The 57671-nt window shown below is 70.3% G+C and carries 48 protein-coding genes and 2 pseudogenes (1 of these 50 only partly in view); 27 read left to right on the top strand and 23 right to left on the bottom strand.

The annotated features are described in order from the left end of the window. Window positions 1-276: 276 nt before the first annotated feature. Complete coding sequence (locus OG607_RS45525; protein ID WP_405717052.1) at window positions 277-2922, top strand: Helicase associated domain protein; 2646 nt, start codon at window positions 277-279, stop codon at window positions 2920-2922. A 150-nt stretch (window positions 2923-3072) separates the two neighbouring features. On the opposite strand, the gene OG607_RS45520 is transcribed toward OG607_RS45525, so the two are convergent. Beyond that, the gene (locus OG607_RS45520; protein ID WP_405717054.1) at window positions 3073-3300 is read right to left on the bottom strand and encodes a hypothetical protein; all 228 of its coding nucleotides are present in this window, start codon (window positions 3298-3300) and stop codon (window positions 3073-3075) included. A gap of 961 nt (window positions 3301-4261) precedes the next feature. On the opposite strand from OG607_RS45520, the pseudogene OG607_RS45515 reads away from it, so the two are divergent. Next, a pseudogene (locus OG607_RS45515) lies at window positions 4262-5173 on the top strand (sensor histidine kinase); the annotation flags it as partial. A 422-nt stretch (window positions 5174-5595) separates the two neighbouring features. Here OG607_RS45515 and OG607_RS45510 read toward each other — a convergent pair. Together OG607_RS45510 and OG607_RS45505 are read right to left on the bottom strand one after the other, a co-directional pair. Next, window positions 5596-5766 carry a hypothetical protein gene (locus tag OG607_RS45510; protein ID WP_405717056.1) on the bottom strand — a complete coding sequence of 57 codons (171 nt, stop codon included), beginning with the start codon at window positions 5764-5766 and terminating at the stop codon, window positions 5596-5598. Window positions 5767-6342: 576 nt separating this feature from the next. Continuing rightward, on the bottom strand, window positions 6343-9009 hold the full coding sequence (locus OG607_RS45505) for an FAD/NAD(P)-binding protein (protein WP_405717058.1): 2667 nt from the start codon (window positions 9007-9009) through the stop codon (window positions 6343-6345). A gap of 703 nt (window positions 9010-9712) precedes the next feature. Between OG607_RS45505 and OG607_RS45500 the strand changes: the two genes are divergently transcribed. Continuing rightward, window positions 9713-9838, top strand: a complete 126-nt coding sequence (locus tag OG607_RS45500) for a hypothetical protein (RefSeq protein ID WP_405737488.1) — start codon at window positions 9713-9715, stop codon at window positions 9836-9838. Here OG607_RS45500 and OG607_RS45495 read toward each other — a convergent pair. Next, window positions 9801-10042, bottom strand: a pseudogene (locus OG607_RS45495) (LD-carboxypeptidase); the annotation flags it as partial. The gene OG607_RS45500 and the pseudogene OG607_RS45495 sit on opposite strands and share 38 nt — an antisense overlap. Before the next feature lie 139 nt (window positions 10043-10181). Next, a complete protein-coding gene (locus OG607_RS45490) occupies window positions 10182-12251 on the bottom strand; it encodes an MMPL family transporter (protein ID WP_405717060.1) in 2070 nt (689 codons plus the stop codon). Window positions 12252-12944: 693 nt separating this feature from the next. Between OG607_RS45490 and OG607_RS45485 the strand changes: the two genes are divergently transcribed. The 4 genes from OG607_RS45485 (at window position 12945) to OG607_RS45470 (ending at window position 15460) form a co-directional block, all read left to right on the top strand. Beyond that, a complete protein-coding gene (locus OG607_RS45485) occupies window positions 12945-13406 on the top strand; it encodes a carboxymuconolactone decarboxylase family protein (RefSeq protein WP_405717062.1) in 462 nt (153 codons plus the stop codon). A 309-nt stretch (window positions 13407-13715) separates the two neighbouring features. Further along, the gene (locus tag OG607_RS45480) at window positions 13716-14126 is read left to right on the top strand and encodes a VOC family protein (protein WP_405717065.1); all 411 of its coding nucleotides are present in this window, start codon (window positions 13716-13718) and stop codon (window positions 14124-14126) included. 156 nt (window positions 14127-14282) lie between these two features. After that, window positions 14283-14804 carry a helix-turn-helix domain-containing protein gene (locus OG607_RS45475; RefSeq protein ID WP_405717068.1) on the top strand — a complete coding sequence of 174 codons (522 nt, stop codon included), beginning with the start codon at window positions 14283-14285 and terminating at the stop codon, window positions 14802-14804. Beyond that, window positions 14804-15460 carry a glyoxalase gene (locus OG607_RS45470; protein ID WP_405717070.1) on the top strand — a complete coding sequence of 219 codons (657 nt, stop codon included), beginning with the start codon at window positions 14804-14806 and terminating at the stop codon, window positions 15458-15460. The genes OG607_RS45475 and OG607_RS45470 overlap by 1 nt, the downstream gene beginning before the upstream one ends. 94 nt (window positions 15461-15554) lie before the next feature. On the opposite strand, the gene OG607_RS45465 is transcribed toward OG607_RS45470, so the two are convergent. Further along, window positions 15555-16763: an RNA-guided endonuclease InsQ/TnpB family protein gene (locus OG607_RS45465; RefSeq protein WP_405717073.1), complete on the bottom strand. Its 1209-nt coding sequence runs from the start codon at window positions 16761-16763 to the stop codon at window positions 15555-15557. Window positions 16764-16921: 158 nt separating this feature from the next. On the opposite strand from OG607_RS45465, the gene OG607_RS45460 reads away from it, so the two are divergent. The 10 genes from OG607_RS45460 to OG607_RS45415 all read left to right on the top strand — a co-directional run bounded on the left by OG607_RS45460 (window position 16922) and on the right by OG607_RS45415 (window position 27004). Beyond that, window positions 16922-17335, top strand: coding sequence for a VOC family protein (locus OG607_RS45460; protein WP_326782980.1), 414 nt, complete (start codon window positions 16922-16924; stop codon window positions 17333-17335). 122 nt (window positions 17336-17457) lie between these two features. Next, on the top strand, window positions 17458-17892 hold the full coding sequence (locus OG607_RS45455) for a YdeI/OmpD-associated family protein (protein WP_405717075.1): 435 nt from the start codon (window positions 17458-17460) through the stop codon (window positions 17890-17892). Window positions 17893-18149: 257 nt separating this feature from the next. Next, complete coding sequence (locus tag OG607_RS45450) at window positions 18150-18929, top strand: alpha/beta fold hydrolase (protein WP_405717078.1); 780 nt, start codon at window positions 18150-18152, stop codon at window positions 18927-18929. 101 nt (window positions 18930-19030) lie between these two features. Further along, entirely contained in the window at window positions 19031-19621 is a 591-nt protein-coding gene (gene cysC, locus OG607_RS45445; RefSeq protein ID WP_405717080.1) for an adenylyl-sulfate kinase, read from the top strand. Beyond that, window positions 19618-20556, top strand: a complete 939-nt coding sequence (gene cysD, locus OG607_RS45440; protein ID WP_405717083.1) for a sulfate adenylyltransferase subunit CysD — start codon at window positions 19618-19620, stop codon at window positions 20554-20556. Before cysC ends, cysD begins: the two co-directional genes overlap by 4 nt. A gap of 2 nt (window positions 20557-20558) precedes the next feature. Then, window positions 20559-21887 (top strand): sulfate adenylyltransferase subunit 1, encoded by a 1329-nt coding sequence (locus tag OG607_RS45435; RefSeq protein ID WP_405717086.1) that lies wholly within the window; start codon window positions 20559-20561, stop codon window positions 21885-21887. Further along, window positions 21887-22993 (top strand): aliphatic sulfonate ABC transporter substrate-binding protein, encoded by a 1107-nt coding sequence (locus OG607_RS45430; protein WP_405717088.1) that lies wholly within the window; start codon window positions 21887-21889, stop codon window positions 22991-22993. The genes OG607_RS45435 and OG607_RS45430 overlap by 1 nt, the downstream gene beginning before the upstream one ends. 59 nt (window positions 22994-23052) lie before the next feature. Beyond that, window positions 23053-23856 carry an ABC transporter ATP-binding protein gene (locus OG607_RS45425; RefSeq protein WP_405717090.1) on the top strand — a complete coding sequence of 268 codons (804 nt, stop codon included), beginning with the start codon at window positions 23053-23055 and terminating at the stop codon, window positions 23854-23856. Continuing rightward, complete coding sequence (locus OG607_RS45420; RefSeq protein ID WP_405717092.1) at window positions 23843-24760, top strand: ABC transporter permease; 918 nt, start codon at window positions 23843-23845, stop codon at window positions 24758-24760. Before OG607_RS45425 ends, OG607_RS45420 begins: the two co-directional genes overlap by 14 nt. A gap of 492 nt (window positions 24761-25252) precedes the next feature. Next, on the top strand, window positions 25253-27004 hold the full coding sequence (locus OG607_RS45415) for an ABC transporter ATP-binding protein (RefSeq protein WP_405736444.1): 1752 nt from the start codon (window positions 25253-25255) through the stop codon (window positions 27002-27004). A 299-nt stretch (window positions 27005-27303) separates the two neighbouring features. Here OG607_RS45415 and OG607_RS45410 read toward each other — a convergent pair whose 3' ends face one another. Genes OG607_RS45410 through OG607_RS45400 form a run of 3 tightly spaced genes read right to left on the bottom strand, consistent with a single transcriptional unit; the run spans window position 27304 to window position 29505 of the window. Then, entirely contained in the window at window positions 27304-27966 is a 663-nt protein-coding gene (locus OG607_RS45410; RefSeq protein ID WP_405717094.1) for a sulfotransferase family protein, read from the bottom strand. 18 nt (window positions 27967-27984) lie between these two features. Then, window positions 27985-28416: a carboxymuconolactone decarboxylase family protein gene (locus OG607_RS45405; RefSeq protein ID WP_405717096.1), complete on the bottom strand. Its 432-nt coding sequence runs from the start codon at window positions 28414-28416 to the stop codon at window positions 27985-27987. A 60-nt stretch (window positions 28417-28476) separates the two neighbouring features. Then, complete coding sequence (locus tag OG607_RS45400; protein ID WP_405717098.1) at window positions 28477-29505, bottom strand: methyltransferase; 1029 nt, start codon at window positions 29503-29505, stop codon at window positions 28477-28479. A gap of 221 nt (window positions 29506-29726) precedes the next feature. Between OG607_RS45400 and OG607_RS45395 the strand changes: the two genes are divergently transcribed. Then, window positions 29727-30344, top strand: a complete 618-nt coding sequence (locus OG607_RS45395) for a DsbA family protein (RefSeq protein WP_405717101.1) — start codon at window positions 29727-29729, stop codon at window positions 30342-30344. A 31-nt stretch (window positions 30345-30375) separates the two neighbouring features. On the opposite strand, the gene OG607_RS45390 is transcribed toward OG607_RS45395, so the two are convergent. Next, window positions 30376-31254, bottom strand: a complete 879-nt coding sequence (locus tag OG607_RS45390) for an NmrA/HSCARG family protein (RefSeq protein ID WP_405717104.1) — start codon at window positions 31252-31254, stop codon at window positions 30376-30378. Between the two features lie 104 nt (window positions 31255-31358). Beyond that, the gene (locus tag OG607_RS45385) at window positions 31359-32087 is read right to left on the bottom strand and encodes an SDR family oxidoreductase (RefSeq protein ID WP_405717106.1); all 729 of its coding nucleotides are present in this window, start codon (window positions 32085-32087) and stop codon (window positions 31359-31361) included. Window positions 32088-32440: 353 nt separating this feature from the next. Here OG607_RS45385 and hemG point away from each other — a divergent pair, with 353 nt between their 5' ends. After that, window positions 32441-33922, top strand: coding sequence for a protoporphyrinogen oxidase (gene hemG / locus OG607_RS45380; RefSeq protein ID WP_405717108.1), 1482 nt, complete (start codon window positions 32441-32443; stop codon window positions 33920-33922). 205 nt (window positions 33923-34127) lie between these two features. On the opposite strand, the gene OG607_RS45375 is transcribed toward hemG, so the two are convergent. The 10 genes from OG607_RS45375 to OG607_RS45330 form a co-directional block, all read right to left on the bottom strand. Then, window positions 34128-35879 (bottom strand): FAD-dependent monooxygenase, encoded by a 1752-nt coding sequence (locus tag OG607_RS45375; protein ID WP_405717111.1) that lies wholly within the window; start codon window positions 35877-35879, stop codon window positions 34128-34130. 149 nt (window positions 35880-36028) lie between these two features. Continuing rightward, complete coding sequence (locus OG607_RS45370) at window positions 36029-36526, bottom strand: pyridoxamine 5'-phosphate oxidase family protein (protein ID WP_405717114.1); 498 nt, start codon at window positions 36524-36526, stop codon at window positions 36029-36031. Window positions 36527-36684: 158 nt separating this feature from the next. Further along, entirely contained in the window at window positions 36685-37959 is a 1275-nt protein-coding gene (locus tag OG607_RS45365) for an MFS transporter (protein WP_405717117.1), read from the bottom strand. Between the two features lie 4 nt (window positions 37960-37963). Further along, window positions 37964-39379, bottom strand: coding sequence for a formylglycine-generating enzyme family protein (locus OG607_RS45360; RefSeq protein ID WP_405717120.1), 1416 nt, complete (start codon window positions 39377-39379; stop codon window positions 37964-37966). After that, on the bottom strand, window positions 39376-40155 hold the full coding sequence (locus OG607_RS45355) for a phytanoyl-CoA dioxygenase family protein (protein WP_405717122.1): 780 nt from the start codon (window positions 40153-40155) through the stop codon (window positions 39376-39378). The genes OG607_RS45360 and OG607_RS45355 overlap by 4 nt, the downstream gene beginning before the upstream one ends. Further along, the gene (locus tag OG607_RS45350) at window positions 40152-41561 is read right to left on the bottom strand and encodes a formylglycine-generating enzyme family protein (protein ID WP_405717125.1); all 1410 of its coding nucleotides are present in this window, start codon (window positions 41559-41561) and stop codon (window positions 40152-40154) included. Before OG607_RS45350 ends, OG607_RS45355 begins: the two co-directional genes overlap by 4 nt. A gap of 367 nt (window positions 41562-41928) precedes the next feature. Then, window positions 41929-42630 (bottom strand): transposase, encoded by a 702-nt coding sequence (locus OG607_RS45345; protein ID WP_405717127.1) that lies wholly within the window; start codon window positions 42628-42630, stop codon window positions 41929-41931. A 98-nt stretch (window positions 42631-42728) separates the two neighbouring features. After that, window positions 42729-43379: a transposase gene (locus OG607_RS45340; RefSeq protein ID WP_405717129.1), complete on the bottom strand. Its 651-nt coding sequence runs from the start codon at window positions 43377-43379 to the stop codon at window positions 42729-42731. A 244-nt stretch (window positions 43380-43623) separates the two neighbouring features. Beyond that, window positions 43624-45165, bottom strand: a complete 1542-nt coding sequence (locus OG607_RS45335) for an alpha/beta fold hydrolase (protein WP_405717131.1) — start codon at window positions 45163-45165, stop codon at window positions 43624-43626. A 220-nt stretch (window positions 45166-45385) separates the two neighbouring features. Then, on the bottom strand, window positions 45386-46117 hold the full coding sequence (locus tag OG607_RS45330) for a gamma-glutamyl-gamma-aminobutyrate hydrolase family protein (RefSeq protein ID WP_405717134.1): 732 nt from the start codon (window positions 46115-46117) through the stop codon (window positions 45386-45388). A 459-nt stretch (window positions 46118-46576) separates the two neighbouring features. On the opposite strand from OG607_RS45330, the gene OG607_RS45325 reads away from it, so the two are divergent. Further along, window positions 46577-47755, top strand: coding sequence for a ParB/RepB/Spo0J family partition protein (locus OG607_RS45325; RefSeq protein WP_405717137.1), 1179 nt, complete (start codon window positions 46577-46579; stop codon window positions 47753-47755). Between the two features lie 16 nt (window positions 47756-47771). On the opposite strand, the gene OG607_RS45320 is transcribed toward OG607_RS45325, so the two are convergent. Continuing rightward, window positions 47772-48611 (bottom strand): helix-turn-helix domain-containing protein, encoded by an 840-nt coding sequence (locus OG607_RS45320; protein ID WP_405717139.1) that lies wholly within the window; start codon window positions 48609-48611, stop codon window positions 47772-47774. Window positions 48612-48872: 261 nt separating this feature from the next. Between OG607_RS45320 and OG607_RS45315 the strand changes: the two genes are divergently transcribed. The 7 genes from OG607_RS45315 (at window position 48873) to OG607_RS45285 (ending at window position 56784) form a co-directional block, all read left to right on the top strand. Beyond that, window positions 48873-49202, top strand: coding sequence for a 4Fe-4S dicluster-binding protein (locus OG607_RS45315; RefSeq protein ID WP_405717141.1), 330 nt, complete (start codon window positions 48873-48875; stop codon window positions 49200-49202). Then, a complete protein-coding gene (locus tag OG607_RS45310; RefSeq protein WP_405717143.1) occupies window positions 49199-51130 on the top strand; it encodes a hypothetical protein in 1932 nt (643 codons plus the stop codon). The genes OG607_RS45315 and OG607_RS45310 overlap by 4 nt, the downstream gene beginning before the upstream one ends. Before the next feature lie 41 nt (window positions 51131-51171). Next, window positions 51172-52665 (top strand): glutamine synthetase, encoded by a 1494-nt coding sequence (locus OG607_RS45305; protein WP_405717145.1) that lies wholly within the window; start codon window positions 51172-51174, stop codon window positions 52663-52665. Window positions 52666-52714: 49 nt separating this feature from the next. After that, window positions 52715-54001, top strand: coding sequence for an adenylosuccinate lyase (gene purB / locus OG607_RS45300; protein WP_405717148.1), 1287 nt, complete (start codon window positions 52715-52717; stop codon window positions 53999-54001). Between the two features lie 82 nt (window positions 54002-54083). Further along, on the top strand, window positions 54084-54692 hold the full coding sequence (locus tag OG607_RS45295) for a GNAT family N-acetyltransferase (RefSeq protein WP_405717150.1): 609 nt from the start codon (window positions 54084-54086) through the stop codon (window positions 54690-54692). After that, window positions 54689-55732: a C45 family autoproteolytic acyltransferase/hydolase gene (locus tag OG607_RS45290; RefSeq protein WP_405717153.1), complete on the top strand. Its 1044-nt coding sequence runs from the start codon at window positions 54689-54691 to the stop codon at window positions 55730-55732. The genes OG607_RS45295 and OG607_RS45290 overlap by 4 nt, the downstream gene beginning before the upstream one ends. A 305-nt stretch (window positions 55733-56037) precedes the next feature. Beyond that, window positions 56038-56784, top strand: coding sequence for a response regulator transcription factor (locus tag OG607_RS45285; RefSeq protein WP_405717156.1), 747 nt, complete (start codon window positions 56038-56040; stop codon window positions 56782-56784). 176 nt (window positions 56785-56960) lie between these two features. Here OG607_RS45285 and pcaB read toward each other — a convergent pair whose 3' ends face one another. Next, window positions 56961-57671, bottom strand: the 3' portion of a protein-coding gene (gene pcaB, locus OG607_RS45280) for a 3-carboxy-cis,cis-muconate cycloisomerase (protein WP_405717159.1). Its footprint extends 705 nt past the window's final position; the window shows 711 of its 1416 coding nt (coding positions 706-1416); its start codon lies off the right edge, out of view; it ends in the stop codon at window positions 56961-56963.

Raw genomic sequence — 57671 nt, 5'->3', positions numbered from 1 at the left:
CGGCCTGGTTGATCGCATGTCAGGTACCACTAATTCCTTCTGCAGTACGGGGAGTTGGGGCGTGCTGCGCACTTCCCCACCCCGGGGTCCTTCCGGCTTCGCCTCCAGGACCAGGACCCGCTACGCGGGTCTGGCTGGCAGCAAGGGGTGACGGGGGCTCGCCTGGTGGGGCTTCAGCGTAGTGCGTGTATCAGTTAGATGCAGCATGTAGGCTTGGCAGAATATTGGAACACCCCCTCCCATTAGGGCCCCGGGATATGGAATGGAGCTTTCCTAATGTCTGCGATTCGGCTTCGTGAACATCAGGTGGATGCGAATTCGCGTATCCGTAAGTGGGTCGGATTCCCTTCGAATAATCTCGTGCCGGAACACGGGGCCCGCGCCACGATGGTGTCCGCGACCGGATCCGGGAAGACGTACACGGCTGCTGCGGCTGCGCTGGACCTGTTCCGTGACGGCCGGATCGTGGTCATGGTGCCCACCCTCGATCTGCTGGTGCAGACCGCCCAGGCGTGGCGCGCGATCGGCCACCGCAGTCCGATGGTGGCGGTGTGCTCGCTGGAGAAGGACCAGGTGCTGGAGCAGCTCGGGGTGCGGACCACCACCAACCCGGTCCAGCTCGCTCTGTGGGCCGGCAGTGGTCCGGTCGTCGTGTTCGCCACGTACGCCTCCCTGGTGGACCGGGAGGACCCGAGGGACATCACCGGGAAGCGGAGGATCCGGGGGCCGATCGAGCACGCGCTGGCGGGCGGGGAGCTGATGTACGGGCAGCGGCTCGCGCCCTTCGACCTCGCTGTGGTGGATGAGGCCCACGGAACCGCTGGTGATCTTGGTCGGCCCTGGGCTGCCATCCACGACCAGGCGCGCATCCACGCCGACTACAGGCTCTACCTCACCGCGACCCCGCGGATCCTCGCCGCGCCTCGGCCGCAGAAAGGGCTGGACGGCCAGGAACTGGAGGTCGCGTCGATGACCTCCGACCCGGAGGGAACCTACGGCGAGCGGATCGTAGACCTCGGGCTGTCCGAGGCCATCGAGCGCGGGATTTTGGCCGGGTTCGAGATCGACGTCCTGGAGATCCGCGACCCCGACCCCATGCTGGTGCTGTCCGAGGAGGCGCTGCGGGGCCGGCGCCTGGCGCTGCTGCAGACCGCACTGCTGGAGCACGCCGCAGCCCACAACCTCAACACCGTGATGGTTTTTCACCAGCGCGTGGAGGAAGCGGAAGCCTTCGCAGCGAAGCTGCCGGAGACCGCTGCGGAGCTCTACGCCACCGAGGTGTCCGACAAGGCCCTGGAAGACGCCGCGCAGCTGCCGCCGTCCTCGATGGGGGCGGAACCGTACGAGCTGGAGACCTACCGGCACGTGCCCGCTAACCGGGTGTGGGCGCAGTGGCTGTGCGGGGACCACCTGGTCGCCGAACGCCGCGAGGTGATCCGGCAGTTCGCCAACGGCATCAACGCCGCCGGGCGTCGGGTCCACCGCGCGTTCCTGTGCTCGGTGCGGGTCCTCGGGGAAGGCGTCGACATCGTCGGCGAGCGAGGCGTGGAAGCGATCTGCTTCGCCGACACCCGCGGCTCCCAAGTCGAGATCGTCCAGAACATCGGCAGAGCCTTGCGGCCGAACCCGGACGGCACGACCAAAGTGGCCAGGATCCTCGTGCCGGTCTTCCTCGCGCCCGGCGAGAACCCCGAGGACATGGTCGCCTCCTCCAGCTACAAGCCTCTCGTAGCCGTCCTGCAGGGCCTGCGCTCACACTCGGAACGCCTCGTGGAGCAGCTCGCCTCCCGCGCCCTGTCGCGGGGCCGGGAGCAGCGGCGCATCAACGTCCGGCGCGATGCCCAGGGCCGCATCATCGCGGCCAGGGCAGCGGGCGAGGGCGCGGAGGGAGAGGGAGACGGTGGGCAGGGCCAGGAGCAGCCCGAGGCGATCGAGAGTGCGCTGATGCGGTTCTCCGGCCCGCGCGACGCCGCCACGATCGCGGCGTTCCTGCGCACCCGGGTCTACCGGCCGGAATCCCTGGTCTGGCTGGAGGGCTTCCAGGCGCTGCGGCGCTGGCGGGCCGAGAACGGCATCAGGGGCCTGTACGCCGTGCCGTACGACACCGAGGTCACCGTCGGTGTCACGCAGTTTCCCTTGGGGCGCTGGACGGCGCAGCAGCGGCGCGCCTACCGCGCCGGCGAACTCGAAGACCACCGCCGCCTCCAACTCGAGGACGAAGGAATGGTGTGGGAGCCCGGAGACGAGGCATGGGAGAGCAAGCTGGCCGCCCTTCGAGGCTTCCACCGGGCGCATAACCACCTCGCTCCGAGGCAGGACGCCGTGTGGCTGGAGGAGCCAATCGGGCAGCACATGGCCAATCTGCGCCGCAAGGGCGGCCTCGGCAAAAACCCGGAGCGCACGGAGGCCCGCGCGGAGCAACTGGCCGCGATCGACCCCGACTGGGACTGCCCCTGGCCCCTGGACTGGCAACGCCACTACGCCGTCCTACGCGACCTCCTCGACGCCGACGGCACCCTCCCCGACATCCACCCCGGCGTCCTCTACGAAGGCGACGACCTCGGGAAATGGCTTGCCCGGCAGGCCCGCGACTGGGCGCAGCTCTCCACCGAACAACAGGAACGGCTGACCGGGCTGGGCATCAAACCCGCTGAACGGCCCTCTCCCGCCCCTGCCAGGAAGAGCACGGCTGGCAGCAAAATGCCAGCGGCGTTCCAGCGGGGCCTCACCGCCCTCGCGCAATACATCGCACGCGAAGGCACCCACGTCGTCGGCCGCACCCACGTAGAACGGATCGTCGTCGATGGCCAGGAGCACGCTCTGAAGCTGGGGGTATTTATGAGTAACACCAAATCCAGGCGGGACAAGCTCACCGAACCCCAGCGGGCAGCACTCACCAAACTCGGCATCGAATGGGCATGACGAGGTTGAGGAGGGCGGTCTGCCGGACGACCCGCACCTCATGCCATGGCAATGCGGCATAAGGTGGATCGACAGGAAGGGCGCAGCCGTCTGCGTGCCGTTGCCCCGTCAGCGCTGTGGCGATCGGTTCGCGGCTAACGTGTGCAGCCGTCACCGACGGGCCCGCCAGATGCCAAACAGCCCGGCTGCCGCGCTGATGATCGCCGAAAAGCCGACGTCCCCCACGACGAGGTACACAAGAGCGACCAGGCCCAGTAGCGCGATCAAAGCGCCGAGATCCAGTATGCGGTGATGCTGCGGTGTCCCTTCGTCTGGTGACGGTGTGGCGATCGCAGTGTCGGAGGCATGGTGCACGGAGTTGGTGCTGATGTCGTCCATGTCTCCAGCAGACCCTGCTCCTGGCGTGATGCGAAGCGGCCCGGACAGGCCCGCAAGATCCCGTACATCGGCGGCCAAGTGACAGACGCTTACGCACCTTTGGCGAACGCTGAATTCGTTCAGGTTCGTTCAAGAGAATCTGTGGACGTTCAGAGCAGCCGCCCTCTAGGGTTCTCTGCGTAGTGCCAGAGGGGGAACAGTGACGCAGAAGAGTCATGGGGTGGATGAGGACGATCTTGAGTCCATGGCGATCTATGACGCGGCTCTGGCGGACTTCACCAACGCCCTGAATCGCCTGCACATCGAGTTCGGCGCTCCTTCCTACAGCGAGATCGTCAAAGCATCCGTCCGCCCGAAGCTGACCAAGGCTGGTATCAACGAAGCCCTGTCCGGCAAGCGGTTGCCTTCCATGGATGCCCTCGTGGAATTCGTCCGCGTCGTCACCAACCTCCTGCCCCCGGAGCAGCGCGCAGCGCCGGCGCATGTTTCGCATCCGGGGCGCGTGGACGAATGGCGGGATCGGTGGAGGGAGGTCAAGTACCGGCAACGGGAAGTGCAAGCGTCATCGAGGCGGGTCCGCCACGCCACTAAGGCAGCGGTCGCGGAAGCAATTGCGGAAGCGGAGTTGGTGCGGACCGAGGCGCATGAGCAGGCAGAGGAAATCCGCCGGGAGGCAGCGGCCGAAGTGGACCGTCTGACCAGTCAGGCCCACAAGGATGCGGCCGCGATGAAGCAGCAGGCTGACGAGCTGTGGTCCCACATCGGAAGTGAAATCGAGGAACTGCGTCAGCAGGCCCGGCTGGAGTCGGCTGAGATCATCCAGACAGCCGGCAAGCGCGCCGAGGAGCTTGTCCAGGCTGCGAATGATCAGTTGTCCGAGGCCGAGCTCCGGGCCAGGGAGATCATCGAGAAAGCGAAGGGCAGTAAGCTCTGGCCCCCTGCAGTGAAAAGGTCCGAGGCCCTGCGTCAGCTTCGCGACGCCGCCCAAGATGTTGCGCGCCGGAGACTGCCAGAGCTGGTCAAGCACCTGTCGGAGTCCGACCCGCAGGATGTGGACGTCTCCGTCGAATCTGTGGGGGTCTTCTCCCATGGCGAGATCAACCAGGTGGCACGGGCGTTCGACGAGGTCCACCGCGAGGCCGTCCGACTAGCCGCCGAGCAGGCGCTGCTGCGAGGCAACGTCAACGCGATGTTCACCAACCTCTCGCGCCGCAGCCAGGGCCTCATCCAGCGCCAGCTGAGCCTGATCTACGAGCTGGAGAGCCGGGAGACGGACCGGGACCGGCTGGCAGGCCTCTTCAAACTCGACCACCTCGCCGTCCGTATGCGTCGCCACGGCGAAAACCTTCTCGTCCTGGCCGGTGAGGAGCCCGGCCGCCTCTGGACCAGCCCGGTCCCGCTGGCCGACGTGCTGCGCGCCGCCGTCTCCGAGGTAGAGGAGTACGAGCGCATCGAACTCACCTCAGTGCCACCCACCCAGGTCACCAGCCGCGTCGTCAACGACCTCGTCCACCTGTTCGCCGAGCTGCTGGAGAACGCCACCTCGTTCTCCTCGCCGCAGACCAAGGTGCGGGTCATCGGTAACGCGCTGCCCGACGGCCGTGTGCTGATCGAAATCCACGACACCGGCATTGGCCTGTCCCCCGAGGACCTGGACGACATCAACGAGCGGCTCGCCAACCCGCCGACGGTGGACGTCTCCGTCGCCCGCCGCATGGGCCTGTTCGTGGTCGGCCGGCTGTCCCTGCGCCACGGCATCCGCATCCAGCTCCGCCCGTCGGACTCCGGCGGCACCACCGCGCTCGTGATGCTGCCCCACGGCGTCTCCCCGGCTGGGCTCGCCGCTGCAGCGCCGCCTCACCCCCAGGGCCCCGACGGCACCGGATCCGCCGTTCCTCCCCGACGAGGCCGACATGCAGCCGACCAGCCCAAACCCGCCCCCTCAACAGACCAGCACCCAGGACCACGCCAGCCTGCGGATTCCTGATCTTATGACACCATCGGGACAACAGGGCCGGCGGCGACACCCAAGCAACATGAACACACCCGGCCTCGGCTAAACCGTCAGCTGTATCCGGGTGCCGCGCTTCGCAGCTGCCACCAGGCGCACGGGCACCTGCTCCACGTCAGGACGCCGTGGGGCGAGAGCGACAACACGGCACGGCTGCCCTGAGCAGTCACCGTAGTCCTTGGTCCCGGCGTGGCGGCTGGCAGTCACTGCGGCCCTGCTCACCTCGCTCTGCTGCTCAACCATGAACCGGACGGGACAAGTCGCGCCGCCAGCCGCGGCCTTGCTTACGGAGTGGTGTCGCGGGTGGGGAGGCGAAGGGTGAAGTGGGCGCCGGGGCTTGTGGGGTTGATGGTGAGGGTGCCGTGTTGGGCGGTGGTGATGCGGTGGGCGAGGCCGGCGCCGCCGTCCAGGATGGCTGACCACGACAAGGGGTCTGCCGCACGATCGGGTGACATCTTGACCTGCCCCACCTCTCAGGTTCCAGTTCTGCTGGCTAACTGACGGCCTTCACGAAAGGCTGCCAGACATGCCCCGCGCCTACCCCGCTGAGTTCCGCGCCCGCGCCATCGCGTTGGTGCGGGCAGGAAAAGAACAGAAGCTGTTCTGCCACGTCTGAAGGTCGGGCACCTGCCGGGTGACCGCGACCTGGAACCCCGGTGGCTGTGGTGCTCGGCCAGCGGCGCAAGACCGCCGACGAGCCGAATCGGCACCCGCACGGATGGCGGGACGCCCGGACGCATAGACGGCGGCCAGGGAACGGCGCAATGCCTCAGCATCCCCGACCGCTCCTTTGACGAACCCGCGAACGTGCGCAGCACCCGCTCCACGTGAGCAATCGAACCAACCCTGCTCGGCAGCGCCGAAATATCCCCTGATCAGGCACCCATAGAACGCTCGGTGCCACTCACAGAAGAGACCGCTCAGATCCACCTCACCCACCACAACCACACACTCGCCCAAATTGAGTAACACCAGGTCAGGACTCTGCCCACTGCTCAACAAGAACGACCCACGACAACATCAATGGCCGGTCATAGCAGGCCCGCCCGCATCCGCCGGTCCCGGGGGGCCTGCGTACGCTCCAGGCGGGCGTCCAGCAGGCGGGCCGCCGCCTCGCAGCGGCCGTCCGCCGTCAGCGCGTACAGCAGGGTCTCCTCGACGACCTCGCGCTGCGCCGCGCTTCCGCCGACCCGGCGCAGGACGGGCAGGAGCGCGTCGAGGCCGCGGGCGGCGTCCCGGAAGCGTTCCTCGACGAGCGCGGCGAACGCCTCGCACAGGGGGGCGATGACCTCGCGCTGGACCTCGTCGGCGGCCGCCGCGTGGTCGCGCAGCCGGCGCAGGGCGGCCAGGTCGCCGACGGCAGTGAGGGTGATGGCGCAGTGCAGGGCGGTGAAGGCGGTCGCGGGCCGTTCCAGGATCTCTGCCTCCACCGCGTCCAGGACGTCCGCGACGGGCAGGTCGCCGCGCCAGCTGTCGCTGAGCCGGGCGCGCCACAGCAGCGACCCCGAGTCCACCAGGGCGCGTACGCCGGTCACCCGGCCTGGGGCGAGCTGGGTGAACCAGCGCTTGCGTACGGCGGCGGGGTCGTCGAGGGCCAGTTCGTGCAGGGCGATGTGCCAGGAGAAATGGGCCCGGTGCACGGCGCGGCGGCCCCGCCCGGCGACCCACCGTTCCAGCCAGTCGCGGCCCGCGCCGTGCGCGCCGGTCTCGTAGTGGACGTGGGCGAGCGCGTGCGCGGCGTTCCCGGAGGCGGGCTCGGCGGCCAGGGCGCGGTGGGCGAGTTCGCCGGCCTCGTGCAGGCGGCCCTGCTCCTGGCGCAGGAACGCCAGCAGGGAGGTGTGGAACCAGTGGCCGTCGTACGCGGAGGAGGTTCGCTCGACCAGGCGCAGCGCGTAGTCGTCGTCGAGGTCGTCGACGCCGGAGAAGGCGATGGTGGGCACGGCAACGGCGAGGGCGAGCGCGTCGGCCGGGTGGTGCTCCAGGTGCCGTGCGAGGGCCGCGTCGCCTTCGTCTCCGTGGACGCGGCGGGTGACGACCTCCACGAAGGAGCGCTCGCGTTCACACGCCCGCTCCCGGGCGCAGCGTTGCGCCTCCGCCAGGGCCCGGGGTACGTCGACGGCGGCTCCGCACTCGTGTCCCAGCAGGGCGAGGGCCGCGTGCCCGAGGGCGAAGCCGGGGTCGAGGGCGACCGCGCGGCTGAGGGAGTCCTCGGCGCCCGAGCGGACCTTCAGGATCCGGTCGAGTCCGGTGCGGTAGGCGGCGGCCGCCTCGGCGTGGGTGGACAGGGCGAGGCCGTGCCCGTCGAGCGGGCGGCGCGTGGTGCGGCGCCGGGGAGTGAGCGGTGCGAGCAGCTCCTGGGCGAGGGCCGCCGCCTGGACGCGGATCTCGGGGATGGCGGTGGTCTCCCACAGCTCGCCGCGGCGCGGGGCGCCGAGGGTGTACAGGGGCAGGCCGGTGGCCCCTTGCCCGTCGAGCAGGCGCCCGTCGAGGGTGGCGACGCCCATGCCGAGCGGGCCGGGCACCGCGGCGCCGGCTTCGAACAGGGAGCGCCACAGGGGGTCATCCAGGACCGGGCCCGGGCCCGTGCAGTCGATGGCCCAGCCCACGTGCAGGTCGCGCCCGCCGGAGAGCCCGATGTCCAGCGATCCGTCGGCGCGGACGTCGGCGCGGGTGACGGTGCCGGCGTGGACGGCCAGGCGGCGCGCGGTGCGGGCGCGCAGGACGGACTCGCCGGTGGCGGGCGCCATGCGGTGGCGGTGGGTGTTCCACAACGCGCCGTCGCGGGTGAGGAATTCGGCGCGGTCCTCGGGGGTGAGGCGGCGCCACAGGTGCGCGGTGTGCGGGCGCAGGCTGTCGAGCGCGGGGCGCCAGTCGCCGTGCAGGCGCACGGCGCGGGCGACGTGGCGGTAGACGGTGCGGCGCAGCTGCTCGAAGGAAGTGTCGTAGAGGCTTTCGGGGGCGGGCATGGGGCCGGCCGGGGTCAGGGCGTGCGGCTGGGGCAGCAGGCCGTTGCGGGACACGGCGTGCACCGTGCGGCCGGGGCGTTCGAGGGTGAGGGTGAGGTCGCCGGAGGTCAGGCCGGTGCCGATGAGGAGGACGTCGCTGTCGTCGGCGCGGGGTCCGTCCAGCGCGCCGCTGGTCCAGGGGTCCGCGACGAAGCGGGCGGCGGCGCGCAGCTGCGCGGGGGCCCAGGCCGCGGTCGACGCGGCGGGGCCGGTGGCCAGGACCGCGCCGTCGGCGGCGAGCCGCGTACCGTCGGCGAGCCGGAGGGTCACCCCGGCGTCCGGGGCGCCGGCGACGTGCTCGGCGCGGGTGGTCAGCTGGCGTACGGACACGGTGCCGTGCGCGCGGACGATGGCCTGGGCGAGCGTGTCGGCGAGGTAGGCGCCGTAGCGGTAGCGGGTCGCGAAGTCGGCGGCGGTGACGGTGGGTTCGCCGTGGCGGCAGAGCCACCGGGTGAAGTGGCCGGGGTCGTCGGGGTAACAGCTCATGCCGCCCGCAGGCACGTTGAGGCGGTGCCCGGGATCCCGGGTGGTGTAGGCGGTGCCGCGGCCCGCTTCGGGGGCCGGGTCGATCAGGACCAGGTCGAGGGGGGTTCGGCGGCGCGTGGCCGCCTCACAGAGGTGGACGGCGGTCAGCGTGCCGGCCGCACCCGCACCGACGACGGCCACCGTGTACCGCTCACGGACTGGACTCACATAAGCCTCCGGCAGTTATCGGCGGCGGGGCCGGTGGAACGGAGCTCCGCCTTCGGGTCGCGCGCACTTTTCCGACCGAGTGAGTAGGAAAAGGTGTCGTTAGAGGAATCCCACCCGGCGCTCGAGGACCGCTCAAGCACCGGTCGTCGCCGGCCGGATCCGGAACCGGGGCCCGCCCGCCCGCCTCGCGCCGGGCCGCCGCCCCCGTACCGGCGGCGCGGCGCCTTCGCCGGTACGGGGGCGGGCGAGCACCGCAGGCCGGTGGGGGCGGGAGACGCGACCCACTGGCCGAAACGCACCGGGTCGTCGCGCGGGTCGGGGGTGGCTTCCGGTGGCACGGCTTCGCCTGCCGTCCCGCAACTCGTTGCGGGACGGCGACTGGGTCGCGGTTCGGCTGGCGGGACGCCCCGGGAGGAAGTCACCCAACGGGACCCTGGTGGGTCGCCGCGGCGGGACCCGGGTGGTCACCGAGCGGCGGTGGCTGCCGCGAGGGCCGGGTGGACCTTGGTGAGGAGGAGGTCGAGGCAGCGGCCCGAGGGGCGCGCAGAACTCGTCGCGGGCGGTGCGGTCGCGGCCGCCGTCGACGACGTTGTGGTGGCGGCCCTCCTGGACGGCGGTGGGTGCGGCCGCGGCTGGGACGTCTACGCCGACCCCGCCGGGCACTCCTTCTGCCTCGTGGCGCACTCAACACCACAGGAGCGAGGTGCTGCTGCGGGAGACCATGGCCAAGGCCGAGGAGGTCGCCGGGCGGTATCCGCGGCTGCGGGCCCGGCTGGAGACGCCGGCCGCCGGATGTACGGCGGGACATGGCCGCACTCCGCGTCGGTGATGATCGGTACGTTGAGGGACCCCAGGGCGTCGAGGACGGCCTCGTGCTGGCTGAGGGAGCCGGCGTCGGGCGCGTTGGCCGGCCGACGAGGACGGCGTTCGCCCGGTCGAGGAAGCCCGCGAGTCGCATGCCGTGCAGTTTCCGGCAGATGGCGAAGGCGCCGTCGCCACCCGCCTCCACGCAGACGAGCAGGCCGTCCGGGGAAAGGACACTCAAACGCAGGCGGCCGTTCCTCAGCGCTTCGTTGCTTGACACCTCGAAGCGTGAGGAGCGGCCGCCTGCGTCGTCCCGGGAAGAACCGCGGATCAGCTCGTCGAGTGACCCGCGACGTCACACCGCAAACTCAGACGGTGGACGGCGCTTCTGCCCGGCTCTTCCCGGACTCGTGCGGCGCCGTCTCCTGTGGCGTCAGGCCCGGCCGCCAGATGCGCGGCCCCAGGTCCAGGGCCAGCGCCGGAACCAGCAGGCTGCGTACCAGGAACGTGTCGAGGAGGATACCGACCGCTATCAGGAGCCCCTGCTGCAGTGCGCTCACCGTGGGGATGGCCGCAAGGACGCAGAACGTGGCAGCCAGCACCACGCCCGCCGACGTGATGACACCGCCGGTCACCGTTACCGCGGTGAGGATTCCCTCGCGGTGGCCACGCAGCCGCACCTCTTCCTTTGCGCGTGTCATCAGGAAGATGGTGTAGTCGACGCCCAGCGCGACGAGGAAGATGAAGCCGAACAGCACCAGCCCGCGGTCGATCTTCGCGTGGTCGAGTGCGTGGAACAGCAGCGAGGCCGTGCCGACGGCCGCCGCGAACGACAGCACCACGGACCCGAGCAGCACCGCAGATGCGATGGTCGCCCGCAGCAGGATGAGGAGCATCACCAGCACCACCGCGAGGATCAGCGGGATCAGCAGCGTCTCCTCGTCACCCTGCGCCTCGGAGACGTCGAGCGCCACCGCGCTCTGGCCCCCGACGACCGCGTCGGCTGCCGGCCCGGTCGATCCGTCCAGCGCCGTCCTGATGTCCCGGACGGTGTCCTTGGCGGCCGCGGAGTCCGGGGCGTCGCGGAGTACTGCTGTCAGGTGCGTCCAGCCGCCCTTGGCCACCTGGGTGCTGACGGAGGACACACCGGGCACCGTGGCGACGACGGCCGTCGCAGATTCGGCCCCGGCGTCGCGGACGTACACATCCGCAGGAGCAGACGAGCCTGCGGCGAAGTGCTTGGCCAGAACCTGCTGGCCGGTGACCGAGTCGACCTTGCCGGTGAACTGCTCCGCCTGCGTCTGGCCGGTCTGCACGCCGGTGATGCCCAGCGCCATGACGCCCAGCACCAGCGCCGTGCCGATCCACACCGCGCGCGGGCGCCGTCCCACGGCCGCGGCGATCTTTGCCCACCTGCTGTGCCCCTGCGCCGAGTTCGGGTCGTATCCCGCCGTGACGCGCGGTTTCACGGGCCAGAACACCCAGCGGCCCAGGATCACCAGCAGCGCCGGCAGCAGCGAGGTCATGGCGAAGAACACCAGGACCACACCGATGGCGACGACCGGTCCCAGACCCTGGGTGCTGTTCATGCTGCCGAACACCAGGCACAGCGTCGCGAGCGCCACCGTCGCGGCGGAGGCGGCCAGAGCCGGCAGCGAGCCGTTCACGGCCAGCGCCATCGCCGTGTGGCGGTCTTCGTGCCGGTGCAGCTCTTCCCGGTAGCGGGCGATGATCAGCAGGGCGTAGTCGGTGCCCACGCCCACTGACAGCACCATCAGTACATAGGCGCTCTGACCGTTGACCACCAGCCCCGCATGCTTGGCGAGGAGGTAGACCACGCCGCTCGCCACCTGGCTGGCCAGCCCCACGGCGATCAGCGGAATCAGCCACAGCACCGGGCTGCGGTAGGTCATGAGGAGCAGCAGCGCCACCACGCCGAGTGCGACACCCAGCAGTGCGCCGTCCATGCCGGAGTAGACCTCGGCGAAGTCGGCGATGCTCCCGGCCTCGCCGGTGATCTTGACGTCGAGACCGGTGGGGGCGCCGTCGGAGGTGAGCTTGCCGGCTTCCGTCACCTTGTCGGTGAGCACTTTGTTGTCGCTGGGCGAGGTGCGCAGCGGAACGCTCACGAAGGCCGCGACCTTGTCCTGGGAGACCACGGCGGGGGAGACCTCGCCGATGGCCACCTTGTCGGCGAGCCGGGTGCGATCGCCGTCGATCCGGGACAGGTCGGCCTGGGTGAGGCCGCCCTCGCGGGCGTAGACGATGACTGCGGTACTGGAGTCCTTGTCGGCGAAGTACTGCTCCGCGAGCTGCACCGCCTTGGTCGACTGGGCGCTCGACGGCAGCCAGGCTTCAGGGTCGTTGTCCTGTACGTCTGCCAGGCCGGCGGCCAGCGAGCCACCGATACCCATGAGCAGGAGCCACAGCACAAGCACGACCCACTTGGAGCGCCGGCCGGCGACGAAGGCAGCGTATCGGCGCGCAACGGTGGGGGAAGGAACGGGCGGTGGAACCGTTTCCGTGGGGGATGGTGCCGGGGTCTGGGTCGTCATGTGACGCTCACTGAGGGTCAGGAGCCGTGGAGCGGGGGCTCGTACGGAACTGGGTATACAAAGGTTCTTCACCACAGGGGTGGAGTCCTGGTGGAGCGCCCCTCGAGTTGGCTTGAACTCGGATTCCCTCGCCCGATGACGGTCCGTTTCCGGCCGGATTCCGGTCGAGCAGGAGGGGCGCGCTGCGCGGGAGCGCCGCCCGGGAAGGGGCCCGGGGCGGCGCGGACGAGGCGGCGGGCGGTGGCCCGGGCCCGGTCGCGTACCTCGCCGCCGCTGCCGATCCCGTCGAGCAGCACGTACGACCGGGTGCCGCGATGGGTGTGGACCGGTCACCCGTCACCGTTGCGGTCGTACAGGAGCGCATGAGGTTCCTCGGAGCGGTGGCGCAGGCACGCATGAGGCTCGCTTGAGCAGTGGCACAGACGCGCCTGAGGCTCCCTAATCGCCGCTGGTCACTGGAGGGGGGCGTGCCGCCGCTCGAAAGGTTTGTCGCGTTCGCCGGTCCCACCCGTGGGGCGGGATCCGTCAGTGTTGTGACGGACGGAAGAACGAAGAACACCGCTGAGGGAGCACCCGATGAAGGCTCGTATGAAGAACGCAGCCAAGGTTCTGCCGGACGCCATGAACGGCATTCAGAACCTCTACAAGGCCATTCACCAGGGCGGGGTCGACCCGCACACACTGGACCTGGTGCACCTCCGCGCGAGCCAGATCAACGGCTGCAGCTCCTGTGTCCACGCCGGCGTCACGGGCGCCAAGAAGGCCGGGGAGACCGACGAGCGCCTGCACGCCGTCGCCGCCTGGCGCGAGGCGCCGTTCTTCTCGGACGCCGAGCGCGCCGCGCTGGCACTGACCGAGGCTGCCACCCGGCTGGCCGACCACAGCGGGCAGGCCGTGTCGGACGCGGTCTGGGACGAGGCCGCCGACCACTTCACGGAGCAGCAGCTCGCCGCGATCATCCTCATGATCGCGACGACGAACTTCTTCAACCGGCTGAACGCCACCGTCCAGGAGCCCGCGGGCGCCGCCTGGAGCTAGTGCGGTGGCCGCCTTGGTTCACCGGGTTGCGCAGCCTCCGGCCGCGCTTGTCCTCAATCGCCGGACGGGCTGAATTCAGCCCGTCCGGCGATTGAGGACGAACCTGCCACCCAGAGGCCGACAGGACGGCCGCGAGGGCCTCACGGATCGCGGCCGCCGGCGGTGCTGCAGCCGTGCGGGACCGTACGCGGCGGGGAGTCCGAGGAAGCCGTGGCCGGTGATCGCGCCGCCCCGTGACCGTCACGGCGTGTCAGGGTCGGTCAGGAATCGAGAAGTTCGGTTCGCGGGGTCGCCTCTAACCTGCTTGCTATGGACATCACCATTCACACGGCTTCTCTGCCGCATGACGACCCGGACGCTTCGCTCGCCTTCTATCGCGACGTCCTCGGTTTCGAGGTCCGCAGCGATGTCGGCCAGGGCAGGATGCGCTGGATCACGGTAGGCCCGGCCGGTCAGCCGGGCACCTCGATCCTGCTGACACCGCCTGCCGCCGATCCCGGCATCACCGAGGACGAGCGCCGCATGATCACGGAGATGATGGCCAAGGGCACCTACGGATGGATCCTGCTGGCCACCCCGGACGTCGACGCCACGTTCGAGAAGGTGCAGGCCGGTGACACCGAAGTCGTCCAGGAGCCGACCGAGCAGCCGTACGGCATCCGCGACTGCGCCTTCCGCGACCCGTCGGGCAACCTGGTCCGCATCCAGGAGCTTCGCTGAGCAGTGCGGGTACCGATGCAGCCGTGCGGGCCGGCATCGCCACCGCCCATAGGGAACGCGGCGGCGCACCGCAGTGGGCACCCCCGACGCATCGAAGATGTCGTGAGGAAGACGTCGAAGAAGGTCGAAGACGAAAGACGAAAGGGGAGGGTTCTCATGTGCAAGCCTGAATGGCGGCGTGCACGTATCCAGGCGCAGCGTCTGGATGATCTCGCGCGGCTGCGCCGCGTCCGCGACCGGATCGACAGGGAATACGCGCGGCCACTGGACGTGGAGGCGCTCGCCCGTGATGTGAACGTGTCCGCGGGGCACCTGAGTCGGCAGTTCCGGGCCGCCTATGGTGAGTCGCCGTACGCGTACCTGATGACGCGTCGTATCGAGCGGGCGTCGGCGCTGCTGCGGCGGGGTGACCTGAGCGTGCTCGAGGTCTGCTTCGCGGTGGGCTGCGCGTCGCTGGGGACGTTCACCACCCGCTTCACCGAGCTGGTCGGTATGCCGCCCGGGGCCTTCCGGCGCCAGGCGGCCGATGCGGCGGCCGGCCATGCCGGTGCTGCGGGTGCGGCCCGTGATGCCGGGCCGGCGATCAGGGTGGAGGGGATGCCGGCGTGCGTGGCGAAGCAGGTCTCGAGACCGGTCAGGAATCGAGAAGCCGCGGCCGCCGCACAGCCCCTAGCGTGATGGTCATGGCAACCTCCACTTCCACCACTGCTACCACGTCCATCGCGTCCGTCACCCTTGAGGTGGCCGACATCGAGGCCGCCCGGCGCTTCTACAGCGCCTTCGGCGTGGACACGTACCTGCGCCTGCGGGCGTCCGAGGCGCACTCCACCGGATTCCGCGGCTTCACCCTGGCGCTCACGGTGTCCGGGCCGGCCACCGTCGACGGCTTCTTCGGCGCCGCCGTGGACGCCGGCGCCACGGTCCTGAAGCCCGCCGCGAAGTCGCTGTGGGGCTACAGCGGTGTCGTCCAGGCCCCGGACGGGACGATCTGGAAGATCGCGACCCCGGCGAAGAAGGACACCGGCCCCGACACCCGCGACATCGACGAGGTCGTCCTGTTGATCGGCGTCGAGGCCGTGAAGGCCACCAAGCAGTTCTACACCGACCGGGGCATGACCGTGACCAAGAGCTTCGGCAGCAAGTACGTCGAGTTCGCCCCCGGTCAGTCCCACCCCGTCAAAATGGCGCTGTACAAGCGCCGCGCCCTGGCCAAGGAGGTCGGCGTCCCCGCCGACGGCACCGGCTCGCACCGCATCGTCCTCGGCAGCACCGCCGACGCCTTCACCGACCCGGACGGGTTCGCCTGGGAAGCTGCCGCCCCCACGCCGTCCTGACCTCCGTCCCTGTGACAGCCGGGCCCCGGCCCGGATGTCCGACACGTATACCTCTGCTGCAGCTCAAGGAGTACGACTTGACTTCCTCCCCTGCCTAAAGGCGGGGGATTCCAGCGGTCGCCCGCTGGGTTTCCTGCTTCACCGACGACTGCCCCGTCCGGGAGGACTCCCGTTGAGGTCTTACACCGTCTCCACAGGCTGTCACGGCCAGCCCGGCCGCGAGAATGTTGCGTGCCGCGTTCACGTCACGGTCATGCACGGTGCCGCAGTCGCACGTCCACTCACGGACGTTCAACGGCAGCTTCGCCCGGATCGTGCCGCAGGCCCCGCACAGCTTGGAGCTGGGGAACCAGCGGTCGACCACGACGAGTTCGCGCCCGTACCAGGCGCACTTGTACTCCAGCATCGTCCGCAGGTCGCGCCAGGCCGCGTCCGAGATGGCTCGGGCGAGCTTGCCGTTCTTGACCATGTTGCGGACGGTCAGGTCCTCGATCACGACCGTTTGGTTCTCACGGACGAGACGAGTGGTCAGCTTGTGCAGGTGGTCGCGGCGCCGGTCGGTGATCCGGGCGTGGACCTTGGCGACCTTCAGCCGGGCCTTGTCCCGGTTGGCGGAGCCCTTCTCCTTGCGGGACAGCTGCCGTTGCGCCTTCGCCAGGCGGGCCCGGTCGCGGCGCTCGTGCCGGGGGTTGGTGACCTTCTCCCCGGTGGACAGGGTCACCAGACAGGTGATCCCGGCGTCGATCCCGACGGCGGCCGTGGTGGCCGGGGCGGGGGTGATCGCATCGTCGCACAGCAGGGACACGAACCAGCGCCCCGCCGCGTCCTGCGACACCGTCACCGTCGAGGGCTGCGCGCCTTCGGGGAGCGGCCGGGACCACACGATGTTCAGGGGCTCGCGCATCTTGGCGAGCGTCAGGGCACCGTCGCGGTAGCGGAACGCCGAGCTGGTGTACTCGGCACTCTTGCGGGACTTCTTCCGCGACTTGAAGCGCGGGTACTTCGCCCGTCCCTCGAAGAAGCTGGTGAACGCGCCTTGCAGGTGCCTCAGGCACTGCTGCAACGGCACCGAGGACACCTCGGACAAGAAAGCCAGTTCCTCGGTCTTCTTCCACGCCGTGAGCATCGCCGACGTCGCGTTGTAGTTGACCCGCTCCTGCCGCTGGTACCACGCGACGGTACGGGCCTGGAGAGCCAGGTTGTAGACCTTCCGCACGCATCCGAACGTGCGCGACAGCTCCGCCGCCTGCGCATCGTCCGGGTAGAAGCGGTACTTAAACGCCCGCTTCACGTGAGTAGCCATATCTCACAAACTACCACGCCAGCTTGTGACCGAATCCCGGTATCGCGTGGTGGACGCCGGTCCGCCCTGACGGCGAACCGGCTTTCCCTGCCCCGCTCCGCGGGTGCTTCGTTTCCTCCCCCGCCTGAAGGCGGGGGTTTCCACAAAGGAGAGCCCCGATGAAGGCACACGTCAGCTCGATCCTTCTCGGCGTCCGGGACATGGACCGGGCCAAGCAGTTCTACACCGAGGGGCTCGGCTGGAAGGTCCAGAGTGACTACGGCATCTCGGTGTTCTTCGAATCGGACGGCGCCTCGCCCGTCGGCTTCTACAGCCGCGAAGGACTGGCCGACCAGGTGGGCACGGACCATGAGGGCAGCGGCTTCAGCGGACTGGTCCTGACCTACGTCGTCCGCAGCGAGGCGCGGGTCGACGAGATCATGGCGGAGGCCGCGAAGGCCGGCGCCACGGTCCTCAAGCCCGCCGGCGCTCTGCCGTGGGGCGGGTACGGCGGCACCTTCGCCGACCCGGACGGCTACGTCTGGAGTCTCGGCTTCAGCACCCAGGGAACCGACCAGCCCTACGCCGAGTAGCCGCGGTTCCCTGCCTCACAGCCGTCCCGGACGGCGATGGGCCCGTGCGGGAAGCGGGAGCGGCCACCGGAGCCGGGCGGGCCGGATCCGCGGCGGGCCGGCAGAACAACAGGAGGTAGATCATGAAGTTTCTGTCCCACGTCGAGCCGCCCGAGCCCATGCGGGGCCTGCTGGTTCCACCCGAGGTGGTGGAAGCTCTCGGCGAGGGCTCGCGGCCACCGGTGACGATCACGCTCAACGGGCATTCCTGGAGGAGCCGGGTCGCCTTCCTGCGCGGCCGCCACCTGATCGGCCTCAGCCACGCCAACCGGCAGGCCGCGGGTGTCGAGATCGGCGAGGAGGTCGAGGTCGAGTTGGAGCTCGACACCGAGCCGCGCGTCGTCGTCGAGCCGGAGGATTTCGCCCGAGCCCTGGACGACGACCCGGTCGCCCGCGCCGCGTACGACCACCTCACGTACAGCCGCAAGCGCGAGCACGTGCGTGCCGTCGAGAGCGCGAAGATGCCCGAGACGCGCCGGCGGCGCATCGAGAAGGCCATCGCCACCCTGCGGGGCTGACCCCCCGGGGGGGCAGGCCTCCGACGCCATACGCACCAGCCGTTCCTCAGCGCTTCGTTGGTCGACACCTCGAAGCGTGAAGAACGGCTGTTTGCGTTCTCCCGGGAAGAACCGCAGGTCACCTACTGGGCGCCGCCGGGGGCAGCAGGCGGTGCAAGCGGGCCGCTATCGGTTCTCGACCGGTGATGCACCGGCGCACTCGAAGCTGCAGACACAGGGCGAGGTGAGAGCACCTCCGGTCGGCATGAGGAGTGCGTATGCGCAAGGTCGTTTCCCGGGACGGCACGACGATCGCCTACGACAAGTCGGGCGAGGGCCCCCCACTCGTGCTGCTCAACGGTGCATTCCGCGATCACACGATCTTCGACGAGCTCGTTCCCGAGCTGGCGCAGCACTGCACCGTGTATGCCTACGACCGCCGCGGGCGCGGCCAGAGCGGTGACGCTCCCGAGTACGCCGTCGAGCGGGAGATCGAGGATCTCCAGGCCGTGATCGAGGAGGCGGGCGGCTCAGCGGCCGTGTTCGCCGGGTCCACGGGCGCGAACATGGCGCTCCAGGCGGCGCTCGCGGGCACGCCGATCGCCAAGCTGGCGCTCCACGAGCCGTTCTTCCGGGTCGACGGGTTCCCCAAGCCCCCGTCGAACTCCGCGGAGACGCTCCGGGTCATCCTGGAGGAAGGCGACCGGCGCGACGAGGCGGCCGAGTACTTCCTCGGCCCCGTCCTGGGCCTGACCCCCGACGCGGTCGCGGAGTGGCGCAGGAGCCCGATCTGGGCGATGAACGAGGCGAACGCGCACACGCTGCTGTACGACGTCAGGATCTGCGGCGACTTCACCGTCCCGGCCGGCCGTCTCGCCGGATTCCGGACGGAGACGCTGGTCCTCAACAGCGACAGCACCAGCGCCTGGCTGCGTGCGGCGGCGCAGGCGACCGCGGCGGCCCTGCCCAACGGCCGGGGCCTCGAGCTGCCCGGATCCTGGCACCGGATCGACATGGATGTGCTCGGCCGGACGCTGGTCGAGTTCGCCACCGCCTGAAAGGTCCCGCCACCCCTGCCCGCGCCGACGCCCTGCAGCGCGGCGGACGTGCTCGACCCATCCCTGAAAGTACGCCAACTACCTCCCGGGAGAACACCACCGTGACCACGGCTCACACCCTGGCCGCCGGGGACACCGCAGAGGCGGCCCCGGCCGCTGCGCGCGGCGCCACCGTGTGGCTGACCGGGCTGCCCAGCGCCGGCAAGTCCACTCTCGCCCGCACCCTCGCCGAGCGCCTGCGCGCCGAGGGACACGAGGTCGAGGTGCTCGACGGCGACGAGATCCGCAGGTTCCTCTCCGCGGGCCTGGGCTTCACCCGCGAGGACCGGCACACCAACGTGCAGCGGATCGGCCTCGTGGCCGGGCTGCTGGCCTCCCACGGCGTCAAGACGCTGGTTCCGGTCATCGCCCCGTACGCCGACTCCCGAGCCGCCGTCCGTGCCCGGCACGCCGCCTGCGGCACACCGTTCCTGGAGATCCACGTGGCCACCCCGGTCACGCTCTGTTCCCAGCGCGACGTGAAGGGCCTGTACGCCAAGCAGGCGGCCGGTGAGGTCTCCGGTCTCACGGGCGTCGACGACCCGTACGAGGTACCTGAGAGCCCGGAGCTGCGCATCCAGACGCAGAGCCGCTCGGTGGCCGATTCCGCAGCCGAGCTACACACCTTCCTGACCGAGAGGGGCCTGGCATGACGACCGTGACCCATCGCCTGATCGAGGCGTCGGGGAACCCCTTCGCGCTGACGCACCTGGACTCGCTGGAGTCCGAGGCGGTCCACATCTTCCGCGAGGTGGCGGGCGAGTTCGAGAAGCCGGTGATCCTCTTCTCCGGCGGCAAGGACTCGATCGTCATGCTGCACCTGGCGCTCAAGGCGTTCGCGCCGGCACCGGTGCCGTTCGTGCTGCTGCACGTCGACACCGGTCACAACTTCCGCGAGGCCATCGACTACCGGGACCGCACGGTGGCGCAGCACAACCTGCGCCTGCACGTGGCCTCGGTCCAGGACTACATCGACGCCGGCAAGCTCAAGGAGCGCCCCGACGGCACCCGCAACCCGCTGCAGACCGTCCCGCTGACCGAGGCGATCCAGCAGCACAGGTTCGACGCCGTCTTCGGCGGCGGCCGCCGCGACGAGGAGAAGGCCCGCGCCAAGGAGCGCGTCTTCTCCCTGCGCAACGAGTTCTCCCAGTGGGACCCGCGCCGCCAGCGCCCCGAGCTGTGGCAGCTCTACAACGGCCGCCACGCGCCGGGCGAGCACGTGCGCGTCTTCCCGCTCTCCAACTGGACCGAGCTGGACGTGTGGCAGTACATCGCCCGCGAGAAGATCGAACTGCCGGAGATCTACTTCGCCCACGAACGGGACGTCTTCCTGCGGGGCGGCATGTGGCTGACCGCTGGCGAGTGGGGCGGCCCGAAGGACGGCGAGAGGGTCGAGAAGCGGCTCGTCCGCTACCGCACCGTGGGCGACATGTCCTGCACCGGCGCCGTCGACTCCGACGCCGCCACGCTCGACGCGGTGATCGCCGAGATCGCTGTCTCCCGCCTCACCGAGCGGGGCGCGACCCGGGCCGACGACAAGCTGTCCGAGGCCGCGATGGAAGACCGCAAGCGCGAAGGGTACTTCTAGCGATGACCACCACCACCGAGCAGCTCAGCGCCACCACGCTGCTGCGCTTCGCCACCGCGGGTTCCGTCGACGACGGCAAGTCCACCCTGGTCGGCCGCCTGCTGCACGACTCCAAGTCGGTCCTCACCGACCAGTTGGAGGCCGTCGCACGGGTCTCGGCCGGCCGCGGACAGGACACCCCCGACCTGGCCCTGCTGACCGACGGCCTGCGGGCCGAGCGGGAGCAGGGCATCACCATCGACGTCGCCTACCGCTACTTCGCCACCGCGCGCCGCCGGTTCATCCTCGCCGACACCCCCGGGCACGTGCAGTACACCCGCAACATGGTCACCGGCGCCTCCACCGCCGACCTCGCGGTCGTACTCGTCGACGCCCGCAACGGCATGGTCGAGCAGACCCGCCGGCACACCGCGGTCGCCGCCCTGCTGCGGGTGCCCCACTTGGTCCTGGCCGTCAACAAGATGGACCTCGTCGGCTACGAGGAGTGCGTCTTCGCGAAGATCGCCGAGGAGTTCGCCTCGTACGCCGCCACGCTCGGGGTCAAGAACGTCGTGGCGATCCCGCTCTCCGCGCTGGCCGGCGACAACGTCGTCGAGCACTCCGCCACCATGGACTGGTACGGCGGCCGGACCCTGCTGGAGCACCTGGAGACCGTCCCGGTCGGCAGCGACCCGAGGGAGGAGCCCGCCCGCTTCCCGGTCCAGTACGTGATCCGCCCGCAGACCGCCGAGCACCCCGACTACCGGGGCTACGCCGGCCAGATCGCCTCCGGCGTGCTGCGGGTCGGGGACGCCGTCACCGTCCTGCCCTCCGGCCGCACCACTGCCGTCGCGGCCATCGACACGCTCGGCAGGCAGACGGACGTCGCCTGGGCGCCCCAGTCCGTCACCGTCCGGCTCACCGACGATGTCGACGTCTCGCGCGGCGACCTGATCGCGGCCGGGGGCACGGCCGGGGCGCCCACCAAGGACATCGGGGCCAGTGTCTGCCACCTCAACGAGCGCCCCCTGCACGTCGGCGCCAAGGTCCTGCTCAAGCACACCACCCGCACCGTGCGCGCCGTGGTCGAGGACATCTCGTACCGGATCGACATCAGCACGCTCGAACGGCGCCCCGGCGCGGCGGGTCTGCAGGTCAACGACATCGGCCACGTCGTGCTGCGCACGGCCGAGCCGCTCGCGCTCGACCCCTACGCCGACAACCGCCGGACGGGCTCGTTCCTGCTGATCGACCCGGCCGACGGCGCCACCCTCGCGGCCGGCATGGCGGGTGGGCCCTTCGGGACCGTACGGCGCACAGCCGAGGCAACCAACGAGGAGGACTGGGTCTGATGCACCACCAGACGATCGGGCGCGTGGCCATGGCGGCCGTAGCGGTGACCGCGGCTACCGGGCTGCTGTCGGGCTGCGGCTACGGAGCCAGTGTCGAGGCAGCCCCGGCGAAGCAGACCTACGGCGCCCCGGGCGCGAAGCTCTCCGCCGGCACCGTGAGGATCGGCTACTTCCCGAACCTCACGCACGGGACCGCCCTGGTGGGCCTGCAGGACGGCCTGTTCCAGAAGGAGCTGGGGTCGACCCGGATCAAGTCCCAGTCCTTCAACGCCGGTCCGGCCGAAATCGAGGCGCTCAACGCCGGTTCGGTCGACATCGGCTGGATCGGCCCGAACTCGGCGATCAACGGCTACGCCAAGTCGCACGGCACGTCCCTGCGGATCATCGGCGGCGCGGCATCCGGCGGTGTGAAGCTGGTGGTCAACCCGGCGAGGATCAGCTCGCTGGACGACCTCCGGGGCAAGAAGCTCGCCACCCCGCAACTGGGCGGTACCCAGGACGTCGCCCTGCTCAACTATCTGGCGGGCAAGGGCTACAAGGTGGACCCGGCCTCCGGCGCGGGCGACGTCAGTGTTCTCCGTACGGAGAACAAGGTGGTGCCGGAGGCGTACAAGTCCGGCTCCATCGACGGCGCCTGGGTGCCCGAGCCGACCGCCTCCAAGCTGGTCACGCTCGGCGCGAAGGTCCTGCTGGACGAGAAGTCGCTGTGGCCGGACGGCAAGTTCGTGACCGCCAGCATCATCGTCTCGCAGAAGTTCCTGACCGCGCACCCCGACGTGGTCGAGGCCGTGCTGCGCGGCTCGCTGGCGGCCAACGCCTTCATCAAGGCCGACCCGGAGAAGGCGAAGGCCGACGCCAACCTGCGGATCAAGGCCGACACGGGCAAAGCGCTGCCGCCCGCCGTCCTCGACCCCGCGTGGGCAGGCATCGACTTCATCGACGACCCGCTGGCCGCCACCCTGCGGACCGTGGCCGACCACGCGGTCGCCGCGGGCCTGCTCGACAAGCCCGAACTCTCCGGGATCGTCGACCTGACCCTGCTCAACAAGGTACTCACGGCGGCGGGCCGGCCCGCCGTGGCGGACGCCGGGCTCGGCGTCAAGTGACGACCCGCACCCCGTAGCTCCGCGCAGCGCCCCGTCCACTCCCGCAGGAGGTTTCCGCCATGACCACGGCACTGACCATCCCGAAGTGCGCCCCCGTCGTCGAGACCACGGACGACTACCCGGCGGTCCGGCTCTCGCACGTCTCCAAGGCCTTCGGCCGTCCCGGTGCGGGCTCCGTCGTGCTCGACAACATCAACCTGGACGTGGCCCCGGGCGAGTTCGTCACCCTGCTCGGCGCTTCCGGCTGCGGCAAATCCACCCTGTTGAACCTGGTGGCGGGGCTCGACGAACCCAGCGCCGGAACCATCGAGGTACCCGGCACCCGGCCGTCGCTGATGTTCCAGGACCACGCGCTGTTCCCGTGGCTGAGCGCGGGCCGGAACATCGAGCTGGCGCTGCGCCTGGCGGGCGTACCGCGCGAGAACCGCAGGCCCGAGGCCGAGCGACTGCTGGAGCTGGTCCGCCTCGGCGGTGCGTACCGCAAGCGGGTGCACGAGCTCTCCGGCGGCATGCGCCAGCGCGTGGCCGTGGCGCGCGCGCTCGCCCAGGGCAGCACCGTACTGCTGATGGACGAGCCGTTCGCCGCACTCGACGCCATCACCCGGGACGTCCTGCACGAGGAGATCACCCGGATCTGGAACGAGCGCAAGCTCACCGTCCTGTTCGTCACCCACAACGTCAGAGAGGCCGTGCGCCTCGCCCAGCGCGTCGTCCTGCTGTCGTCCCGGCCCGGCCGGATCGCCCGGGAGTGGCGCGTCGACCTGCCGCATTCGCTGCGGAGCGAGCCCGCCGAGGTCGCGGCGCTGTCCATCGAAATCACCGAGCACCTGCGTGGGGAGATACGCCGCCATGTCCAGCACTGACGCCCGGCCCGCGGCGAGCGGCCGCGCCGCCCGCCGCGACGACGTGGGGGCCGGCCTCGACACACTGGGGGCCGGCCTGGACGCACTGGAGGCCGGCCACGCGCAGCGCGCCTCGTTCGGCCAGGTACTGAGGGCGAAAGTGCTGCCGCCGATCCTGGGCTTCGTGCTGGTCGTCGGTCTCTGGCAGCTCGCCTACAGCCTGCACCTGGCCAGCCCCGAGAAGCTGTCGAGTCCGGCCGAGGTGTGGCACGCGCTCACGCTCCTGTGGGGCGACGGCACCCTGTTCTCCGTCATCTGGACCAGCCTCTGGCGCGGCGTCACGGGCTTCGTGGCGGCCGTCGCGATCGGTACGCCGATCGGCCTGCTCGTCGCCCAGGTCAAGCCGATACGGGCCGCCATCGGGCCGGTGCTGACGGGCCTGCAGTCGCTGCCTTCGGTCGCCTGGGTGCCGGCCGCCGTCATCTGGCTCGGCATCAACAACTCGGCCATGTACGCCGTGATCCTGCTGGGTGCGGCGCCCTCGATCGCCAACGGCCTGATCGCCGGGGTCGACCAGGTGCCGCCGCTGTTCCTGCGGGCCGGTCGTACGCTCGGTGCGAACGGTCTGCGCGGCGCCCGGCACGTGCTGCTGCCCGCCGCCCTGCCCGGGTACCTGGCCGGTCTGAAGCAGGGCTGGGCGTTCTCCTGGCGGTCGCTGATGGCCGCTGAACTCATCGCCTCCTCCCCCGATCTGGGGACCGGCCTCGGCCGCTACCTGGAGAACCAGCGGGAGTTCTCCGACATGCCGGGTGTGCTGCTCGGCATCATCCTGATCTTCGTCGTCGGCGTCGCCATCGACCTGCTGTTCTTCAGCCCGCTGGAGCGCCGGGTGCTGCGCAGCCGCGGGCTGCTGGCCGCGCGGTGAGGCGCCCGTCCGCCGGCGGAACCCGGCACGGTCCCGATGTCGGGTTGAGCACCGTTGCACGAGATGCCCTTGGGCGGTTCCCCTACGAATGGAGATCGACATGGGCGAGAGGCCCAGGTCCGCTATGCGATCCCTGTGGAAGACATTGGCCGAAGGCCTGATGTGGACGGGGCTTGCGTGGAACGGCATGTGTCCCCCCTACGTATGGAAGGAATCCGCCGCCCTGCCTGCCGACCAGCCGTGCCTGCCACCGCTGTCGGAAGCGGAGCTCGCCCAGTGGACGGCACTGGTCAGGCAGTTGCAATAGGCACGACCTGGATCTGGTGACCACGCCGCGGCACATGCCTGTGTCCACGGCTCTCGTTCCGGCGCGGGGCTCCGGCGGCTTCAACTCCGCGGTCGTCCTGCGTTCCGTCGACCGGAACCGACCAACAAGAGAAGGAGGCCAGGGTGAGCAGCGCCGGATCGGGCACCACGCGTCCCCGGGCACTGATGAAAGACGGCCAGTTGCGACGCATCCTCGGGCTGTTCCGCCCGTACCGGAGGCAGCTGCTGTCCGTCGTGTTGCTGGTCGCGGGCTCCTCCCTGGTCGCCCTCGTCAACCCGTTCCTGATCCGCGAGATCATGGACACGGCGCTGCCGCAGGACAGGCTGGGGCTGCTGTCCCTGCTCTCCCTCGGAATGATCATGGTGTCGGTCACCACCAGCTCGTTCAACGTCTGGCAGACGCACGTGTCGGCCACGGTGGGCCAGCTCGTCATGCACGACCTGCGCACGGCGGTGTACTCCCACCTCCAGCGGATGTCGCTGGCCTTCTTCGCCCGCACCCGTACCGGCGAGGTGCAGTCGCGCATCTCCAACGACATCGGCGGGATGCAGGTCACCATTACGACCACCGCCACGGCGCTGCTGTCCGACATGACGGTCGTCATCGCCGCGACCACCGCCATGTTCCTGCTCGACTGGCGGCTGACGCTCGCGTCCATGCTCATGCTTCCGGCGTTCGCCCTGGTGAGCCGTCGCGTCGGGAACGAGCGGCGGAACATCACCCGTGACCGGCAGCGGCAGCTCGCCGAGCTGTCCTCGACCATGCAGGAGTCGCTGTCGATCAGCGGGATCCTGCTCAGCCACACCATGGGCCGTTCGCGCTCCCTGACCGACAACTTCGCGCGGCAGTCGCGCAGGCTCACCGACGTCGAGGTGCGCGTCACCACCGCGGGCCTGTGGTACCAGTCCACGATCTGGATCGTCATAGCCTCCATGCCGGCGATGATCTACTGGGTCTCGGGGCTGACCTCGAACAACGGCCACATGGCCATCTCCATCGGCTCCCTGGTCGCGTTCACGTCCCTCCAGCAGAGCCTGTTCCGCCCGGCGCAGCGGCTGCTGACCGTCGGGATCGAGATCCAGGGCTCTCTCGAGCTGTTCGGCCGCATCTTCGAGTACCTCGACCTGCCCGTCGACATCGCCGAGCCCGAGCGGCCGGTCGAGCCGGCCGCCTTGCGGGGGCGGGTGCGCATGCGGGGGGTCGGCTTCTCCTATGCGGGAACGGAGCAGCCGACGCTGGCCGACGTCGACGTGACCGTCCCCGCGGGCCGCAGCCTCGCGATCGTCGGAGAGACCGGCTCGGGCAAGACCACGCTCAGCTACCTCATCCCGCGGCTGTACGACGTCACGTCCGGTTCCGTCACGATCGACGGGGTCGATGTACGCGACCTGTCCTTCGACACGCTCAGGGCCGCGGTCGGCGTCGTCTCCCAGGAGACGTACCTGTTCCACGCCACGGTCGCGGACAACCTGCGGTTCGCCAAGCCCGACGCGACCGACGGGGAGCTGTTCGCGGCGGCGCGGATCGCCCACATCCACGACTATCTGATGTTGCTGCCCGACGGCTACGACACGGTGGTCGGCGAGCGCGGGTACCGGTTCTCCGGCGGCGAGAAGCAGCGGCTGGCGATTGCCCGCACCATCCTGCGCGACCCGCCGATCCTGGTGCTCGACGAGGCCACCAGCGCCTTGGACGCCCATACCGAGCAGGCCGTGCAGAAGGCCATCGACGCGGCCAGCGTGGGCCGTACCACCATCACGGTCGCCCACCGGCTGTCGACCGTCCGCAACGCCGACGAGATCATCGTGCTGGACCGGGGCCGGGTCTCCGAGCGCGGCACCCACGACGAGCTGCTCCTGCGCGGCGGCCACTACGCGACGCTCATCAACCGGGACAGCGAGCCCATAGCGGTCTGAAATCCGCCTCCCCGACGGCCCTGCCGAAGTGGCGGGGCCGGCGCCGGCTGCGGATCGTCCGGGAGAACCGGCCGACGGGCGACATCCCCGTCAAGGCCGTCGACTTCGGCCCGGCCACGGGCCGCTCACCCGGGCGACGTGCAGTTCTCGGTCTGTCCGGACAACCACGCACGCACAACGCCGTGGGCCCGCGCCGGTGATCGGCGCGGGCCCACGGGGCGCGCTCAGAACCCGGGAACGGCAGCCGGCGTCCTCGGACGCCGGCTGCCGTTCCCGTCGTGATGCCGGGACTCGCCGGCTCAACCGGCAGGGACCGGGCCGGCGCCGGCTGCCTGGGCTATCCGCTGACGCATCTCCTCGGAGCTGTTGGCGCGCGGGAACTCCTCGTCGGGAACCTCGACCCCGAGGAACGCGCACAGCGGCTCCCACCCCTGCTTCACGTCGTACACGAGGACGTTGTCCGCGCCGAGGGCGCGTACGACGTCCTCGGTGTGCCGGTGGTAGACCTCGATGGCGTGGTCCTTGTCCGCGAACCGGCCGTCGAAGAGGCCCTCCCAGACCAGGGCGTTGACGACGCGGAACAGCCGGGCCTGCCGGGAGCCCGGCTCGGGCGGGTGCTCCATGGTCCGCAGCGCGAACTGGTACAGCGTGTCGTGGGTGCTCTTGTACCAGCCCTCGGCGTCGCGCACGGTGAGGACCACCCTGGTCCCGGGGAGCGCCTCGCTGATCTGCCGGTAGTAGACGGTGGAGGGGCCGTCCACCGCGCAGGTGTAGCCGTCGTAGAGCGCGGCCCAGTCGGGGCGCTCGCCGTCGCAGATGATCCGCTCCCACTGGGCGAGGCGCTGTTCGTCGTCGACGATCTCGAACATGTGGAAGCAGGGCCCGAGGCCGAGCCGCTCCAGGGCCACCTGCAGTGATGTCGTGCCGGTCCGGCCCAGGCCGGCGTTGATGAGCTTCAACACGGTGATGTTTCCTCTTCCTCAGCGCCAGACCGCGTCGTCCTGGTGGGTGGCGACGTTCACCCTGTTCCAGAAGTTGACCAGACTGATGTGCATGACCAGGGCTCCGAGCTGCACGTCGGTGTAGTGCTTGGAGGAGTCCGCCCAGACCTCGTCCGACGGCGCGCTCCGGGCGTCGGTCTGCAGGGTGACGGCCTCGGCCAGCTCCAGGGCGGCGCGCTCGGCGTCGGTGAAGGAGGGCTCGGTCCGCCACGTGTCCACCAGGGACAGGCGCTTGTCCGCGGGCTCGGCCGGGAAGGTGTAGACCCGGCCGTTGAGCGCGGCGACGCGCAGCCGGATGAAGTCGAGGGTCGACTGCGGCACGCCGACCTTGCCGATGACCTCGGACAGGTCGAGCAGGGGCTGCAGGGCGCCGGGAACGACCAGGGAGGGGTTGCCCATCCGTTGAGCCATCGGGAGTTCTCCTGTGTGATAGCGGTGCGCTGGAAGGTGAGAGGACGTCGGACAGGGCCGTCAGACCGGGATCGCCTCGATGATCGAGATCGGTGACGCGGTGGGGATCACCCTGGCGATCTTGAAGCCCGCCCTGCCGAACAGCTCGGTGTACTGCGCGAGGGTGCGGTCCTGGGAACCGATCATCAGCATCAGCCAGAGGTCGATGGTGTGGCCGATGTGGCGCTCGTTGTTCTCGGGGAGCAGGTACTCGATGCAGAGCAGCTTGCCGTCGGGGCCGATCGCCTCGCGTGCGTTGCGCAGGGCGGTCAGGGCGTCCTCCTCGGAGAAGTTGTGGATGATGCGCTTGAACAGGTACGCATCACCGCCCTTCGGCAGCTTGCCGAGGTAGCCGCCGTGCTCGACGGTGCAGCGGTCCGCGACGCCGGCCTCCTCGAAGAGCGAGGCCGAGTCCACGGTCGCGATCTCGAAGTCGTACAGCACGCCCCTGGCGTTCGGCGCCTGCTGGAGGACCCCCGCCAGGAGGTAGCCGCGGCCGCCGATGACGTCCACGACGGTGCGGAACCGGGAGAAGTCGTAGGCGGCCAGGACCGGGTCGGTCTCCGACTCCGAGACCTTGCCGAACGCCTGGAAGAACGCGGCGGCGTAGGCGTGGTTCGCGTGGAAGAAGTCCAGCGTGCTCATGCCGCGCAGCTTGGGCAGGTTGGCCTCGCCGGTCTGCACGGTGGTGAGCAGGTGACCCCACTCCTCGTGCAGCAGGGGGTGGCTCATCAGCTGGGCGAACTTCCGCATCGAGTCCTGGGCGTCCTCGCGGAGCTTGCCGGACAGCGCCGTGTTCTCGTACCGCCCGTCCGGACGGACCGCGAAGACTCCGTGGCCGGACAGCGCGCGCAGGATCCGGTGGGTCGCCCGCGGGTCGGCTTCGACCCGCAGTGCGATGTCCTCGGCGGACAGCGGCGCGTCGGCGAGCACGTCGGCGATGCCGAGCCGGGCTGCGACGGAGATCGCCTGGGTGATGACGGCACCCTGAATCAATTCGAGCAGCGCGTAAGAATCCGACTGGTCGCGGACCTCGGCCGAAGCGGACATCGCTTTCCCCTCAGAGTGTCTTTTCTCGGATTCCGGACGATAATTCGACGCTTCTCTCCGCCGCAACCGACCAAGTTTCTCACACTATTGACAAGCATGTTCAACCGGGGAATTCTCGCGTTTGAACGGAGCCCACCTCCACTAACACTCGACCGGGAATCCGACCCCGCTTGTCAGGCTGTGCCGACCGCGAACTCGCAATCGCCTTGAGGAGGCCGACGTTGGCCCACGACACCCCGACCCCGGTGGATTTCTGGTTCGACCCGACCTGCCCCTGGGCGTGGATGACATCCCGGTGGGTCCTTGAGGTCGCGGAGCGACGGCCCCTGGAGATCCGCTGGCACATCATGAGCCTGACGCTGCTCAACGAGGGGCGCGCGGACCTGGACGAGCGCTGGCACCGTGACCTGGCCCTGCGAATGGAGCCGGTACGGGTCTGCGCCGCCGCCGAGCACACGTACGGACCCGGGGCGCTGCGCCGGCTCTACACCGAACTCGGCACCCGGTTCCACCTCGGGAAGGCGCCCAGGGAGCGGGCCACTTACGAGGCGGCCCTGGCCGCATCGGGCCTCGATCCCGCGCTGGCCGACGCGGCCGGGTCCGACGCGTTCGACAGCGCGGTGTGTGCTTCGCACCACGACGGCATCGCCCGCGTCGGCACCGATGTGGGCACCCCCGTCGTCGCCGTGGGGGACGTGGCCTTCTTCGGACCCGTGGTGACGCCCACACCGCGGGGGGAGGCCGCGGTGAAGCTCTGGGACGGCGTGCTCGCGGTGGCCGGGACCGACGGGTTCTTCGAGCTCAAGCGCACCCGGACCCGGAACCCGATCTTCGTCTGAGCCCCGGCGTCCACCACGGCCGGCCCGGGCGTCAGCCGCGGGCCGCGACCGCCGGGGCGGTCCAGTTGTCCTTCAGCCACGCCTCCACGGAGACCAGGTTCGGCCTGTTCTTGCGCAGTTCGGTCAGGTCGGCCTGGAAACCGTCACGCTCGAACCAGTCGAACATGTTGGCCAGGTCCGGGCGACCCGCGCGCAGCGGCTCGATGGGCAGCTGCTGGAAGCGGGTCGGGATGCCGGAGACGGCCTCGAACGCCGCGGCCATCTGCGGCCCGGTCAGCTCGTCGCTGGCGATGTCGACCGTCCGGCCGATCCATTCCTGCGGGTTCTCGAAGGCGTCCGCGGCGAAGGCGCCGATGTCGCTCGTCGCCATGACCTGCACCGAGGTCCCGGGGTCGAGCCACATGGCCAGGACGAGCTCGCCCTGCCTCGCGCGCGGGGCGATGTCGAGGAGGATGTCGTGGAACATCGACGGCCGCAGCACCGTGGCCGGCAGGTCGAGCGTCGCCAGGTACTGCTCGCCCACCAGCTTGCTCTCGAAGTGCGGGACGCGGGTGTCCCGGTCCGCACCGCCGACCGAGCTGTAGACGAAGTGCTTCACCCCGGCCCGCACCGCGGCGTCGGCCACCGCCTTGCCCTGGCGGATCTCGGCCTCGACGCCGCCGGGGCCGCGGAAGGTCTGCACGCTGAAGACCCCGTACACACCCTCCGTCGCCGCCGCCAGCGACGCCTCGTCGTCCATGTCACCGCGGACGAGGACCGCGCCCGCCTCCTCCAGCGCCCGCGCCTGCGCCTTCTGCGGGTCGCGGACCAGGGCGCGCACGGAGAAACCGCGCCGCAGCAGGTCGCGGGCGACCGCCCCGCCCTGCCGGCCGGTGCCGCCCGTCACCAGGATCGTCTCTGCAACCGCCACTGTCTGCCTCCATGTCGTGTGCCCGTCAGGCCTCGTCCGGCCCGGCTGTCAGGTGTGATGGCCGCGAACGGCCGAGGTCCTTCGCGGGATGGTGACGTTGCGCGCTACCACGGAACGGGGCCGTCGTCGGACAGGCACTGGCCCGACGGGCCGGCCTCGTCCAGCGTGGCGAGCCGGACGGCGATCTCCGCGCCCTCGGCGGGGGACCGGAACCCGCGGTTGTGGTTGATGTCGGTCGCCACCACTCCGGGGAGCGCCGCGTTGACCTTGATCGGGGTCTCCCGCAGCTCCTTCGCGTACGCGAGCGTCACCGCGTTCAGGGCGGTCTTCGAGGACTGGTAGGCGATCATGCTGAGGCCCGCCAGAGGACCGCTCGGAGCCGAGGCCAGGGTCAGCGAGCCCACGTGACTGGACAGGTTGACGATGCGGCCGGCAGGGGAACGGCGCAGCAGCGGCAGCATCGTGTGGGTCACGGTGACCACCCCGAACACATTGGTCTCGAAGACCTCCCGCAGGTCGACGGCGGTCGCCTCACTGGGCGTCCCGGTGAAGCCGCCCGCGATGCCGGCGTTGTTCACCAGGATGTCCAGGCGCCCGAACCGCCGCTCGATCTCGCGGGCCGCCTCCCCCACGGAGGCCGGGTCCGTCACGTCGAGCCGGAGCGGCACGGCCGTGACGCCTTCGTCTGCCAGCGCGTCGGCGGCCTGCTTGCCGAGCACCTCGTCCCGGGCGCCGATGAGAACGGTGATCCGCTGCTCGCCGAGTTGCCGCGCAATGGCGAATCCGATGCCCTTGTTGGCGCCCGTGATGAGCGCGACCTTCTCGAACGGCACGTTTTTCCCTTTCGTGAGGGGTCCAGGTTCCACTGCCTCCGGAACGCCACTTCGCCGGATACGCGGAGGCGGCGAGCGGAACATCGTGCGCCCGGTTTTTAAGCAATGAATTAATACGTTCACGGTACGAAACGCAAATGCCCGGGCACCTCCGATGTTGCCGTCGAACGACCCTGTTCAAACGCCGAAAGCCCGCGGTCGAACAGCCGACCGGCGAGCAATCGCGAAAGACCGGCCCGCCTTCAAGGCGCCCTCCACCCGGGGTCCGGGGCGCTCGGCCAGACTGCCCACGGCCTGTCTCGGCGCCGACCGTACGGGCCTTACGACACCGTAACCATGAAGGAGCTGGTGGAATGACTGGGAGCGAACAGGCTCGGGCGAGCGGCAAGCCCCACGTGGTCATCGTCGGTGGCGGGATCTCGGGACTGGCGGCGGCGTTCCACCTGCGGAACGAGCCGGTGCGCGTGACGCTCCTCGAGGCCTCGACCCGGCTGGGCGGAAAGCTGCTGGTCTCCGACGTGGCAGGAGTCGCGGTCGACGAGGGCGCCGAGTCGCTGTACGCCAACCGCAGGAAGACCACCGGCCTGATCAAGGAGGCGGGACTCGGCGAGCAGATTATGTCGGCGGGCCCCGTCACCGCGTCGGCGATCTGGACCGGGGGCACGATCAGGCACCAGCCCGACCGTCAGTTCATGGGTGTGCCCTGTGACATCGACGGCCTCGCCCGGTCCGGGGTGCTGTCCGCCGAGGGCCTGGAGCGGGCGCAGCAGGACCTCGTGCTGCCCTCGTTCGACCTGAATGGCGACATCTCGGTCGCGTCCTTCGTCGGCGGGCGGTTCGGCCAGGAGGTCGTGGACCGCCTCGTCGAGCCGTTCCTCGCCGGTGTGTTCGCCGGGCGTGCCTCGGACCTCTCGTTCGAAGCCACCCTGACCCCGCTGGCGAGGGCGTCCCGCGATCACATCTCGCTCGCGGACGCGGCCGGCTCGCTGGTGCCGCCCCTGCAGGAGGGCGAGAAGCCCCCGCCGGTGAGCGTCGCCACCCTCGAGGGCGGCTTCGGCACGCTGCCCGCGGCGATCGTCCAGCAGGTGCTGGACGCCGCGCCGGACACGGCCCTGCGCACCGGGACCCCCGTCCGGGACCTGACGCGCAAGGGTGACCGCTGGCAGGTGACCGTGGGGTCGGCCACCGGCTCGGAGGTCATCGACGCCGACGCGGTCATCATCGCCACCCCGGCCGGCCCGACGGGCAGCCTGCTCGCCGGGGTCCCGGGTACGTCCTCCGCTGTCTCGGCGCTCTCCGAGGTGCCGTACTCCAGCGTGGCCATGGTGACGCTCGCCTACCCGCGCACGGCGTTCCCCAATGGGCTCTCGGGCCGCGGCTACGCCGGCTACCGGGTGCCGGCGGAGGAGGGGAAGGCCGTCAAGGAGGTCACGTTCACCACGGTGAAGTGGCCGCACCTGGCGGGCGAGGTGGAGATCGTGCGCTGCTCGCTCGGACGGTTCGGCGAGGATCGCCTGCTCCAGTTCGACGACGCCGACCTGGTCGCGCTGGCGACGGCCGAGCTCGCCGAGGCCACCGGCGTGACCGGTGTCCCGGTGGCGTCCCGCGTGAGCCGCTGGGAGAGCGCCCTGCCGCAGTACACCGTCGGCCACGTGGACCGGGTGCGGCGGATCCGAGAGACCGTGGCGACCCAGCCCGGACTCGCGGTGTGCGGTGCGGTGTACGACGGCGTGGGCGTCGGTGTCTGCATGATGACCTCGCGCAGGGCCGTCGACCAGATCCTCCCCGTCGTGAAGAAGGCGGCGGCCGCCGCCCCGGTCGCAGCCGGAGTGTGAGCCCGATTCCACTGGAGTGACCCCGAAGTGGTCACTCCGGTGGAATCGGCATGAGTGCGCCGGCTTACGGGCGCACGGAAGGGGCCGTGCCCGGGCACGGCCCCTTCTCGTCCCGCCCGTTCCGCGTCGCGGAACGGGCGGTCTTCGTCGCGGAACCCAGAAGATCCGGTCAGGGATCGGATCTCCGATCGGATCCCTGACCGCATCAGCGGTCCAGGATCGTGGCGAAGACCTCCGTCAGCGCCTGCTCCGCGTCCTCGCCGGCGCCGGTGCTGCGCCAGGCCACGTGCTGGTCGGGACGGATCAGGAGCGCGCCGCCACCGGTGATCTGCCGGACGGCCTCCCAACCGCCGTCCACGTCGGCGTACTCGGCGCCGTCGCCGATGCGAACCGCGTTGATCCGGACGGAGAACTTCGCCGCCACGCGCGCGGCCGCCTCGCTCCACGCCGTCCCCTCCGGGCCGGTGATCAGCGTGAAGCCGGTCCTGCCCGTCAGGTCGAGGGTGGACAGGCGCTCGCCGTCCCGGGTGATCCAGGCGTGCGGCAGCCGGTGGCCGGGGCGCGACGTCGGCGTGTGCTCGTCGCGCATGGGGACGCGGGCCGGGCGCTCGGTGCCGTCGGGGATGACCGCGCCCTCCTCGTAGGCGAAGCCGATCTCCATCTCGAACGACTGGCAGCCGCCGCGGTGGGTGTCGAATATCTCCAGGGCCCGCGCCCGCACGGTGTCGCCGAGCGGGGACGGGTCGAAGTACGCCGCCAGACGCTGCCCGCGGCGCCCCGCCGGGATGTTGTGGCCGCCGCCGATGGCGTCGATGACCACCTGGTGGTGCTGAGCGGCGGAGACCGCCCAGTCGACGTTCTCGCGGCCTACGGGCCGGCGCTCGGACTCGTAGGTGTCGATCAGGCTCTCGGGCGCGCTGCCGGTCAGTACCGCGGCCAGCTTCCAGGCGATGTTGTGCGCGTCCTGGATGCCGGTGTTGAGGCCGAGGCCCACGGCGGGCGGCTGCTTGTGCGCGGCGTCGCCCGCGATCAGCACCCGGCCGACCCGGTACTTGTCGGCGAGGATCGCGTTCACGATCCAGTCCGTGATCTTGTGCACGGTCACTTCCAGATCCGGCACCTTCAGCACTTCACGGATGCGGTCGACGACCGTCTCGTTGTCCCAGCGGCCGGCCGGGCCGGGGGCCATGTGCAGGCCCCACTGCTCGCAGGCCTTGCCCCAGCTCGGACCCATCTCGATGAGGTTGACGGAGAGGTCGGGGTCCTCCGGGCTGAGGTAGTGCGTGATGAGCGTGCCCTCCTCCCACCACTGCGACAGGTCCGCGGAGAAGTACACGGTCGTCGTGTTGACGTTGCCGGGCGGGCCTTGCATCTCGATGCCGACCTTGGAGCCGACGAAGCGGCCGCCATCGGCGCCGAGGAGGTACTGCGCCTTGACCGTGATGACCTCGCCGGTCTCGACGTTGCGCACCTCGGCGACGACGTGGTCGCCCTCGTCGGAGAAGTCGATCACCTCGTGGCCGAAGAGGATCCGCCCCGGACTGCGCTGCTCCGCGTGACGACGCAGGATCGGCTCCAGCCACATCTGCGGCAGCTTCGAGGGCAGTTCCGGCCCGGCCGCCCCGTAGCGCTCCGTCAGTTCGCCACCGCCGAAGGCGTCCATCTCATGGATCTGGCGAGCGTCCAGCGGCCCGTCACCAGCGAACGTGGTCGCCCAGCGCACCTTGCCGAACTTGTCCAGCGGCGCCGCCTCCGCGAGGACGTCATCGCGGATCCCGTGCTGGCGGAAGATCTCCATCGTGCGCTGATTGAGGTAGTGCGCCTTCGGCACCCTCGACGTGTCCGCGTGCCGCTCCACCAGCAGATGATCGACGCCCTGGTCGGACAGGAAAACAGAGGCGGACAGACCACATCCGCCGCCACCCACGATCAGGACCGGAACTTCGATTGCTTCCATGTTCGCCCTTCCAGAAACGACGGATGCCTCGCTCAGGCAGCCTGGCAAGTCCCCCTTCAGCTCCGGTCAAGCACGGGTGGAATCCGCGATGTCGCCGACGGCGACATCGCAGCGGACGCTGACTCAGCGAGCACCGGAAACACGCCGGGTCACCCCGAGCGCCGACGCAACCGGTCACGCCACGGCCGCCGACGGCCGACGTCCGCAGCCTGTGCGGAACGATCGCTGTACGCCCAGCCGAGCCAGTCCTTGACGTCAACCGCCAGCACCGGTCCGCCGTCCTTGAGGTACCGGGGACCATCGAACTGCCCGTACTTGCGATCCAGCAGGCCGAGCGCATGCGTGCGCTCAGGGCTCTCGCCGACCACCCGGCCGGTGCCGCGCAGCCGTACCCACCATGCCTTGAGCCAGTCCTCGTCGTAGCAGTCGGCCAGGATCGTGACCCGCTGATCGTGGTCCAGGTTGCGCAGCCGCTTGGGCCGGGGATTTCGGCCTTTCGGCTTGTCGGTCGGTGAGTAGAAGACGTCACCGTCAACCACGAAAATGACCGGCACCACATGGGCACATCCGCGCTCGTCGAGCGTGGCCACCCGGACGGCCCGCGCCCGCTCGAACCGGCTTCGCATCTCGTCATGCCCGAGTTTCATCACAGGTCCTTGTCTCCGGCGCCGAGAATGACGATGCCGAGGTCACGGCGCCGTGCGCTGACCTCGCAACCTGATATGGGTTTGTCGTGCTCCCGACTCAAGGGCGGGTGAACCGTGCGAGGTCGCTCACCGTGGTACGCAGGCACACCAACGGCCGCTCAGGCCTGATCGACGTGCCGTCGGTCGGACACCTGGGGTTCCTGGGGTTCCTCCGGCGCCCCGCGGTGTCGGTGCGGCGGTACCAGCAGGATCAAGATCACGCCCAGGACAGCGAGGCCGACGGTGGCCAGGCCGGAAATGCGAATCGTGCCCGCTGCCCCGAACGCGCCGACCAGGAGCCCGCCGAGCACCGCGCCCAGCGGAGTCGCGATCACCAGGATCGCGCTGCGGAAGGCACTGAGGCTCACCAGCTCCTCGACGGGCGCCTTCCGCTGCAACAAAGTGATCGTCACCGGCCCGTACGGCGCGTAGATCAGCCCGCCGAGGCCGAAGCCCGCGATTCCCGCGGCGAGCGTGCCGAACTGTGCGAAGGGGAGGATCGCCAGCCCCCAACCAGCCACGATGGCCAGCACGGTCGGCCACAGCGGTAGCCGCCGCAGCGATCCAGCAAGCAGCGCCCCGATCACTGCGCCGATACCGAACGCACCCCAGATCCACCCCAGCACGGTGGGATCTGCGCCCATCCGCTCCACCACGAAAATCGGGACCGCCACCTCGATCGGCCCGTACAGCAGGTAGAACACGAACGTGAGCGCGAGCAGGCCCATCAAGTCCCGGTGGCGGGCGAGGGTCCTGCCGCTGCGCCGCAACGGGATCGCGGGACGGCTGCCGACCGTGCTGTCGCCGCGCACCCGGGCCGTCACGCGGGCAAGGTACAGATAGCTGACCGCGTCACCGGCCAGCACCGCGGCCGGCCCGAAGGCTGCCGACACCAGACCGGCCAGCGGTGGTCCAGCGATGTACGACAACTGCTCCTGGCTGCCCACCAGCGAGTGACCGGCCAGGCGGTCCTGTGCCGGCAGGGTCTCGGCGACGAACGTCTGCCGACCGGCGGTCCCCCAGACATGCAGGACCGAGGAGAACGCGAGCAGGACGATGTAGGTCGGGGCGTCCAGCAGCCCCATCCAGTACAGCGCCGGGATCAGTGCGAACACGGCCCCGCGCAGGAGCGAGTTCGCCAGGATCAGGCTCCTGGCGTTGCGTCCGCTCAGCCAGCGTCCCAGCGTGAGCGAGCCGATCACGGCAGGGAGGCTGTATGCAGCGACGGCCAGCGCTACCACCATGGACCGGTCGGCCGGGGCGGCAAGTTCGATGGCCAGCCACGTCACACCGACGAAGCTCATGCCGTCGCCGAGGAAGGAGACCAAGAAGCCGGGCTGCAGCCGACGGAAGTCCGGGTTGGCGAGACAGCGGGTGTAGCTCTTGGGCAGCATCCGCTCAATTCGCTGCATTTTGGTTATGCCTCCGCGCCTCGGACTCGCTCACCGCACAGCGGAACCCGATCTCCGGGCTTCGGGTCACCAACGTCTTTCCTGCCCGGCTCACCGCGGTGAGCAGCGCGGGAGGAGAGCTCCACGCCCCGCCGCGCACACTGACCTCGGCCGACCACTCACCCCACAGGTCGCCCGGATCCATCGTGCCGAAGCGCGGCTCGATCGGGAGGCCGTCCAGGAACCGGGAAGACGTCCACTCCCATACATTGCCGCACATGTCCCGGACCCCGAACGGGGACTCGTTGCCCGGCAGGTCATTCACCGGGCCGGTCAGCGCGGACAGTTCTCCGATGTGCAGGTCCGCGAGCCGATGCAGCCACGCCCGGCGGTCCAGGTCGCTCGTACCGTCCCACGCGAGGACCGAGTGCAGGCCCCGCACCAGATCCGGCCGGAACTGCGCACCCCAGGGGTAACGACGATGGTTGTCCCCCCGCGCGGCCCGCTCCCATTCGTCCTCGGTGGGCAGCCGCTTGCCGCACCAGTCGGCGTAGGCCACCGCGTCGTACCAACTGACCCCGGTCACCGGGTGATCGCCGGCACAGCGCGGATCGTCGACGGTGGAGCGTGTGTGATCGGTGTTCCTCGGCTCGTCCGGATGGCACCACAGGTGGCCCCGCACACCGACATCGGCGACGAACTCGTCGTACTCGTCATTGGTGACCGGACAGGTGTCCAAGTAGAAGCCCTCCACAACGACCTCACCCACCGTCGGCTCGGCCGGGTCACCCCAGGAGCGTTCCTGGCCGGGGTGCGTCCCGCGACACAGCCGTCCGGACGGGATGTGCCGCATCCCGCCCCGGGAGAGCCGACTGGGCAACCGGTCGGCCGACAGCGGGACAGGCAGATCGCCCAGGACCACGTCGGCCAGTGCCGTATCGGCGAGCAGCGTTTGTGCCGAGGCAAGTGCGTGCGCGTCCGCCACCGTCACATAGTTGCCGACGCCCGCGGCGATCTGCTCCGGCGACCGGCCGAGCACGGCCAGCAGGGCGTCGAGTGCCGATGAGCCGCCTGCCGACAGGAGGGACGGATTCCCGGCCAGGGACGCGAGTGCGGGCCCCCGCACGGTCTCGTCCGGGTCGGCCAGCGCCCACCCGATGGCCTCGGCCGCCACGTCCGGGCAGAGCCGTACGGCGGCCGCCAGGGTTTGCCGACGTATCTCGGGCGTTTCGTGCAGCAGGCCGACTGCCAGATACTCCCCGAGCAGTTGGGGGTCGGTGAACCGCTCCAGTGTGCGCAGATAGCCGCGGAGCAGGGCGTCGCGCTCCTGCGCCGTCCCCTCGGTCCAGCCGGCGATCCGCATGACCTCGAACGGAACTTCCGGGGTGACAGGCTCGAGGGAGAACTGCTCGGTCGTGGTCATCGCGCGCCGACCTCCGCTCCGGTGATCATTTTCGCGAAATCCTCGCCCGCCCGGTGGCTGTACTCCGTGCCCGCCGAGGGCTTCTGCCCCGCGGAGTAGTACACGTACAGCGTCGCCCGGCTGGTGTCGTCCAGCACCGGCCCAGAACGGTGGAGGATGTTGTAGGTGTGGCAAATGACGTCACCCGCCTCGGCTTCGAGCGGAAGACTCACGGCCTCCAGCCGCCGTGGCGGATACCGGTGGGATCCGGGCACGAGCACCAGGCAGCCGTTGCGCATGGTGGCGGCATCGAGGTAGATGCCCACGTTCACCAGCGGTGTCACCGGGAGATCGTGCGGAAAGTCGAGGTGCCAGTCCAACGCGCTGTACGAGCTTCGCTTGCCCCGTTTCATCTGCCACACGGCTCCGTCGATGGCGTCCTCGAACCGCCACGTCGGCCGTCCAAGCAGACCGGGGCCGAGTGCATCCAGCTTCCGTCGTTCGATCAGCTCTCGAGTGTGCGCACTGTGCAGCGTGAAATAGGGCAGCCGGTGCAGGGTCGCCCGGCCCTTCTCGTCGTACGACGGCTTGATCACCCGATCGCGATGCTCGGCCGGTACTTTCCCGTCGAGCGTGTCGCGTTCCAGCCGCTCGGCATCGCGTTGGATGACCTCGACGTCCTGCGCGTCGAACACACCCCGGTAGATCACGAACCCGTACTGCTCGTAGAAGGCGCGTTGTTCCTCCGTCACCGTTCCGTCGTACCGGAACCGCGGAACGCGCTGCGTCGCACTCACCGGATCACTCCTCTGAATCCGATCTCGTTATGCCGGTCCGTGAAGAGATCCTTGCCTCGGAAGAACGTCGTGACCTGCTCCCGCATAGAGGTCCACGCACCGCCACGGATGACCACCGAGGTCTCCTCGGCCGTCGCCCACTCGGTACGGGGCCGACCGGAGATCATCGGCTTCATCCGGTCGCGGGTGAAGAAGTTGGTGTCCGTCCACTCCCAGCAGTTTCCGACCAGATCCGCGACCCCGTAACAACTGACGTTCTTGGGGTGGGAACCGACCGGGACCGTGGTGACCTCGGGAGTCTTCTCGTCGAAGGTGCTCAGGGTGTCGCGCCAGTGTTCCAGGCTCTGCGGCACACCGAACGACGCGCCGAACCACCGCAAGGCGTCCGGGTCGAAATCGTCACCCCATGGATAGAAAGATCCGCTCTCGCCCCGTGCCGCCTTTTCCCACTCCAGCTCGGTCGGCAGCCTTTTGCCGAGGTGAGCGAGGTAGGCATGGGCGTCGAACCAGTCGACACCGGTCGCGGGGTGGTCGGGGCCGAACCGGGTATCCCCGACGATCCCGCGGCGGTGATCTTTGTCCTCAGGCTCATCGGGGTGGCAGAGGTCGTGCTCGGCGGCCGCTGGGCTCTGTGCCCACTCGTCGTACTGCCGATTGGTCACCGGGTACCGGTCGATGAGGAACTCGGGCAAGTAGCGTCGCTGCCTGGGGACCGCGTCATCCACGTCATACAGCGGATGAACGACGTCGTTCATGCCAATTCCGACGACGAACTCCGACGCCGGGATGCGCACCATGCCGTCGGGGACAGGACGTGGCAGGTTCTCCGGGTCGTAGTCCCAGTGCTCACCCAGTGCGGTTCCCCGCGGCAGCTTCCCGGTCTCAGCGTGCTCCCGCTCGAGTTCCAGGCGGGCCGCACGATCCTCGGCACCCAGTATCTGGTCCATCGCCTTGGCCACGATGGCGGCGCCGATGCCTACCGGTTTGGTGCTGCGGAACAAACCGGCCTCGGCCGGTCCGGTGATGTGCACCAGTTCGTCATAGGCCTCGCCGATGCCATGCCGGCCGGCGATCTTCGCGGCAGAGAACACGACGAAGTCCTCGTCATCGCCGAGCAGCCAGACCAAGAACTCCCGCGTCGCGGGATGAGTGGCCAGGAACGGCTCGACCCCCTCAAGCACCGACAAGCGGACATCCGCACCAGGGTGAGTCGCCGCCAGCGCACAGAGTTCGTCAATGACCCTGGGATGCCGCAGTCCCGCGATCTCCTCACGCAGTTCGGCGCGTTCCCCATCGGTCAACGGATCGCGCAATTTCCGCCCTGACTCGGGGGCCATAAAACGATCCACAAGCCCACTCAAGGTCTTCTGGTCGACGGCAAAGCACTCATAACTCCATCGATGCACTGGATTCCACCTCGATTACCATGGTCATAGATTTCTACGGCCCGGAACCCCTCCTGTGGAGGGCCATATGACCCTCCACAGGAAAAGAGATTGACCGATCAGGCAGCCCACTTGAAGTGCGTACCGGCCGGACGGACACCACCCTTGCGCTGCGAGCGCAGAGCGTTCCACTGGCGAAGCGTCTTCATCTTTTTCACCTCCTCGGGATGTATCGATAACCGAGGACATTAACGTTCCCGTTGAGCGCTCCGCTCTGTCAAGTTCACGGATTTTTCGCGTGGTTGATCGAGCCGATCCACCTTGTTCAACTGCGCGAATTCGACAGTTGAACGGCAGGTTCAGGCGCCACCATCCTGGCCTCGATCATTCACGTGCGCGCGCCGGCCCGAGGTGGTCTGCCGGGCGTTGAGGTGTGTCGTCGCGGGTGGTCGTCGGCTTCCACGGGCCGGGGGTCCTGCGGGTCTCCTCCTTCCGGATCTTGGGGCGATCGGGAGGCGGTCAGTCGGGGTCGGTCAGGGCCTGGACCGCGTTCCAGGCATGGAGGGACGTGAGCGGTGGCGGGCCGGTCGGGGTCGAGTTTGAGTTCGCGTCGGCGGGCGTGTGCGGTGAGTTTCGCGGGAGCGTCGAGGAGCCGGTTGCGCAGGGTGGCGGGTTCGGCGCGGGCGAGTTTCCCTTGGACGGCGAGGAGTTGGAACCAGCGGGCGAGGTCGATGGCCAGGGCAAGGAGGGTGCACCGGGCCTGGTTGATCGCGAAGCTCTTGGAGGGCATCAGGTTCAGCGAGAGGGCCTTGCTCCGGTGGATGCCGGCCTCGACGTGAGTGTGCGAGCGGGCCCGGGCGTCGAGGAACTGAAGCTGTCCGCCCTCGGTGTTGGTGGCGATGGCCTGGTAGTGGTAGCCGGTCTTCTTCTCGTGCGGCTTGAGCTCGCGTGCGTACTTGGGGTGGATCGGCTCGCGGCGCACGATCACCCGCATCCCGTCGGGCCAGCCGGTCAGGTCGAGCATGCCGGTGATCTCGGCGAGGTCCGCGTCCTTGCGCGGTTTGCCCTTGGCCTCGGCCCTGTTGCCCATTCGACGCCGAGTCACCGGGCGCGTCGCGCATCTGATTCCGCGCGTCCGTTTCATGTCGATCCCGCAGCCGACAGGACTGAGCGCATCGGTCCGCACGGTCACGCTGAGCGAATGGGCAACAGGGTCGGCGTCCAGGGCCGATGTCCATGCCTTCGCGGGGACCTTGGCCAGGGCTGTCCAGAAGTCCTCGTCCCGGGTGTGTCCGACGGAGTACTCCTAGCAGATGTGGGTGTTGCCGCCGCCGCGGGTGATCCAGGTGAGGAACTCCTTGGTGGCGCCCGCACCGTCGGTGCGGAACAGGACGCGGCGGCGCCGTCGGGTGGGCAGCTGCCGCAGACCCTCGATACTCCCTCGATGTGGTCGTCCGCGGTGTTGGAGCCGGCCGATCCCGGACGCAGCCGGTTGACCAGGAGTTCCTCGGTGTTGTCGCAGAACATCAGCAGCGGGTGGTGGCCGTAGCCCTTGAAGTTCGCCTCGGCGCCTTCCTTGTCGCTGTGGGCCGGTATCACCGAGGCGTCCAGGTCGAGGACCGTGGTCCCGGTCAGCTCACGCCCGTTGACCTTGATCCAGGGGAAGCCCTCGGGGCGCAGGCCGAGGAGCTGATGGCGGTACGCCCAGGTGTTCGGCGACCTCGGTGGCGTACGCGACGTCGTCGCCCGAGCCGCGGCATCCGACGGGGAGCTCTTGCCGGTGGTGGCGCTGCGGGCCACGCTGCTGCCCTCGGGCGTGGCGGTGTCCATCCTCGTCATGGGCGCGCTGTGCGACCTCGCGGGCCCGCGGCCTTCGTGGCCGCCGGCATCACGGTCTTGGTCACCGCTGCAACCGCGAACACCGGGCAAACCTGGAGAAGACGTCTGCGGAACGCATGATCAAGATGGAGTGCAGGGGGCGAGCGCACGGCGTTCGCCCCCTGCACTGACCGGCCTCCGCAACGCGCTGACGGCATACGGCGGGCCCCGCACGGTGATCATGCGGGGCCCGGCCGGCGACGGATCAGGGCGTCGGCGGCACCGGGTCCGCGGGCGCCTGGCAGGTGGCGTCGATGCCCCACAACGAGGTGGGACGGGTGCCGTCCCTCAGGTAGTCGCTGACGTAGGTGTTGAGGCAGGGGTTGTTGTTCGCCGACAGCGCCGAGCCGACGTTGTGGCCGCCCAGCTCCATGATGAGACGGGAGTTGGGGAACCGGATACGCATGTCGAGAGCGCCGAACATCCCGTGTGCGCCGTCGTACTGCGGCTGCACCAGCAGGACGTCGGCGCTGCCGTTGCCGACCCGCGCCGGAGCCTGGGCCTGCGCCGGCCAGAAGGCGCACGGCGCGCTGTACCAGCCGTTGCTCCAGGTCAGGAGATGGTTCCCGGCGGCGTACTGGCTGGCGAGGGTGGCGCTCCACACCGTCCAGTCCTTCGGCCACCGGCCGTCGGTGCAGTTGACCGCGTTGGTCGTCGCGACGCGGTTCTGCTGCGGGAAGCCAGGGGTCGGGGAGTCGGCGCGCAGCGCCGTCGCGTCACCGCGCACCACGAAGTCGGAGAGTATCTTCGCGCGGCTCACCCAGGTCCAGCTGCGGTAGACGACCTGCTCGAAGACGTTCGCCCACTCGCCCGGTCCGATCCTGCCGTCGACCGGCGCCGCACGGAGGGCGTCCTGGCCCTTGTAGTAGTTCGCCTCGACCTCGTCGGCGGTCGTGCCCAGGTGGTAGACGGAGTCGTACTTGGCGACCCAGGCGAAGAAGATCCCGCCGTTGTGCTCGGACGTGATGTTCTTGGACATCTGGTTCTGGTACCCCACGCCGCTGGGGCTGGGCACGCTGTCGAGCACCATGCGCTTCACCCGGGTCGGGTACATCGTCGCGTAGACCGAGCCGAGGTAGCCGCCCCAGTCAATGCCGTAGTAGGTGATCTGCTCCTGGCCGAGCGCGATCCGCATCTGGTCGAGGTCGCGCGCCGAGTCCCTGGTGGTGAAGTGGTTGAGCAGGTCGCCGTACTTGTCACCACAGCTCTTGGCGTACGCCTCGGCCTTGGCCACGGCGTTCTGCTCGTCCTCGGCCGTCTTCGGCACGGGGTCGGCCAGCACCGGGTTGATGTAGGACGGGTCGCACACGATCGCCGGCTCGCTGCCCCCGACGCCGCGCGGGTCGAAGCCGATCCAGTCGTAAGCGGCACCGACGTCCTTCGCCAGCCCGGTCGTGCCCTTGGCGTACCGGGTGGGCATGTCGCGGCTGATCGGGCCGGGCCACTGGCCGCGGTGCAGCAGCACGACGCCCTTGTACTGGTCGTCGGTGACGGTGTGCTTGGCGCGGGTCAGCGCCAGCTTGATCTTCTGACCGCTGGGCCGGGCGTAGTCGAGCGGGACCTCCACCGAGCCGCACTCCAGGCCCTTGAGCAACGCGCCGAGGTTCGGGTCGATGTCAGGACACGGCGACCAGGCGATTGTTCCCGTGGCCGGCGCGGCAGCCCCCTCGGCCGCCGCCACGGGGGTGACGGCCGGAACCGACAGGCCGATCACGATCACCGCAGTGGCCAATGCGAGCTTTTTCATGGATACCCCTTCTGGATGCACGGCGCACACAGCGTGGCAAGGGGGTCTCTGAAGCGGCTCGAAACCTGCTGGAGTCGGAATGAACCGATGAGCGAGCCGCAGACCGACGGGGACCACTACGTCGGCCACGATGTCGCGGGGCAGCACATCGGCCTGGTGCCGGACCCGGGCACGACCTCGCCCCGGGGGGCACGTCCGGTGATCGCCGAAGACCTGCGGGTCAGCGTCCGGCAGCGTGCACGAGTGCGTGATGAAGTCGTTGGTCGGGCGTGAATCCCGCTTCCCACTGCACGCCGACGGCGAAGGGGCGATGTGTGACTTCGATGGCCTCGACGGTCCCGTCCTGCGCCCAGCCGGTGGCGGTGAGGCCGGCACCGAGTTGGTCGACGGCCTGGTGGTGATGGCAGGCCGTCACCGGCGCGTCCTCGTCGAGGACACCGGCGATCCGGCTGCCCGGCTCCAGCTTCAACGGGTGGGAGCCGAGGGTGAAGGACGGCGTATCCGGGCGGTGGCCGTCGTGGCCCGTGACCTCGGGCAGGTGCTGGTGCAGCGTGCCTCCGTGCAGCACGTTGAGCAGCTGCATGCCGCGACAGATGCCCAGCACGGGCAGCTCGGCGTCAAGTGCCGCCCGGATCAGCGCCAGTTCGGCGCGGTCGGCGTCCGGGGTCATCGCCCGCGTGCCGGGGCGCGGGTCCTCGCCGTACAGCGCCGGATCCACATCGGGGCCACCCGGGATCAGCAGGCCGTCGATCCGGTCCGCCATGGCCTCGACGCCGGGCAGCAGCGGAAGCAGCAGGGGTGTGCAGCCCGCCGCGGTCAGGAAGGCCAGGTGGGACTGGAGCGCGAAGCTGACGACCATGTCGCTGCCCTGGAACGTGACCGGCGCGGTCCGCGCACAGATCCCGATCACCGGCCGCCCCGTGCTCGCCGAACCATTCACGAATGATTTCATAGCCACCTTCATGGATTTCCGGGTTCAACTGAGGAAAGTAGGCAGATGCAACATCCGCTTCCGCGGAGAGTCATAACGGCAATAAAATAGCCGTTTGCGTAAAGCGGCGGCCATCGTTCAAAACCCGGCAGGCCGACGCCTACTGAACGGAATGACCCTCCTGATATCACAGACGGGGACCCCTTTACCCGCGCTGTGGTTCACCGTCTTCCCCGGCACGCTCACCGCGAAGGTATTCGGCCGCCTCGCCGCACGGTCCGCCTCGTGGCCCGCAGGGATGCTCGCACTCCGGGCGGCCGCCCTGCCGGCCGTCGCCGCGGTGCTGCCGCGGCGGGTGTCCGCCGGTCCGGCGGACACCCGCTGTCCTGCATTTCCAGGAAACTTCAATCTCCCCTCAACTGCAGCTAGAGCCCCTCCTGCGACGCTCATCGGCAGCGGCAGCAGAGAGGAAGTGAAGGAATGGCTCAGAGCAGCGCGCAGGCCATCTTGATCACGAACGCGTTCGGCTCCGTCAGGACGGAAGGCGTCGACGCGTCGGCCCGCAGCGAATTCGATCTGAAGAACCTCGAGCAGCTTCCCGCCTGCGACGTCCTCGTCAACGCTCTGTCGGCGGGCCTGTCCCTGCGCCAGAGCGGCACGGACGCCGCGCACATCCAGCTTCTCGTCGACGCGGCCGGCTCGGCGGAGCTGCCGCCCATTCTGGTCCGGATCGACGGCTACCGCATCATCGACGGCCTGCACCGACTGGAAGCCGCCAGGCTGCGCGGCGACACCAGCATCAAGGCGCGCTTCGTCGACTGTTCGGACTCCGAGGCGCTCGTCATCGCCATGAAGGCGAACAGCTCGCACGGACTGCCACTGTCGAAGACCGACCGCGTGTCCGGAGCCCAGCGTGTCCTGAGTTCCCACCCGGACTGGTCCGACCGTGCCGTCGCCCGCATCACCGGGCTGAGCGCGAAGACGATCGCGTCGCTGCGCGAGAAGTCGGGTGAGGGAACACCGCTCGACGGCAAGCGCATCGGCCGGGACGGCAGGCGGCGTCCGGTGGGCCCGGGCGAGGGCCGGCTGCGGGCCGCCGAGTACATCGCCGAGCACCCGAACGCCCCGCTCCGTCAGGTCGCCCGGGAGACCGACGTGTCGCTCGGCACGGTCCACGACGTGAGCGCCCGGCTGCGGCGCGGCGAAAGCCCCGGGCGCAGCGGCCGCCGGACACCCGACGCGGCGGCGCAGCCCCTGCGATCCGTCCACCCCGTACAGCTGTCCGGGGAACCGTCGCGGCCCGCCCCGGCGGTTCCCGGCGGCGCGGATTCCGGTGGCGCAGCCCATGTGCCGCTGCGGGTGGCACCGAGCATCAACAGCGCGCCGCAGCGCAGGAACAGCACCGACGAGATTCCGGCCTGGACGACGGTGGCGGCGAAGATGGCCGCCGATCCCACCATCCGCTACACCGCGGGCGGCCGGGAGTTCCTCCGCTGGATGCAGCTGCACGCCGCCGAGCCGGACGACGGCTGGCGGGAGCTGATCGACGCGGTTCCGGCTCACTGGCTCGGCGTCATCGCCCCGATCGCCGAGCGCATCGGCAAGGAATGGAGCCTGCTCGCCGAGGGGCTCAAGACCAAGCAGGACATGATGCCGTGAACTGCGGGCACGCCCGTCACGGCACCGGCGCCGTGGACACCAGCCGGAGGTGGCCCGCGGCCCGGGGCTGGTCGTCGGCGCCCTGAGGCGGGGTGATGGACGGACACCCGGGGGCCGGCACGAAGGTGACCGGGGGCACGAGCTCGGGCAACGCCAGCAGGACCGGCGGATCGGTCGGCCGGCTCGGGCGCAGCCGCACCGCCGCGCTCGTGACGCCGTCGGCGGTCACCGTCACGGGCATCACGCCGCGCCCCCCGGCGAGCGGGGTCCGGCGGGCCGTCCGGTCGGGCCCGAGGCTGTCGGCCACCGCTACTGCGAGCAGGTGCCAACTCCCCTCGGGGACGTTCTTCAGGGTGTAGCAGGACGGCCGGCCGCTCGGTACGTCGAAGACGGCCGAGGCGACACACGGGTGCTGGACGACGGGCGTGGCGAAGGCACCCAGGAACACGCGCGCGTTCCCATGGCCCTCGGGCAGACTGACGGTTCCGCCGACCGTGCCCCGTTCCGACCACGGGCCGGGCTCCGTTACCGGCAGGCCGTCCCCGCCGTCCCGCGCCAGCCGGCGGAACCGGCTGGGGGACACTCCGACGCTGGCCGTGAAGTAGTTCGTGAACGAGCCGAGACTGTTGTATCCGACTGCGCAGGAAACCTCGGTGATGCTCATCGAGGTCTTCTCGATAAGCCGCTTGGCCTCGTGCATGCGGACCGCGGCCAGGAACCTGCCGGGGGTGAGCCCGGTCTCCTCTTTGAACAGCCGCGTGAAATAGAACCGGCTGAGCAGAGCGCTTTCTGCGATCCGTGCAAGGGCCAGGGGCTCACCGTAATGCTCCCGAATGCACTCGACAGCCCTTTCCATTGCTGTGTCCATTACGCACCTCACAACGTGTAGATCCATCAGCAGCCTGCCGTGGACGCATCGCGCTCGGCTTGAGCGACGCCGGCGATCCGGAGCCGTCGGTTCCACGGAACGCTCCCGCCCGGCCAATGCGACGGCGTCCCGGGTGTGACGCTCCAGCACGCCCCGACCGGGGTTCAGGAGTTGGTCGAGAGGAACCCCGGATGCTCGAAGCGTCCGTTCGAGCCGTCATCGACACGACGCCTAAGGGGTCCCATGCCCGTGGAAAGCAACGCTTCGTCAGATGTGCCGTCCGGGCGGGACCTGCGGATCGCCACGCGCAGCCGCGCCGACAACTGGACCAAGCCCCCGCGCCGCATCGAGACGTCCGAGTGCATCACCTGCGACAGCTGCCTGCGCGGCTGTCCGGAACAATTCGGCGCGATCTTCGACCGCGGGCTCGACGTCGTGATCATCCCCGAGCTGTGCTCGGGCTGCCCCGTCTGCGTCCTGGAGTGCCCGGTCGACTGCATCTACGTCGACGAGGACTGGACGCCCACCGACGACGCGATGTGGAGCCACATCGCACTCACCGGGGAAGGTACCGCATGACCGCGCCCGTAGACCGCGAAAGCTCCCGTCGAGCCGCCAACTCCCGCAAGCGCCAGAGCCGGCGGCCCAGCCGCCTGGGCCTGGCGGCCGGTGCCACGCCCAAGCCGGACCGGGTACGCGAGGAGGACGCCGGGTTCCCCGGGCTGCTGGCCCGGGTATGGCGGAAGGCCTCGGCCGCCGCCGACCTGCGCGCGGCCCTGGACATCCTGCTCACGCTCGACGGACACGTGCCCGCGGAGGTCCAGGAGCGCGCCCTGCGCACCGCGGACGCCGCCGCGCTGAAGGTCGTCGCCGGCCTGTCCGCAGACGCATCCGAACCGGCCGGGGCCGTCGCGGACCCCGTGGAGCGCACCGTGTTCCTCGGTGAGATCGGCCTGACCACCGGCGGCCGGGTCGTCGTCCGCGTCCCCTCCCAGCAGCCGCTCGCCAAGCAGCACACGCTGGTCGCCGGCGTGCTGCGGGTTCCGTGGACCCTGCGGCACCTGGACGACTACCAGCGCGAGGTGACGACGGCTCAGGAGCGGTTCGACCGCGACGCGGCCGACAGCCGCCGCTGGCTGGCGGAGCAGGGCCGCGAGGACCGCGAGGCGCTGCTGGCGCAGCTGACCGAGGGCGCGCAGCGCACCGCCCCCTTCATGCTCTACATCGAGGACAAGCAGTACACGAACTTCCGCGACACCAACACGGTCGTGGGCAAGACGCTGTGGCCGGGCCACCCGGACTGCGTGTTCGCCAGCCTGGCCGGCCTGCCGCTGGAGCTGTGGTCGGACCACGACGCCCTGCTGGTCGTGGGCATCGGCCTGCTCATCCGCTCGGCCGGGTACGGCCGCATCGAAGAGGTCAACGGCTCGCAGCTCACCGCGGAGAACGTGGGCCGGCTGCTGGAGCGCACCCGCCGCAACTACAACGGGGCCCTGGGCGGGGAGCGGATCCCCGCGGCCGGTCCCGGCGCCGGCATCGACGCGCTGATGGCCCTGGCCACGGCGCTGGGCGCGCACCGCCCCGAGGTGACCCGCACTGTCCAGCTGTACCGCGAGATCCACGGCGCCCTGATCCACAAGGTGGAGAAGATCGCGGCCCCGTACGGCGAGGTGGCCGAGGACCGGGACCGGCAGGTCACCGACCGCCTGCGCGCCACGCTGCCCGTGGCCGGCGACCGGCTGGCCGGGCTGCGGCTCGCCGACGACGCCGACCCGGCCTGGCTGGCCCGCCCCTACGGCGAGTTCGGCACCGGTCTGGAGGCGGTCGTGTACGAGGCGGTCGCCGCCACCACCGCCGCGTTCGGGGCCGACTTCTCGATGAGCCGCGGCATCCGGTCGCTGCCGGAGCTGGTCCGCGCGCTGCGCGCGGAGGCCTGGGACGAGATCAGCGCCTGGGGCATCACGGACTTCTTCTGCTGCGTGGTCCCCGCGCAGGAGGCCCGGCGGCACTACGGCGACTCGCTCGCCGCGCTCGCCGACACCGCCTGGGCGATGTCCTCGCGCATGCAGTACAACTCCTGGCACTTCATCGCCGGCAACCTGCCGCGGACCTCGAAGGTCCTGGAGCGCGACCACTTCGTGCCGCCCACCATCCCCGACATCGCCCACTTCTCCGACCAGCACCACCACGGGCACGTCAACAACATGGTGCGCTTCACGATCCGCAGCCCCCAGTCGGTCGAGGTGTGCGGCCGGCCCTTCAACGGATTCATGGACCTGCGCATCGTCCGCGCCGACGGGGAGCCGTACACCGAGCAGGAGATGCTCGCGGCGCACCAGGTGGCCGCCTTCATCGCCCGGATGACGCAGCAGGCGGCCGCGCTCGCCGAGCAGGGGGAGCAGGCCGATGTGACGGCCTTCGACTCGGCCTGGCACTGGAGGTCCGTCACCGGCACCCCGGTCGAGAGGGCCGCCCTGGCCGGCCCGGGACGACCCCCGTCGCCCTGACACGCCCCCTGTCGACCTCCTGACGAAAGGACGCTCCCGTCATGTATTCCAGATCATGGTCGACCCCTGCCACGGAGGGCGGCGTCGGGAGCCACGCGTTCGTCGCCGAACACGGGCTGTGGGACGACGCCCGGCTGGCGGCCGCCGAGCGGATCGGGGCGGGGCTGGACGGGATCGACTTCGTCCGTCTGGTGTGGGGCGACCCGCACGGCCTGGTGCGTTCCAAGACGCTGACCGCCCGCACCTTCCGCGGGGTGCTGCGCAACGGCATGAACTACAGCCCCGGCCCGTTCCTGAAGGACACCGCCTGCACCACGGCGGTGGACTACCGGGGCGAGCACGGCATCGGCGTCGACGAGATCGCCGGCCTGGGCAACTTCGTGCTGGTGCCCGACCCGCTGACCTTCCTGGTGCTGCCCGGCGAGGGGGCGCGCACGGCCTGGGTGATCGGCGACGAGTACCTGCGCGACGGCCGCCCCCACCCGCTGTCCTCGCGGCACGTGCTGCACCGGGTGCTGGACCGCTACGCCGGCCGCGGGCTGACGCCCGTACTCGGCCTGGAGGTCGAGTGGTACCTGGCGCGCCGCCTGGACGACGAGCCGGGCAACGAGGGGAACGGCTTCGGCCTGCAGGGTCCGGCCCCGCGGGTGGCCGCGATGAACGCGGGCTACCAGTTCAACCTGGACGCCGCGTACGACACGGTCGCCCCGGTCACCGACCCGCTGGCCCTCGCCCTGCTCGGCCTGGGGCTGCCGGTGCGGTCGATGGAGCACGAGATGGGCCCCGGGCAGGTGGAGACCACGTTCGACCCCATGTCGGCGCTGGACACCGCGGACGCGATGCTCTTCTTCCGCGTCTTCACCAAACGCTGGTGCGCGGCCCGGGGCCTGCACGCCTCGTTCATGTCGCAACCGGCGATCGCCGGGGCGGACCCGAGCGGCTGGCACCTGAACCAGTCCGTCCTGGAGACCGCCACCGGCCGCAACGTCTTCGGCGCCGAGGGCCTCTCGGTGGGGCTCTCCCCCACGAGCAAGGCGTACGCCGAGGGCCTGCAGGACTGGCTGCGCGACCTGTTCCTGCTGTCGGTGCCCACGGTCAACGGCTACCAGCGCCTGGGCACGCAGCACGCCCTGTCCCCGACCCGGGTGAGCCTGAGCCTGGAGTCGCGCACGGCCATGCTGCGCGTGGTCGGCTCGGGGGCCGGCGCGCACATCGAGAACCGCATCGGCGAGCCGAGCGCGAACCCGTACCTGAACATCGCCGCCCAGCTGTTCGCCGGCCTCGAGGGCCTCGACGGGGGCTCGGCCGACGGGCCCCGCGAGGGCTCGGACACCGTCCCGCAGTCCCTGCGCGAGGCCCTGGAGGCGTTCACGGCGGGCCGGGCCGCCCGGCTGCTGGGCGACCCGCTGGCCGCCTGTCTGGCCAGGCTCAAGGAAAGCGAGGTGCGCCGGTACGAGGCCTGGACCCTGCAGGCCGCCCCGGTGCCGGGCCAGGTCACCGAGTGGGAGCAGCGCGAGTACTTCGCGGCCTTCTGACGCCCGGGAGGCCCCGACCACGACCACCGCAACCGACGAAGGCTGTCCCATGATTCCTCATTTCACCCTGCCTGAGATGGCGCACCTCTTCTCGGACGAGTACCGGTACGAGACCTACGTCCGCGTGGAGATCCTCGCGACCGAGGCACAGGTGCGGCTCGGCCGCGTACCGGCCGCGGTCCTCGACGACATGCGCGCGGCCACGGCCCCGCGGCCGTCCCGGGTCGTGGAGATCAAGAAGGAACGCGACCACGAGGTGATCTCCTTCCTGACCGCGTACACCGAGCAGATGCCGGAGTCCTCCGCTCGCTGGGTGCACCTGGGCATGACCAGCTACGACCTGGTCGACACGGCCCTCGGCTTCATCCTGGCCCGCGCCACGGACGTGCTCACCTCCGCCGCCCAGCGGCTGCGCAAGGTGCTCGTCGACCGGGCCTTCGAGCACTGGGACACGGTGATGGTGGGCCGCACCCACGGCGTGCACGCCGAGCCCACCACGCTCGGCCACAAGCTGGGCGGCTACGCCTTCGCCGTCGAGCGGTCCCTGCAGCGGCTGGCCGCCGCCCGCGAGGCCGTCGCCGTGGGCACCGTGTCGGGCGCGGTCGGCACGTACTCGCTGATCGACCCGGCCGTGGAGGGTTACGTGTGCGAGCAACTGGGACTGGGCGTCGAGCCCTCCCCCAGCCAGGTCGTGGCCCGCGACCGGCACGCCCAGCTGATCCAGGCGGTGGCCGTGCTGGGTGCCTGCATCGAGCAGATCGCCCTGGAGCTGCGGCTGCTGCAGCGCACCGAGGTGCGCGAGGTCGAGGAGCAGCGCGTCGAGGCTTACCAGGGCTCCAGCGCGATGCCTCACAAGGCCAACCCGACGGGCAGCGAGCTGCTGTGCGGACTGGCGCGGCTGCTGCGCGGGTACGCCGGCACGGCGCTCGAGAACGTGGCGCTGTGGCACGAGCGGGACCTGGCCCACCAGGCGGTCGAGAAGGTGCTGCTGCCGGACGCGCTGATGGTGGCGCACTTCCAGACGGTCAAGGCCGCGGACCTGCTGGAGAACCTGCGTATCGACAAGGACCGCATGCGGGACTCGATCGCCGCCACGAACGGGCTGGTGTGCTCGTCGTCGGTGCTGGTGGAGCTGCTGGAGGCCGGCGTCGAACGCGACCAGGCCTACCGGGCGGTGCAGGCGGCGGCCAAACGCACCGCGGAGTACGGGCAGAACTTCGGCGAGGCCCTGGCCGAGGAGGGCGTGCAGAGCAGCCCGCGCGAGCCCGAGGACTTCCTCGTCCACCACGACGTGGTGCACAGCCGGTTGGAGAAACTTCGTGTGCTGACGGACTGATCTTGGAAAAGGCCGACCCGCTGTCCAGACTTGCCCCACCCATCTCTTGCCATCCCCTCTTCGCCCTATGGAGTCCCTCACCATGAGCTGGTCCGAGAAAGCCGCCACCACGCTGGAGAACGAGCACGTCCTGTTGACCCCGCTCAGCGAGGCGGACCGCGAGGGCATCCGCGCCGTGGCCCTCGACCCCGAGATCTGGCGCTACTTCACGGTCGTCGTCGGCGACGACGCGGACTTCGAGGCGTTCTTCGACTCGAACCTCGCCGAGCACACCGCCGGCCGCCGCGCCGTCTACGTGATCAGCGACAGGAAGAGCGGCCGGGTCGCGGGCAGCATGAGCCTGCTGAGCTTCGCCGAGAAGGACCGCCGACTGGAGATCGGGGCCTCCTGGCTGGGCCACGACTTCCGCGGCAAGGGCGTCAACCACTGGGCGAAGCTGCTGCTGCTCCAGCACTCCTTCGAGGTGCTGGAGGCCGAGCGGGTGGAGTTCAAGACGGACGAGCTCAACGTCCAGGCCCGCAAGGGCCTGCGCAACATCGGCGCCACCGAGGAGGGCACCCTGCGCTCCTTCAACTACATGCCGGGCGGACGCCGCCGCGACGCGGTCTTCTACAGCATCCTGCGCGCCGAGTGGCCGCAGGTGCTCGACGCCCTCTCCCAGGGCCCGAAGAAGGCGGCCGCCTCCGCATGAGCGTCGCGTACGTCAGGGCCGCCGGCACCCCCTTCGAGCTGGGCCGCACCCACGGGGCGGCACTCGCCGGCCCGCTGCGCGGCTTCCTCCGCGACGGCCTGGCGCGGCTGGAGCCCCTCGCCGACCGGCCGCTGACGTTCGCCGGGCTGCTGCCGTCGATCACCACGTACCGCGCGGAGATCACGGCGGCGGTCCCGGACCTCGCCGAGGAGGTCGCGGGGCTGGCGGCGGGGGCCGGGATTTCCGAGGACGAGGCGTGGCTGCTGCAGCTGCGCCGCGAGGTCATGGGCTACACCGGGGTGCCGAGCGCCGGGGACTGCACGGCGTACGCGCGCACCGGGCCGGCCGCCCGGCCGGTGCTGGCGCAGACGGTGGACCTCAACGCGGACATCGACAGCCACATCGCGGTGCTGTCGCTGGCCCGGACGGGCGGGCCGCGCCGGGTGACGGTGCTCAGCTTCGCGGGCCTGCTCGGGTACCTCGGCATGAACAGCGACGGGCTCGCGATCGGGCTGAACCTGGTGACCGACGGCCTGTGGCGGCCCGGCGTCACGCCGTACCTGACCATCCGCCACCTGCTGGACCGTGCCGGGAGCGTGGACGAGGCCCTGGAGATACTGGCCGGGCTCACCCTGTCCAGCTCGCGCAACCTGGTGCTGTGCGACCGGCGGCGCGCGGTGTACGCCGAGGTGTGCGGGACCGAGCTGCGGGTGACCGAGCCCGCCTCGCGGGAGGCCGTGCACACCAACCACTACCTGCACGAGGACTTCACCCCGCTCGACCGGCAGTCGGCCCCCGACCGCGTCAACTCCGACGACCGGCTGGAGGCCGTGACGAAGGGGCTGGCCGGACTCGACCCACAGGCCACGGCGGAGGAGCACTTCGCGGTGCTGTCCCGGCCGCCGGTATGCATCGCCGACCACGGGATCTACCGCCTGGAGAAGACGGTGGCCTCGGTGGTCATGCTGCCCGGGGCGGGCGAGCTGCACCTGCGGGCGGGCGACCCGAACCACGGCGCCACCGAGGTGTTCGCGGTGTAGGGGACGGGCCGGCCGCGGACCGGACCGGCGAGCGGCCGGGCGGACCTGGACCGGCCCTGCACCAGGATTCGACCGCACACCGCTAGCGTCGGCGCGGGAGGCGGCCGAACCGGGCCGGCCTCGCCACGACCCCCGGGGGAGGCATGAGTCAGGTTCAGGCGCAGGCACTGCCGGAGCACCAGACGTCCGCTCCGCACCCCGAGCACGATGAGCCGCGGGCCCCCGCGCCGGTACGGGAGGCGTGGCCGCCGCGCCCCGGATCCCCTGGTGCGTGGCCCCCCGGCCAGAGGAGCCCCGTCCAGAGCGTGCCCGGACCGGGCGCCCTCGGTCAGACGTCGCCCCGCGACGGACCGGGCGGGGCCGCACCCCGGCCGGCGCCCGCGGTCTGCGGTCGGCACGTCCTGGTCGTGGGCGCCGACGCCGGGGACGGGCTGTCGCACCAGCTGCGCCGACACGGCCACACCTGTACCAGGGCGACCCACGGCGGCGCGGCCCTGCAGGCCTACGGCAGCGCCGACCTCGTTCTGCTCGACCTCGAACTGCCGGACCTGGACGGGCTGGAGGTGTGCCGGGCGATCCGGTCGGTCAGCCGGGTGCCGCTCATCATCGTCACCTCCCGCGAGTCCGAGATCGACTGCGTGCTCGGACTCCAGGCGGGCGCGGACGACTACGTCACCAGACCCTTCGGGATCCGCGAGCTGATGGCCCGGATCGAGGCCGTCATGCGCCGCACGCAGTGGCAGCCGGCGGCGGCCGCGGGCCCGGCCCAGGAGATCCGGCACGGCCGGCTGCGCATCGAGGTCGGCTCCCGCGAGGTGACCGTCGACGGCACGCCGGTCACCCTCACGCGCAAGGAGTTCGACCTGCTGTGCGTGCTGGCGCAGCACCCCGACACCGTCGTCCCGCGCAGGCAGCTGCTCCAGCAGGTGTGGGGCAACTCCTGGTCGCGCCGCACCGTGGACACCCACGTCAGCAGCGTTCGCGGCAAGCTGGGCAACTCCGGCTGGATCGTCACCGTCCGCGGCGTCGGCTTCCGCCTCGGCACCGTCTGACGCCTGGCCCCCGCGCCCGTGGACCGAGTTCCTCCGGTACCGGCGGTCTGAGATCGACGCTGCTCCTGCGTCGGTTCGACCGTCCAGGAGGAACAGCCGGGCGCGGGGCGGGCGGGACTCCGCGGACACGGCCTGACCTGATCTTCGACCCCGGGGTCCCGGGGTCGAAGATCAAGTCAGGTGTCGGCGTCGAAGCGGCCGATGGCCAGCGCCCGGTCGACCAGCGGCCCGGCCGCACCGGTGTAACCGGCCGGGTCGAGCAGCGCGGTCAGCTCCGCGTGCGTGAGCACCCCCCGCAGCGCGTCGGACTCCGCCAGCACGGCGGCCAGCGGGCGTGCCGTCTCGGCCGACCGCAGCGACGCCCGCGTCAGCAGTTCCTTCGCGGCCACCTTGCCCAGCCTCGGGGCGAGCACGGCGCAGACCCGCTCGGAGACGAGCTGCCCGCCAGTGGCCTCCAGGTTGACCGCCATCCGCTCGGGGCACACGGTGAGCCCGCGGACCAGCTCCACGGCGGTGTGCGCGGCCCCGCCGGTCAGCCGCAGCGCCTCGCGCAGCGGCTGCCACTCGGCGTGCCAGACCCCCGCCGACCGCTCGTCCTCGTGCGGCAGGCACTGCACGAGGACGGCGGCCAGCGCCGGGACCTGGAGGGCGGCGGAGCGGATCAGCGTCGAGAGCACCGGGTTGCGCTTGTGCGGCATCGCCGAGGAGGCGCCCCGCCCGGCCACCGCCGGCTCGGCCAGCTCCCCGATCTCGGTGCGGGCCAGCACCAGCACGTCGACGGCGATCTTCCCCAGTGCCCCGGTGGTGTGCGCGAGGGCCGCACCCAGGTCGGCGACCGGCGTGCGCAGCGCGTGCCAGGGGAGCACCGGTGCGGCCAGCCCGGTCTC

The sequence above is a fragment of the Streptomyces sp. NBC_01537 genome, from assembly GCF_045040445.1.
In the GTDB taxonomy this organism is placed as follows: domain Bacteria; phylum Actinomycetota; class Actinomycetes; order Streptomycetales; family Streptomycetaceae; genus Actinacidiphila.
Note: the sequence above shows the minus strand (reverse complement) of the source record. Positions and strands in the feature narration are given on the sequence as shown.

Excerpts from the sequence above, each read along its gene's own strand:
- OG607_RS45470 (WP_405717070.1), top strand. The coding sequence starts at position 14,804 with ATGGTCATGGCAACCTCCACTTCCACCACTGCTACCACGTCCATCGCG.
- OG607_RS45520 (WP_405717054.1), bottom strand. The coding sequence starts at position 3,300 with ATGGACGACATCAGCACCAACTCCGTGCACCATGCCTCCGACACTGCG.
- OG607_RS45435 (WP_405717086.1), top strand. The coding sequence starts at position 20,559 with ATGACCACCACCACCGAGCAGCTCAGCGCCACCACGCTGCTGCGCTTC.
- OG607_RS45485 (WP_405717062.1), top strand. The coding sequence starts at position 12,945 with ATGAAGGCTCGTATGAAGAACGCAGCCAAGGTTCTGCCGGACGCCATG.
- OG607_RS45320 (WP_405717139.1), bottom strand. The coding sequence starts at position 48,611 with ATGGAAAGGGCTGTCGAGTGCATTCGGGAGCATTACGGTGAGCCCCTG.
- OG607_RS45290 (WP_405717153.1), top strand. The coding sequence starts at position 54,689 with ATGAGCGTCGCGTACGTCAGGGCCGCCGGCACCCCCTTCGAGCTGGGC.
- OG607_RS45510 (WP_405717056.1), bottom strand. The coding sequence starts at position 5,766 with ATGTCACCCGATCGTGCGGCAGACCCCTTGTCGTGGTCAGCCATCCTG.
- OG607_RS45525 (WP_405717052.1), top strand. The coding sequence starts at position 277 with ATGTCTGCGATTCGGCTTCGTGAACATCAGGTGGATGCGAATTCGCGT.
- OG607_RS45415 (WP_405736444.1), top strand. The coding sequence starts at position 25,253 with ATGAAAGACGGCCAGTTGCGACGCATCCTCGGGCTGTTCCGCCCGTAC.
- OG607_RS45310 (WP_405717143.1), top strand. The coding sequence starts at position 49,199 with ATGACCGCGCCCGTAGACCGCGAAAGCTCCCGTCGAGCCGCCAACTCC.
- hemG (WP_405717108.1), top strand. The coding sequence starts at position 32,441 with ATGACTGGGAGCGAACAGGCTCGGGCGAGCGGCAAGCCCCACGTGGTC.
- OG607_RS45335 (WP_405717131.1), bottom strand. The coding sequence starts at position 45,165 with ATGAAAAAGCTCGCATTGGCCACTGCGGTGATCGTGATCGGCCTGTCG.
- OG607_RS45465 (WP_405717073.1), bottom strand. The coding sequence starts at position 16,763 with ATGGCTACTCACGTGAAGCGGGCGTTTAAGTACCGCTTCTACCCGGAC.
- OG607_RS45425 (WP_405717090.1), top strand. The coding sequence starts at position 23,053 with ATGACCACGGCACTGACCATCCCGAAGTGCGCCCCCGTCGTCGAGACC.
- OG607_RS45305 (WP_405717145.1), top strand. The coding sequence starts at position 51,172 with ATGTATTCCAGATCATGGTCGACCCCTGCCACGGAGGGCGGCGTCGGG.
- OG607_RS45295 (WP_405717150.1), top strand. The coding sequence starts at position 54,084 with ATGAGCTGGTCCGAGAAAGCCGCCACCACGCTGGAGAACGAGCACGTC.
- OG607_RS45370 (WP_405717114.1), bottom strand. The coding sequence starts at position 36,526 with ATGAAACTCGGGCATGACGAGATGCGAAGCCGGTTCGAGCGGGCGCGG.
- OG607_RS45405 (WP_405717096.1), bottom strand. The coding sequence starts at position 28,416 with ATGGCTCAACGGATGGGCAACCCCTCCCTGGTCGTTCCCGGCGCCCTG.
- OG607_RS45420 (WP_405717092.1), top strand. The coding sequence starts at position 23,843 with ATGTCCAGCACTGACGCCCGGCCCGCGGCGAGCGGCCGCGCCGCCCGC.
- OG607_RS45400 (WP_405717098.1), bottom strand. The coding sequence starts at position 29,505 with ATGTCCGCTTCGGCCGAGGTCCGCGACCAGTCGGATTCTTACGCGCTG.
- OG607_RS45360 (WP_405717120.1), bottom strand. The coding sequence starts at position 39,379 with ATGACCACGACCGAGCAGTTCTCCCTCGAGCCTGTCACCCCGGAAGTT.
- OG607_RS45460 (WP_326782980.1), top strand. The coding sequence starts at position 16,922 with ATGAAGGCACACGTCAGCTCGATCCTTCTCGGCGTCCGGGACATGGAC.
- cysD (WP_405717083.1), top strand. The coding sequence starts at position 19,618 with ATGACGACCGTGACCCATCGCCTGATCGAGGCGTCGGGGAACCCCTTC.
- OG607_RS45345 (WP_405717127.1), bottom strand. The coding sequence starts at position 42,630 with ATGGGCAACAGGGCCGAGGCCAAGGGCAAACCGCGCAAGGACGCGGAC.
- OG607_RS45475 (WP_405717068.1), top strand. The coding sequence starts at position 14,283 with ATGTGCAAGCCTGAATGGCGGCGTGCACGTATCCAGGCGCAGCGTCTG.
- OG607_RS45325 (WP_405717137.1), top strand. The coding sequence starts at position 46,577 with ATGGCTCAGAGCAGCGCGCAGGCCATCTTGATCACGAACGCGTTCGGC.
- OG607_RS45480 (WP_405717065.1), top strand. The coding sequence starts at position 13,716 with ATGGACATCACCATTCACACGGCTTCTCTGCCGCATGACGACCCGGAC.
- OG607_RS45450 (WP_405717078.1), top strand. The coding sequence starts at position 18,150 with ATGCGCAAGGTCGTTTCCCGGGACGGCACGACGATCGCCTACGACAAG.
- OG607_RS45340 (WP_405717129.1), bottom strand. The coding sequence starts at position 43,379 with ATGACGAGGATGGACACCGCCACGCCCGAGGGCAGCAGCGTGGCCCGC.
- OG607_RS45330 (WP_405717134.1), bottom strand. The coding sequence starts at position 46,117 with ATGAAATCATTCGTGAATGGTTCGGCGAGCACGGGGCGGCCGGTGATC.
- OG607_RS45430 (WP_405717088.1), top strand. The coding sequence starts at position 21,887 with ATGCACCACCAGACGATCGGGCGCGTGGCCATGGCGGCCGTAGCGGTG.
- OG607_RS45365 (WP_405717117.1), bottom strand. The coding sequence starts at position 37,959 with ATGCTGCCCAAGAGCTACACCCGCTGTCTCGCCAACCCGGACTTCCGT.
- OG607_RS45375 (WP_405717111.1), bottom strand. The coding sequence starts at position 35,879 with ATGGAAGCAATCGAAGTTCCGGTCCTGATCGTGGGTGGCGGCGGATGT.
- OG607_RS45455 (WP_405717075.1), top strand. The coding sequence starts at position 17,458 with ATGAAGTTTCTGTCCCACGTCGAGCCGCCCGAGCCCATGCGGGGCCTG.
- purB (WP_405717148.1), top strand. The coding sequence starts at position 52,715 with ATGATTCCTCATTTCACCCTGCCTGAGATGGCGCACCTCTTCTCGGAC.